This is a genomic window from Mycolicibacterium aubagnense (genome assembly GCF_010730955.1).
Classification (GTDB): domain Bacteria; phylum Actinomycetota; class Actinomycetes; order Mycobacteriales; family Mycobacteriaceae; genus Mycobacterium; species Mycobacterium aubagnense.
Window position 1 is genome coordinate 5,308,722 of sequence record NZ_AP022577.1, and the last position, 56,250, is coordinate 5,364,971.

General features: G+C 68.4%; 56 protein-coding genes and 1 pseudogene (1 of these 57 cut by a window edge). 29 read left to right on the forward strand and 28 right to left on the reverse strand.

Features of this window, described 5'->3' with window-relative positions:
• The 3 genes in view from G6N59_RS25385 to G6N59_RS25395 are tightly spaced (at most 5 nt apart) and all read left to right on the forward strand, a layout consistent with a single transcriptional unit that may run on beyond the window.
• Nucleotides 1-577, forward strand: the 3' end of a protein-coding gene (locus tag G6N59_RS25385) for a bifunctional [glutamine synthetase] adenylyltransferase/[glutamine synthetase]-adenylyl-L-tyrosine phosphorylase (RefSeq protein ID WP_138229661.1). 2,390 nt of this gene lie to the left of the window's left edge; 577 of the gene's 2,967 nt are visible here — the last part of the coding sequence; its start codon lies off the left edge, out of view; it ends in the stop codon at nt 575-577.
• Between the two features lie 5 nt (nt 578-582).
• Nucleotides 583-1,227: a PaaI family thioesterase gene (locus tag G6N59_RS25390; protein ID WP_234884149.1), complete on the forward strand. Its 645-nt coding sequence runs from the start codon at nt 583-585 to the stop codon at nt 1,225-1,227.
• On the forward strand, nt 1,224-2,084 hold the full coding sequence (locus G6N59_RS25395) for a TIGR03619 family F420-dependent LLM class oxidoreductase (protein ID WP_138229662.1): 861 nt from the start codon (nt 1,224-1,226) through the stop codon (nt 2,082-2,084). Before G6N59_RS25390 ends, G6N59_RS25395 begins: the two co-directional genes overlap by 4 nt.
• Here the strand turns inward: G6N59_RS25395 and G6N59_RS25400 are convergent, their stop codons facing one another.
• On the reverse strand, nt 2,085-2,501 hold the full coding sequence (locus tag G6N59_RS25400) for a DoxX family protein (RefSeq protein ID WP_138229663.1): 417 nt from the start codon (nt 2,499-2,501) through the stop codon (nt 2,085-2,087).
• A gap of 128 nt (nt 2,502-2,629) precedes the next feature.
• Here G6N59_RS25400 and G6N59_RS25405 point away from each other — a divergent pair, with 128 nt between their 5' ends.
• Both G6N59_RS25405 and G6N59_RS25410 read left to right on the forward strand, forming a co-directional pair.
• Nucleotides 2,630-2,971, forward strand: coding sequence for an ArsR/SmtB family transcription factor (locus G6N59_RS25405; RefSeq protein ID WP_138229664.1), 342 nt, complete (start codon nt 2,630-2,632; stop codon nt 2,969-2,971).
• Nucleotides 2,968-3,411 (forward strand): SRPBCC family protein, encoded by a 444-nt coding sequence (locus G6N59_RS25410; protein WP_138229665.1) that lies wholly within the window; start codon nt 2,968-2,970, stop codon nt 3,409-3,411. Before G6N59_RS25405 ends, G6N59_RS25410 begins: the two co-directional genes overlap by 4 nt.
• A gap of 76 nt (nt 3,412-3,487) precedes the next feature.
• Here G6N59_RS25410 and glnA read toward each other — a convergent pair whose 3' ends face one another.
• Complete coding sequence (gene glnA / locus G6N59_RS25415; protein ID WP_138229666.1) at nt 3,488-4,924, reverse strand: type I glutamate--ammonia ligase; 1,437 nt, start codon at nt 4,922-4,924, stop codon at nt 3,488-3,490.
• Nucleotides 4,925-5,092: 168 nt separating this feature from the next.
• On the opposite strand from glnA, the gene G6N59_RS25420 reads away from it, so the two are divergent.
• Nucleotides 5,093-5,584, forward strand: a complete 492-nt coding sequence (locus G6N59_RS25420) for an RDD family protein (RefSeq protein ID WP_138229667.1) — start codon at nt 5,093-5,095, stop codon at nt 5,582-5,584.
• Nucleotides 5,585-5,594: 10 nt separating this feature from the next.
• Here the strand turns inward: G6N59_RS25420 and G6N59_RS25425 are convergent, their stop codons facing one another.
• Genes G6N59_RS25425 through sucB form a run of 5 tightly spaced genes read right to left on the reverse strand, consistent with a single transcriptional unit; the run spans nt 5,595 to nt 10,704 of the window.
• Nucleotides 5,595-6,350 (reverse strand): DUF4191 domain-containing protein, encoded by a 756-nt coding sequence (locus tag G6N59_RS25425; RefSeq protein ID WP_138229668.1) that lies wholly within the window; start codon nt 6,348-6,350, stop codon nt 5,595-5,597.
• A gap of 15 nt (nt 6,351-6,365) precedes the next feature.
• Nucleotides 6,366-7,298 (reverse strand): lipoyl synthase, encoded by a 933-nt coding sequence (gene lipA, locus G6N59_RS25430; protein WP_138229669.1) that lies wholly within the window; start codon nt 7,296-7,298, stop codon nt 6,366-6,368.
• Nucleotides 7,295-7,981, reverse strand: a complete 687-nt coding sequence (gene lipB, locus G6N59_RS25435; protein ID WP_138229670.1) for a lipoyl(octanoyl) transferase LipB — start codon at nt 7,979-7,981, stop codon at nt 7,295-7,297. The genes lipA and lipB overlap by 4 nt, the downstream gene beginning before the upstream one ends.
• A gap of 25 nt (nt 7,982-8,006) precedes the next feature.
• Nucleotides 8,007-8,915, reverse strand: coding sequence for a TIGR01777 family oxidoreductase (locus tag G6N59_RS25440; RefSeq protein WP_138229671.1), 909 nt, complete (start codon nt 8,913-8,915; stop codon nt 8,007-8,009).
• A 4-nt stretch (nt 8,916-8,919) separates the two neighbouring features.
• A complete protein-coding gene (gene sucB, locus G6N59_RS25445; protein ID WP_163911743.1) occupies nt 8,920-10,704 on the reverse strand; it encodes a 2-oxoglutarate dehydrogenase, E2 component, dihydrolipoamide succinyltransferase in 1,785 nt (594 codons plus the stop codon).
• A gap of 193 nt (nt 10,705-10,897) precedes the next feature.
• On the opposite strand from sucB, the gene G6N59_RS25450 reads away from it, so the two are divergent.
• On the forward strand, nt 10,898-11,833 hold the full coding sequence (locus G6N59_RS25450; protein WP_138229700.1) for an alpha/beta fold hydrolase: 936 nt from the start codon (nt 10,898-10,900) through the stop codon (nt 11,831-11,833).
• Between the two features lie 65 nt (nt 11,834-11,898).
• Here G6N59_RS25450 and G6N59_RS25455 read toward each other — a convergent pair whose 3' ends face one another.
• Together G6N59_RS25455 and G6N59_RS25460 are read right to left on the reverse strand one after the other, a co-directional pair.
• Nucleotides 11,899-13,404, reverse strand: a complete 1,506-nt coding sequence (locus G6N59_RS25455; protein ID WP_138229701.1) for a leucyl aminopeptidase — start codon at nt 13,402-13,404, stop codon at nt 11,899-11,901.
• 14 nt (nt 13,405-13,418) lie between these two features.
• The gene (locus G6N59_RS25460; protein WP_138229702.1) at nt 13,419-14,528 is read right to left on the reverse strand and encodes an adenylate/guanylate cyclase domain-containing protein; all 1,110 of its coding nucleotides are present in this window, start codon (nt 14,526-14,528) and stop codon (nt 13,419-13,421) included.
• A gap of 3 nt (nt 14,529-14,531) precedes the next feature.
• Here G6N59_RS25460 and gcvT point away from each other — a divergent pair, with 3 nt between their 5' ends.
• Both gcvT and G6N59_RS25470 read left to right on the forward strand, forming a co-directional pair.
• Nucleotides 14,532-15,716, forward strand: a complete 1,185-nt coding sequence (gene gcvT, locus G6N59_RS25465; RefSeq protein WP_138229703.1) for a glycine cleavage system aminomethyltransferase GcvT — start codon at nt 14,532-14,534, stop codon at nt 15,714-15,716.
• Between the two features lie 118 nt (nt 15,717-15,834).
• Nucleotides 15,835-16,965: a branched-chain amino acid aminotransferase gene (locus G6N59_RS25470; RefSeq protein WP_138229704.1), complete on the forward strand. Its 1,131-nt coding sequence runs from the start codon at nt 15,835-15,837 to the stop codon at nt 16,963-16,965.
• Between the two features lie 14 nt (nt 16,966-16,979).
• Here G6N59_RS25470 and G6N59_RS25475 read toward each other — a convergent pair whose 3' ends face one another.
• From G6N59_RS25475 to G6N59_RS25490, 4 genes are read right to left on the reverse strand one after another with little or no spacing between them, the layout of a single operon-like run.
• A complete protein-coding gene (locus tag G6N59_RS25475) occupies nt 16,980-17,702 on the reverse strand; it encodes an adenosylcobinamide-GDP ribazoletransferase (RefSeq protein WP_138229705.1) in 723 nt (240 codons plus the stop codon).
• A gap of 10 nt (nt 17,703-17,712) precedes the next feature.
• Nucleotides 17,713-18,768 carry a nicotinate-nucleotide--dimethylbenzimidazole phosphoribosyltransferase gene (gene cobT / locus G6N59_RS25480; RefSeq protein WP_138229706.1) on the reverse strand — a complete coding sequence of 352 codons (1,056 nt, stop codon included), beginning with the start codon at nt 18,766-18,768 and terminating at the stop codon, nt 17,713-17,715.
• Nucleotides 18,765-19,292, reverse strand: a complete 528-nt coding sequence (locus G6N59_RS25485; RefSeq protein ID WP_138229707.1) for a bifunctional adenosylcobinamide kinase/adenosylcobinamide-phosphate guanylyltransferase — start codon at nt 19,290-19,292, stop codon at nt 18,765-18,767. Before G6N59_RS25485 ends, cobT begins: the two co-directional genes overlap by 4 nt.
• 5 nt (nt 19,293-19,297) lie before the next feature.
• Nucleotides 19,298-19,984, reverse strand: a complete 687-nt coding sequence (locus tag G6N59_RS25490) for a DUF3043 domain-containing protein (RefSeq protein ID WP_138229708.1) — start codon at nt 19,982-19,984, stop codon at nt 19,298-19,300.
• 71 nt (nt 19,985-20,055) lie between these two features.
• On the opposite strand from G6N59_RS25490, the gene G6N59_RS25495 reads away from it, so the two are divergent.
• Both G6N59_RS25495 and G6N59_RS25500 read left to right on the forward strand, forming a co-directional pair.
• A complete protein-coding gene (locus G6N59_RS25495; protein ID WP_138229709.1) occupies nt 20,056-21,120 on the forward strand; it encodes a glycerate kinase family protein in 1,065 nt (354 codons plus the stop codon).
• A gap of 48 nt (nt 21,121-21,168) precedes the next feature.
• A complete protein-coding gene (locus G6N59_RS25500; RefSeq protein WP_138229710.1) occupies nt 21,169-21,537 on the forward strand; it encodes a HesB/IscA family protein in 369 nt (122 codons plus the stop codon).
• Nucleotides 21,538-21,559: 22 nt separating this feature from the next.
• Here the strand turns inward: G6N59_RS25500 and G6N59_RS25505 are convergent, their stop codons facing one another.
• On the reverse strand, nt 21,560-22,216 hold the full coding sequence (locus G6N59_RS25505) for an Rv0361 family membrane protein (RefSeq protein WP_138229711.1): 657 nt from the start codon (nt 22,214-22,216) through the stop codon (nt 21,560-21,562).
• A gap of 74 nt (nt 22,217-22,290) precedes the next feature.
• Between G6N59_RS25505 and G6N59_RS25510 the strand changes: the two genes are divergently transcribed.
• Nucleotides 22,291-23,259: a carbohydrate kinase family protein gene (locus G6N59_RS25510; RefSeq protein WP_138229712.1), complete on the forward strand. Its 969-nt coding sequence runs from the start codon at nt 22,291-22,293 to the stop codon at nt 23,257-23,259.
• A 72-nt stretch (nt 23,260-23,331) separates the two neighbouring features.
• Here the strand turns inward: G6N59_RS25510 and asnB are convergent, their stop codons facing one another.
• Complete coding sequence (gene asnB, locus G6N59_RS25515; RefSeq protein WP_138229713.1) at nt 23,332-25,287, reverse strand: asparagine synthase (glutamine-hydrolyzing); 1,956 nt, start codon at nt 25,285-25,287, stop codon at nt 23,332-23,334.
• A gap of 138 nt (nt 25,288-25,425) precedes the next feature.
• Between asnB and ctaC the strand changes: the two genes are divergently transcribed.
• From ctaC to G6N59_RS25535, 4 genes are all read left to right on the forward strand, one after another.
• Nucleotides 25,426-26,466, forward strand: a complete 1,041-nt coding sequence (gene ctaC / locus G6N59_RS25520; protein ID WP_138229714.1) for an aa3-type cytochrome oxidase subunit II — start codon at nt 25,426-25,428, stop codon at nt 26,464-26,466.
• Nucleotides 26,467-26,476: 10 nt separating this feature from the next.
• Complete coding sequence (locus tag G6N59_RS25525) at nt 26,477-26,896, forward strand: cytochrome c oxidase subunit 4 (protein WP_138229715.1); 420 nt, start codon at nt 26,477-26,479, stop codon at nt 26,894-26,896.
• 187 nt (nt 26,897-27,083) lie between these two features.
• The gene (locus G6N59_RS25530) at nt 27,084-27,908 is read left to right on the forward strand and encodes a hypothetical protein (protein ID WP_138229716.1); all 825 of its coding nucleotides are present in this window, start codon (nt 27,084-27,086) and stop codon (nt 27,906-27,908) included.
• On the forward strand, nt 27,908-28,576 hold the full coding sequence (locus G6N59_RS25535; RefSeq protein WP_138229717.1) for a DUF2561 family protein: 669 nt from the start codon (nt 27,908-27,910) through the stop codon (nt 28,574-28,576). The genes G6N59_RS25530 and G6N59_RS25535 overlap by 1 nt, the downstream gene beginning before the upstream one ends.
• Before the next feature lie 516 nt (nt 28,577-29,092).
• On the opposite strand, the gene qcrB is transcribed toward G6N59_RS25535, so the two are convergent.
• Genes qcrB through ctaE form a run of 4 tightly spaced genes read right to left on the reverse strand, consistent with a single transcriptional unit; the run spans nt 29,093 to nt 33,346 of the window.
• Nucleotides 29,093-30,730 (reverse strand): cytochrome bc1 complex cytochrome b subunit, encoded by a 1,638-nt coding sequence (gene qcrB, locus G6N59_RS25540; protein ID WP_138229718.1) that lies wholly within the window; start codon nt 30,728-30,730, stop codon nt 29,093-29,095.
• Entirely contained in the window at nt 30,727-31,890 is a 1,164-nt protein-coding gene (gene qcrA, locus G6N59_RS25545; RefSeq protein WP_138229719.1) for a cytochrome bc1 complex Rieske iron-sulfur subunit, read from the reverse strand. The genes qcrB and qcrA overlap by 4 nt, the downstream gene beginning before the upstream one ends.
• Nucleotides 31,887-32,699, reverse strand: a complete 813-nt coding sequence (qcrC, locus tag G6N59_RS25550) for a cytochrome bc1 complex diheme cytochrome c subunit (protein WP_138229720.1) — start codon at nt 32,697-32,699, stop codon at nt 31,887-31,889. Before qcrC ends, qcrA begins: the two co-directional genes overlap by 4 nt.
• Before the next feature lie 35 nt (nt 32,700-32,734).
• The gene (gene ctaE / locus G6N59_RS25555; protein WP_138229721.1) at nt 32,735-33,346 is read right to left on the reverse strand and encodes an aa3-type cytochrome oxidase subunit III; all 612 of its coding nucleotides are present in this window, start codon (nt 33,344-33,346) and stop codon (nt 32,735-32,737) included.
• 69 nt (nt 33,347-33,415) lie between these two features.
• Between ctaE and trpD the strand changes: the two genes are divergently transcribed.
• The gene (gene trpD / locus G6N59_RS25560; RefSeq protein ID WP_234884157.1) at nt 33,416-34,507 is read left to right on the forward strand and encodes an anthranilate phosphoribosyltransferase; all 1,092 of its coding nucleotides are present in this window, start codon (nt 33,416-33,418) and stop codon (nt 34,505-34,507) included.
• Here the strand turns inward: trpD and G6N59_RS25565 are convergent.
• Nucleotides 34,445-36,334 (reverse strand): annotated as a pseudogene (locus tag G6N59_RS25565) (DEDD exonuclease domain-containing protein); the annotation flags it as partial. The gene trpD and the pseudogene G6N59_RS25565 sit on opposite strands and share 63 nt — an antisense overlap.
• Before the next feature lie 84 nt (nt 36,335-36,418).
• Here G6N59_RS25565 and G6N59_RS25570 point away from each other — a divergent pair.
• The 4 genes from G6N59_RS25570 (at nt 36,419) to G6N59_RS25585 (ending at nt 39,972) form a co-directional block, all read left to right on the forward strand.
• On the forward strand, nt 36,419-36,670 hold the full coding sequence (locus G6N59_RS25570) for a hypothetical protein (protein ID WP_138229723.1): 252 nt from the start codon (nt 36,419-36,421) through the stop codon (nt 36,668-36,670).
• 153 nt (nt 36,671-36,823) lie between these two features.
• Nucleotides 36,824-37,990, forward strand: a complete 1,167-nt coding sequence (ripC, locus tag G6N59_RS25575) for a peptidoglycan hydrolase RipC (RefSeq protein WP_163912132.1) — start codon at nt 36,824-36,826, stop codon at nt 37,988-37,990.
• Between the two features lie 62 nt (nt 37,991-38,052).
• A complete protein-coding gene (locus G6N59_RS25580) occupies nt 38,053-38,787 on the forward strand; it encodes a peptidase (RefSeq protein ID WP_234884158.1) in 735 nt (244 codons plus the stop codon).
• A gap of 18 nt (nt 38,788-38,805) precedes the next feature.
• Nucleotides 38,806-39,972 carry a glycosyltransferase family 4 protein gene (locus G6N59_RS25585; protein WP_138229724.1) on the forward strand — a complete coding sequence of 389 codons (1,167 nt, stop codon included), beginning with the start codon at nt 38,806-38,808 and terminating at the stop codon, nt 39,970-39,972.
• Here G6N59_RS25585 and G6N59_RS25590 read toward each other — a convergent pair whose 3' ends face one another.
• The gene (locus tag G6N59_RS25590) at nt 39,973-41,760 is read right to left on the reverse strand and encodes an AMP-dependent synthetase/ligase (RefSeq protein ID WP_138229725.1); all 1,788 of its coding nucleotides are present in this window, start codon (nt 41,758-41,760) and stop codon (nt 39,973-39,975) included. It abuts the gene before it with no gap.
• Nucleotides 41,761-41,879: 119 nt separating this feature from the next.
• Here G6N59_RS25590 and G6N59_RS25595 point away from each other — a divergent pair, with 119 nt between their 5' ends.
• From G6N59_RS25595 to G6N59_RS25615, 5 genes are all read left to right on the forward strand, one after another.
• Nucleotides 41,880-42,269, forward strand: coding sequence for a polyketide cyclase / dehydrase and lipid transport (locus tag G6N59_RS25595; protein WP_138229752.1), 390 nt, complete (start codon nt 41,880-41,882; stop codon nt 42,267-42,269).
• A gap of 105 nt (nt 42,270-42,374) precedes the next feature.
• Entirely contained in the window at nt 42,375-42,812 is a 438-nt protein-coding gene (locus G6N59_RS25600) for an SRPBCC family protein (protein ID WP_138229726.1), read from the forward strand.
• Nucleotides 42,805-44,058, forward strand: coding sequence for an ArsA family ATPase (locus tag G6N59_RS25605; protein ID WP_138229727.1), 1,254 nt, complete (start codon nt 42,805-42,807; stop codon nt 44,056-44,058). Before G6N59_RS25600 ends, G6N59_RS25605 begins: the two co-directional genes overlap by 8 nt.
• Nucleotides 44,055-44,465 (forward strand): hypothetical protein, encoded by a 411-nt coding sequence (locus G6N59_RS25610; protein ID WP_138229728.1) that lies wholly within the window; start codon nt 44,055-44,057, stop codon nt 44,463-44,465. The genes G6N59_RS25605 and G6N59_RS25610 overlap by 4 nt, the downstream gene beginning before the upstream one ends.
• Before the next feature lie 86 nt (nt 44,466-44,551).
• Nucleotides 44,552-45,253, forward strand: coding sequence for a lysophospholipid acyltransferase family protein (locus G6N59_RS25615; protein ID WP_138229729.1), 702 nt, complete (start codon nt 44,552-44,554; stop codon nt 45,251-45,253).
• 10 nt (nt 45,254-45,263) lie between these two features.
• Here the strand turns inward: G6N59_RS25615 and G6N59_RS25620 are convergent, their stop codons facing one another.
• Nucleotides 45,264-46,535, reverse strand: coding sequence for a glycosyltransferase 87 family protein (locus G6N59_RS25620; protein WP_138229730.1), 1,272 nt, complete (start codon nt 46,533-46,535; stop codon nt 45,264-45,266).
• 112 nt (nt 46,536-46,647) lie between these two features.
• On the opposite strand from G6N59_RS25620, the gene G6N59_RS25625 reads away from it, so the two are divergent.
• Both G6N59_RS25625 and G6N59_RS25630 read left to right on the forward strand, forming a co-directional pair.
• Nucleotides 46,648-47,487: a hypothetical protein gene (locus G6N59_RS25625; RefSeq protein ID WP_179970235.1), complete on the forward strand. Its 840-nt coding sequence runs from the start codon at nt 46,648-46,650 to the stop codon at nt 47,485-47,487.
• Nucleotides 47,488-47,982, forward strand: a complete 495-nt coding sequence (locus tag G6N59_RS25630; protein ID WP_138229732.1) for a polyadenylate-specific 3'-exoribonuclease AS — start codon at nt 47,488-47,490, stop codon at nt 47,980-47,982. It abuts the gene before it with no gap.
• Nucleotides 47,983-47,998: 16 nt separating this feature from the next.
• On the opposite strand, the gene G6N59_RS25635 is transcribed toward G6N59_RS25630, so the two are convergent.
• From G6N59_RS25635 to sigC, 5 genes are all read right to left on the reverse strand, one after another.
• A complete protein-coding gene (locus tag G6N59_RS25635; RefSeq protein WP_138229733.1) occupies nt 47,999-49,450 on the reverse strand; it encodes a copper resistance CopC/CopD family protein in 1,452 nt (483 codons plus the stop codon).
• Nucleotides 49,447-50,142, reverse strand: coding sequence for a YcnI family protein (locus G6N59_RS25640; protein ID WP_138229734.1), 696 nt, complete (start codon nt 50,140-50,142; stop codon nt 49,447-49,449). Before G6N59_RS25640 ends, G6N59_RS25635 begins: the two co-directional genes overlap by 4 nt.
• A 19-nt stretch (nt 50,143-50,161) precedes the next feature.
• Entirely contained in the window at nt 50,162-50,719 is a 558-nt protein-coding gene (locus G6N59_RS25645; protein WP_138229735.1) for a DUF5134 domain-containing protein, read from the reverse strand.
• A gap of 28 nt (nt 50,720-50,747) precedes the next feature.
• Nucleotides 50,748-51,206, reverse strand: a complete 459-nt coding sequence (locus G6N59_RS25650) for a hypothetical protein (protein ID WP_138229736.1) — start codon at nt 51,204-51,206, stop codon at nt 50,748-50,750.
• 75 nt (nt 51,207-51,281) lie between these two features.
• On the reverse strand, nt 51,282-51,836 hold the full coding sequence (gene sigC, locus G6N59_RS25655; RefSeq protein WP_138229737.1) for an RNA polymerase sigma factor SigC: 555 nt from the start codon (nt 51,834-51,836) through the stop codon (nt 51,282-51,284).
• 106 nt (nt 51,837-51,942) lie between these two features.
• On the opposite strand from sigC, the gene G6N59_RS25660 reads away from it, so the two are divergent.
• Nucleotides 51,943-54,228, forward strand: coding sequence for a heavy metal translocating P-type ATPase (locus G6N59_RS25660; protein ID WP_268815788.1), 2,286 nt, complete (start codon nt 51,943-51,945; stop codon nt 54,226-54,228).
• 49 nt (nt 54,229-54,277) lie between these two features.
• On the opposite strand, the gene G6N59_RS25665 is transcribed toward G6N59_RS25660, so the two are convergent.
• Complete coding sequence (locus G6N59_RS25665) at nt 54,278-56,182, reverse strand: cytochrome c oxidase assembly protein (RefSeq protein ID WP_407665910.1); 1,905 nt, start codon at nt 56,180-56,182, stop codon at nt 54,278-54,280.
• Between the last annotated feature and the right edge of the window lie 68 nt (nt 56,183-56,250).

Genomic DNA, 56,250 nt, shown 5'->3' on the forward strand with positions numbered 1-56,250 from the left:
GCCGTGGGAGATTCAGGCTCTGCTGAGAGCCCATCGCGTGGCCGGGGATCTGGAACTCGGCGAGCGCTTCCTGCTGATGATCGACCGCACCCGGTACCCGGCCGATGGCGTGTCGCCGGACACGGTGCGCGAAATCCGGCGGATCAAGGCTCGTGTCGACGCCGAACGGCTACCCCGCGGCGCCGACCCGAACACTCACACCAAGCTGGGGCGCGGCGGCCTGGCCGACGTGGAGTGGACCGTGCAGCTGCTCCAATTACGTTATGCGCACAAGGTTCCCACGCTGCACAACACCTCGACGCTGGAGGCACTGGATGCCATCGAAGCGGCCCAGCTGATCGAGGGCGACGAAGCGGACACACTGCGCCAGGCCTGGCTGACCGCCACCCGGGCGCGCAACGCGCTGGTGCTGGTGCGCGGCAAACCCACCGACCAACTGCCCGGGCCGGGCCGTCAGCTCAATGCCGTGGCGTCGGCCGCGGGCTGGCCGGACGGCGACGGCGGCGCCTTCCTGGACAACTATCTGCGCGTGACCCGTCGTGCCAAAACCGTGGTGCGCAAGGTGTTTGGGGAGTAGGCGGCGTGACAGAGGCAATCGGTAACTCATTCTTCGGCGTGATCACCGACGAGGAGTACCAGCGTCAACGCGCCGTGTACGAGCCGTTCACCGATGCCGTCCGCAAGCTGATCGATGCCGGGATCCGCACCGGCGTCGATGCGACGAAACTCGCCGAGGCGCAAGCCGAGATCGAAGCGATCATCGACAAACTACGTGCGGTGGAAAAGCCGGTGCCCTCGATTGTCCGGCTCGCCGACACCGGTCGCCCGCTGTCGTACGCGAATCCGACTGTGGGGCTGCGCAACGCCATCGCCCCGCCGATGGTGGTGAACCACGAGGGCGGGCCGGATTACCGGGCCTGGGCCGAATTCGATTTGGGTCTGCCCTATGAAGGCCCACCCGGACTGGTGCACGGCGGAATCTGTGCCCTGGTCCTGGACCAACTCCTCGGCGAGACCGCCAGCGCCGGACTGACCAAGCCGCATTTCACCGGCACCATCACCGTGCGCTACCTGCGCGGCACCCCGCTGGGGCGAGTCCGTGCCGAGGCCTGGGTCGACCGGACCGACGGTGTGAAGACCTATGCGCGCGGCACCCTGTCCGATGCCGAGGGCGTCACCGTCGAGGCCGACGGCATCTTCATCCGGCCGCAGTGGGCGCGCGAGTGAAGTTCTACGTCAGCCTGGCCTTTCTGGATATCAGCGAGCTGACCGAGATCGCTCGGGCCGCAGACGAACTCGGCTACGACGGCATCGCTATCCCGGACCACGTGGTGAACCTGGAGACGTTGAGCACGCCGTACCCCTACACACCCGACGGTCAGCGTCGCTGGCAGCCATTCACGCACTGGCCCGACCCGTGGGTGTTGGTCGGCGCGCTCGCGCAGGTGACCAGCCGGGTGAAATTCGTGACCACGGTGTACATCCCCGGTATGCGCGACCCGTTCTCGGTGGCGAAATCGGTCGGGACGGCGGCCTGCCTGTCCGGTGGTCGGGTGGAGTTCGGCGTCGGCGTGGGGTGGTGTGCCGACGAGTTCGCTTTGATGGGACAGGCTTTCGAGCGCCGCGGCAAGCGCACCGACGAGATGCTGGAGTTGATCCGGCAGCTGTGGCAGCCGGGGTGGACGTCGTTCGACGGGGAGTTCTACCAGGTGCCGCGGCTTGAGATGGAGCCCACGCCGCCGCCGGTACCCGTCTACGTCGGCGGTCTCAGCGAGATCGCCCTGCGCCGGGCCGCGCGCAACGACGGCTGGATCGGCGACCTGATCACCACCGACCAGGCCATCGCCGCCGCGACGCGGGTGCGCGAGTTGCGCGTCGAAAACGGTTTACCGCTGGAGGGTTTCGAGATCCTGACGCCGCTGGCCGACGCCTATCTGCCGGAGCACTTCGAGCGCGCCGCACAGGCCGGCATCACGGGCAACGTCACCATGCCGTGGCTGTTCTACAGCGGTCCGCAGGCCACGCCGGCCGAGAAGATCAACGGCCTCAAGCGCTTTCGCGCCGACCTCGGTCTGGATCGCTAGCTAGCGTTTGCGCAGCGCATCGAGGGAGAGCGCTCCACCGCCGGTGAACACCAGCAGGAACAGCGCAAAGCAGTAGAGGACCGCGGGCTCGCCGCCGTTGGCGATGGGCAACAGGCCGTGCGGCTGGTGCTCCATGAAGTAGGCGAAGGCCATTTCGCCGGAACCGATGAAGGCGGCGATGCGGGTGGCCAAGCCGGTGAAGATCAGGATGCCGACGATCAGTTCGATGGCACCGGCGTACCAACCCGGGAAACTGCCGAAGGCCGGCGCGGCCATACCGGGCGCGGTGTCGACGGGCCACTTGAACAGCGTGGTGGCGCCATGCAGCGCGAACAGGAAGCCGAGCACTATCCGGAAGACGGACAGCACGAGGGGGGCGACAGTGTCGAGTCGGGATTCGATGTCCAGCTGAGCCATGGCTCGATCCTAGGGGTCCTCGAGTCATGGCACCGATGTGCGTCAGGCGTTTCGGCCCGGCCGCCGTTCGGTGCCGTGCTATATTCAACCAATAGGTACAGAACTAAACGGTTGAATAAGGAGCCTGGATGGCGACGGACCAGCTGAGCCGCACTTTCGCCGCACTGGCGGACCCGACCCGTCGGAGCATGCTCGCGCTGCTGGCTGATGGGGAACGAACCGTCGGCGAACTGGTCGAGCCGTTCGACATGACGTTCGCCGCGGTGTCCAAGCACCTGCGGGTACTGGAAACCGCCGGACTGGTGCGGAGAAGCCGCACCGCGCAGTACCGGCCGGCCACCCTCGACCCGGAACCCCTTGCGGCAGCGGCGAAATGGATTTCGGAGTACGAGAAATTCTGGAGCGCGAACCTGGATTCGATGGGGGAGTTGCTCGCCCGTCTGCAACACAACAAAGGAGAAGACGCATGACCGATTCGGTGACCCTCGTTCGGACCTTCGATGCACCCCAGGAGCTGGTGTACTCGATGTTCGTCACACCGGAGTATTTCGCGACCTGGTTCGGCACCGACCAGGTCGATGTGCCGATGGACACCTTCGAGATGGACGCGCGGATCGGTGGTGAATGGCGTGCCGTCATGCACCTGCCCGACGGCACGCTCAAGCACTGGGTCGGCAGTTTCCTCGAACTCGATCCGCCGAATCGGGTGGTGTTCGACCTGACCGATGAACCGGACAACCCGGAGCGGATGCCGGTCACGGTGACGCTGCGTCCCGTCGGCGGCGGCACCGAACTGACCCTGGTTCAGCAGACTCCGGGCTGGCCCGCCGAGGGCCGTGCCGCGCTCGAGCACGGCTACAACGCGTTCCTGGATTCCATGGGCCGGCTGTTGCAGCGGCTGCCTGCCTGATACGCGGCGGCCAGACGCAAAAACTGCTCCTTTCCGGCAAGGGAAAGGAGCAGTTTTCGCGTCTGTGCGCTAGGGCTCAGCAGTCGTAGTAGAGCGAGAACTCGTACGGGTGAGGACGGATCTGGACCGGCAAGATCTCGTTCTCCCGCTTGTACGAGATCCAGGTCTCGATCAGGTCCTCGGTGAACACGCCACCCTCGGTGAGGTAGTCGTGATCCTGCTCGAGGCGGTCGATGACGGCCGCCAGCGAGGTCGGGGCCTGCGGGATGTTGGCGGCCTCGTCCGGCGGCAGCTCGTAGAGGTCCTTGTCGACCGGGGCCAGCGGCTCGATCTTCTTCTTGATGCCGTCGATACCGGCCATGAGCATCGCCGAGAAGGCCAGGTACGGGTTACCCGAGCTGTCCGGGCAACGGAACTCGAGGCGCTTGGCCTTCGGGTTGTTGCCGGTGATCGGGATACGCACACACGCCGAACGGTTGCGCTGGCTGTACACCAGGTTGATCGGGGCCTCATAGCCCGGCACCAGACGCTTGTAGGAGTTCACCGTCGGGTTGGTGAACGCCAGCAGCGACGGGGCGTGGTGCAGGATGCCGCCGATGTAGTGGCGCGCCATGTCGGACAGGCCCGCATAGCCGGACTCGTCGTGGAACAGCGGCTTGCCGTCCTTCCACAGCGACTGGTGGGCATGCATGCCCGAGCCGTTGTCGCCGAACAGCGGCTTCGGCATGAAGGTGACGGTCTTGCCGTTCGCCCACGCGGTGTTCTTGATGATGTACTTGAACAGCAGCACATCGTCGGCCGCGGCCAGCAGCGTGTCGAACTTGTAGTTGATCTCGGCCTGGCCGGCGGTGCCGACCTCGTGGTGGCCGCGCTCCAGGGTGAACCCGGCGTTGATCAGGTTGGTCGACATCTCGTCACGCAGGTCGACGTAGTGGTCGTACGGCGCGACGGGGAAGTAACCACCCTTGGGGCGGACCTTGTAGCCGCGGTTGGCCGAGCCGTCGGCCTCGAAGGGCTCACCGGTGTTCCACCAGCCCGACTCGGAGTCGACCTCGTAGAAGGTGCCGTTGATCTTCGAGTCGAAGGCGACGGAGTCGAAGATGTAGAACTCAGCTTCGGCACCGAAGTACGCGGTGTCGGCGATGCCGGTGCTGGCCAGGTAGTTCTCGGCCTTGCGGGCGACGTTACGTGGGTCACGGGAGTAGGCCTCACGCGTGAACGGGTCGTGCACGAAGAAGTTCAGGTTCAGCGTCTTGGCGGCGCGGAACGGGTCGATGCGCGCGGTGTTGGCATCCGGCAGCAGCATCATGTCGGACTCATGGATCGACTGGAAGCCGCGCACCGACGAACCGTCGAATGCCAGGCCATCTTCGAAAACGCTCTCGTCGAAGGCCGAAGCCGGGATCGAGAAGTGCTGGACGACACCGGGCAGATCGCAGAAGCGAATGTCGACGTACTCGACGTTCTCGTCCTTGATCAGCTTGAAGATGTCGTCAGACGTCTTTTCTGCCACGTAAGTGATCTCCTTTACTGGTGTTACCCGCGGTCGAACCTAGGGACACGATGTTGCATGCCAATCAACCGTATGTTTCGCGGACGTTACGCGATGGGTGGTTTGTGAATCGCACGGCCACTCACCGCGCGGTTCGGTTGTGCGAGCGCGCACGCCTATCCTGACAGCATGTCCGGTGCAGATGGATTTCGGCTCGGTTCGTGGCTGTCCGGGCCCGAATCGGAGCGCCCCGTTGATGACTCCAACTACCCGGGTAAAGCGTTCGGCCTGCCGGAAACCGGCCCGGGTTCGCTGGCGCGATTCGGCCGCCGGTTCGCCGCCCTGTTGGTGGACTGGCTGATCTGTTACGGCCTCGGCACCCTGAGTGTCGTGTTCGGCGGGGTCAGCGAATACGAATACCAGTACGTCTGGCACGGCACGCCTGCGGTGATCGCCTGGGTCATTGTCGGGACGGTTTCCGTGCGGTTCTTCGGCTTCACGCCGGGCCAGTTCGTGCTGGGACTGCGCGTCGTATCGGTGGGAAAGACCCAGTACGTCGGAATCGGACGCGCGTTCGTCCGCATGCTGCTGGTGCTGCTGGCCGTCCCCCCGCTGCTGACCGACTCCGACGGCCGCGGCCTGCAGGACCGGCTGACCAACACCGCCGTCCTGCGCCGCTAGGCCCGAACCGCTACTTGCGCCGAGCGGTGCGCTGCATGCCCTTCATCTTGGCGCCGGCAGGCAGCGGGCCCTTGGGCAGGCCGCCCGGGCCCAGCTTCGAACCGAGCGCCGCGAGGCGGGACTCCAGCGAGTCCATCTGCTTGGTGGTGATGTTGGCGGGCAGCTTGGTCAGGTGCCGTTCCAGCTTGGCCAGCGGCACCTGGTCTTCTTCGTTGCCGACCACGACGGTGTAGATCGGCACTTCGCCGACCAGTCGTGCGGCGCGCTTCTTCTCCTGCGCCAGGAGCGGCTTCAGGCGCTGCGGCGAGCCCTCGCCGACGAAGATCACACCCGGCCGGCCGATGACCCGGTGCACGGCATCGAAGCTGCCGGTGGCGGCGACGCCCTGCGTGACGCGCCACTGGCCGCGCATGTTGTCCAGCGCCCAGGCCGCGGCGCCGGTCTGGCCGTCGGCCTTGCTGTAGACCGACTTCTGCGCCCGTCGGCCGAAGATGATGAAGGCGACCAGCGCGCCGAGCACCACACCCAGGATGGGCAGCGTCACCCAGGTGAAGATGCTGTCTGAGTACACCGCCATGCCGACGGCGAGCGCCAGAATCAGCACGAACGCGCCGATCATGTACGGCAGCAGCCGCTTGTCCTCTTTGCGCTGAATCTGGAACGCCTGCCAGAGCTGAGTGCGGCGCTGCTTCGAGGCAGCCTTACGGGCAGCCTTCGCTTCGGCCTTCGCAGCCTTCAGAGCGGCAGGATCGGTGGTCTTCGCCATGCCACCAGGATAGATTCAGGAAACCGGTGGCCGTAATCGGGCAGCTTGGGCGTACAGCTTTCCGGCCCGGTAGGACGAGCGGACCAGCGGTCCGGCCAGCACACCGGCGAAGCCGAGCCCTTCGGCGAACTGCTGATGCTCGACGAATTCCTCGGGCCGCACCCAACGCTCGACGGGGTGGTGTCGCGGCGACGGGCGCAGGTACTGGGTGATGGTGACGATGTCGCAGCCGGCGTCGTACAGGTCCTGCAGCGCCACGCGGATTTCCTCGGGCGTCTCTCCCATGCCGAGGATCAGGTTGCTCTTGGTGACCAGGCCGTAGTCGCGGGCAGCGGTGATCACACCGAGGCTGCGCTCGTAGCGGAACGCCGGGCGGATGCGCTTGAAGATGCGCGGCACGGTTTCGACGTTGTGCGCGAACACTTCTGGACGCGAGTCGAAGACCTCGTCGAGCAGCGCGGACACACCGTTGAAGTCGGGCGCCAGCAGCTCGACGCCGGTGTTCGGGTTGAGTGCGTGAATCTGGCGGACGGTCTCGGCGTACAGCCAGGCGCCGCCGTCGGGGAGGTCGTCGCGGGCCACCCCGGTGATCGTGGAGTAGCGCAGGCCCATGGTCTGCACGCTCTCGGCGACCCGGCGGGGTTCGTCACGGTCCAGGTCTGCGGGCTTACCGGTGTCGATCTGGCAGAAGTCGCAGCGGCGGGTGCACTGCTCGCCGCCGATCAGGAAGGTGGCCTCGCGGTCCTCCCAGCACTCGTAGATGTTGGGGCAGCCGGCCTCTTCGCAGACGGTGTGCAGACCCTCGCGCTTGACCAGGCTCTTCAGGTCCTTGTACTCGGGGCCCATCTTGAGCTTGGTCTTGATCCACGGCGGCTTGCGCTCGATCGGCGTCTCCGCGTTGCGGACCTCCAGGCGGAGCAGCTTGCGGTTACCGGGATCGACACTCATGATGTCGATGTTAGTGCGGTGCGGGGTGCGTCGACGGCTGCCCCGAGTGCCGAGCACACCGATACAGCCACCCGGTCCATGACGTCCTCGGGCGTGACCTCCCGGCCCAGCTCCTTCGTCAGGGACGTGACGCCGGCATCGGCGATGCCGCACGGGACGATGCCGCCGAACGCGCCCAGGTCGCAGTTACAGTTCAACGAGAAACCGTGCAGCGTCGTGCCGCGCGCGACGCGGATGCCGATGGCGGCGATCTTGCGCTCGGGCCGCAACCCGTCGGCGGCCAGCCACACGCCGGAGCGGCCGTCCACGCGGATGGTGTCCAGGCCGAGATCGGCGCACACCGACATCAGCGCATCTTCAAGCAGCCGAACGAATTTCACCACGTCGAGCGGCTGCGCGAGGCCGATGATCGGGTAGCCGACCAGCTGCCCCGGGCCGTGCCAGGTGATCTTGCCGCCGCGGTCGGTGTCGATGACCGGGGTGCCGTCGGCCGGGCGCTCGTGCGGTTCGGTGCGGCGGCCGGCGGTGTAGACGGGCAGGTGCTCGAGCAGCAGCAGGGTGTCGTCGCCGCGCTCGTCGGCGCGGGCGGTGGCGAGATCACGCTGGAGCTGCCAGGCATCGTTGTAGTCGACGGTGCCCAGGCGGCGTATCTCGATCGGGCCGCCGGCAGATCGGATGGTCACCGAACTGACGCTACCCCTGCCGGAGTCAGGCCGCGTTGGGGGCGGTGACGTAGGACAGGGCCTCGCCGATGGTCCGCTGGTGGAACTCGAAGCCGGCGTCCTCCAGCGCGGCGGGGATCGCGCGCTGGCCGCCCAGCAGCCCCTCCTCGGCGAACTCGCCGAGCGCTGCCTTCAGTGCGAAGCCCGGCATCAGCAGCGGGGTGGGCCGGTGCAGTGCCCGTCCCAGGGCTTCGGTGAACTCACCGTTGGTGACTGGCGCCGGACCGGTCAGGTTCAGTGGCCCGGACAGATCGTGGTGGTTCAGTGCGAACAGCAGGGCCCGCACCTCGTCCTCCAGCGTGATCCACGGCATGTACTGCCGTCCGCTGCCCAGTCGGGCACCGAGGCCGAGCCCGAAGACCGGCCGTAGCCGGGCCAGCATGCCGCCCGCCGGGGCCAGCACCAGACCGGTGCGCGCGAGCACGACACGGACACCGGCGTCGGCGGCCGGCCGGGTGGCGGCTTCCCAATCCACGCAGAGCCGGGCGAGGAAGCCGGTGCCCGCGGGGGACTGCTCGTCGGCGATCCGGTCGCGGGTATCGCCGTAGAAGCCGACGGCGCTGGCATTGATGAGCACGGGGACGCCGGCGTCGACGACCGCATCGGTCAGCACCTCGGTCGGGCCGATGCGGCTGTCGCGCAGGCTCTGCTTGAACGCCCCCGACCAGCGGCGGGATCCGACGCTCACCCCGCAGAGGTTGACCACCGCATCGACGTCGTGCAGTGCGTGCCAGTCGAAGTCGCCGGTGCCCGGGTTCCAGTACACCTCGTCGGCGTTGGCCGGTTGACGGCGCACGATGCGCACCACTCGATGGTCGGTGGCACGGAGTGCCGACACCAGCGCGGATCCGATCAGCCCCGACGAGCCCGCGATGGCTATGACCGCGTGCGCCATGGGATCACAGACCGAGGTCGGCCTCGAACGCACCCTCTTCGAGACGACGTTTGATGGTGGTCACGAACCGTCCGGCGTCGGCGCCGTCGATCAGGCGGTGGTCGTAGGTCAGCGGCAGGTAGCAGACCGACCGGACGCCGATCGACTCGTTGCCGCCCTCGTCCACGACGACCCGCGGCCGCTTGACGATGGCACCGGTGCCCAGCATGGCCGCCTGCGGCGGAACCAGGATCGGGGTGTCGAACAGGGCGCCCTGGCTGCCGATGTTGGTGATGGTGAAGGTGCCCCCGGCCAGCTCGTCGGGCCGCAGGTTGCCCGAGCGGGCGCGGTCGGCGATGTCGACGATGGCGCGTGCCAGACCACCGAGGGACAGGTCACCGGCGTTGTGCACGACGGGCGACAGCAGGCCCTGCTCGGTGTCCACCGCGAAGCCGAGGTGCTCGGCGTCGTAGTAGGTGATCTCCTTGGTGTCCTCGTTGTAGCTGGCGTTGACGTTCGGGTGGACCTTCAACGCGTCGATCACCGCGCGGGCGATGAACGGCAGGTAGGTCAGGTTGACACCCTCGCGCTCGGCGAACGAGTTCTTGGCGCGGGCGCGCAGCGAGACGATGCGGGTCATGTCGACCTCGTGGGTCTGCGTCAGCTGAGCGGTGGTCTGCAGCGACTCGCGCGTCTTCTTGGCGGTGATCTGACGGATCCGGGTGGCCTTCTGCGTGGTGCCACGCAGGTGAGCCAGCGCCGGGGCAGGCGCCGCGGCCGGGGCCTTGGCAGCGGGAGCGGCGGGGGCCGCTGCTGCGGCGGCGGCAGGTGCGGCCGGGGCCTTGGCGGCTTCCGCTGCGGCGAGCACGTCCTGCTTGCGAATGCGACCGCCGACACCGGTGCCCTGCACCGAGGCGAGGTCAACGTTGTTCTCGGCGGCCAACTTTCGCACCAGCGGGGTGACGTAGGGGCTCGCATCGTCGGACGGCGCGGACGACGCCGCGGGGGCGGCCGCCGCGGGCGCCGGGGCCGCGGGAGCCGGAGTCGGCGCGGGGGCCGGCGGCGGGGTGGGCGCAGCCGGAGCCGGGGGAGGCGTCGGTGCGGCAACGGGTTCGGGGGCCGGAGCGGGCGCGGGAGCCGCGGGGGCCGGCGCCGGGGCTGCGGCCGGAGCGCTACCGGCGGCACCGATCTTGGCGAGCTCGCCGCCGATGGACACCACGTCGTCCTCGTCGGCGGTGATGGACAGCAGCACACCGGCGACCGGCGACGGGATTTCGGTGTCGACCTTGTCGGTGGACACCTCGACCAGGGGCTCATCGACCTCGACGGAGTCGCCGACCTTCTTGAGCCAGCGGGTGACGGTGCCTTCGGTGACCGACTCGCCGAGGGTCGGCATCACGATGGAGGTGGCATCGGCGGCATCGGAGGCGGCCGGGGCGGGGGCCGAAGCGGGAGCCGGTGCGGGTGCCTCAGGGGCCGGAGCGGGCGCAGCGGCGGCGGGCTCGGGCGCCGGGGCCGCAGGCGCTTCCGGTGCCGCCGCGGGCGCAGCCGGGGCGGGGGCCGGCTCCGAGCCGGCGTCACCGATGACGGCGAGCTCGCCGCCGATCTCGACGACGTCGTCTTCGCGCGCCACGATCTTGGTCAGGACACCCGCTGCCGGCGACGGGATTTCGGTGTCGACCTTGTCGGTGGACACCTCGAGCAGGGGTTCGTCGACCGCGACGGTGTCGCCTTCCTGCTTGAGCCATCGAGTGACGGTCCCCTCGGTAACGCTCTCGCCGAGTGCGGGCATCTGGACGGAGATGGCCATTACGTTGACTCCTCGAAAAGGTCGCTCGTCACTTCGAATGTCTCAGGCCCCATCCTGTCATGCCCACGCAGTCGAGGAGTGGCGGGCCGGGGACTTGGTCCCGGTGTCTTGACACCACCACTGAGCAGGCTACTGTCGCATCGAAACCGGTACCGGCGGTACGGGATATTTTGAGGTCAGGCAGGGTTTGACGATGCGGTTTGTGAACAGTGCGGACGGGACGCGGATCGCGACCTACGAAGAGGGAAACCCCGACGGCCCGGTGGTGGTGCTGGTGCACGGCTGGCCCGACTCGCACGACATGTGGGACGCGACGGTGCCCTACCTGGCCGACACCTACCGGGTGATCCGCTACGACAACCGGGGCTCACGCAATTCCGGTGTGCCCAAGAAGGTTTCGTCCTACACCATGGCGCGTTACGCCGACGACTTCGCGGCCGTGATCGAGGCATTGGCGCCCGGCCGGAAAGTCCACGTGCTGGCTCATGACTGGGGGTCGGTCGGCATCTGGGAGTACTTGTCGCGGCCGGAGTCGGTGGACCGCGTCGCGTCGTTCACCTCCACCTCGGGGCCGAGCGCCGACCACACCCGTCACTACATCATGGAGGGCCTCAAACGGCCCCACCGGCCGGTGCGCTTCCTGCACTCGGTGTCGCAGTTCCTGCGGCTGACCTATCAGGGGTTCTTCTCGATCCCGCTGCTGGCACGAGTGTTCGTCCGGGCCACCGTGCCGACCGTCATCCCGCAGCTGCTGAAGCGGCTGGATGGCATGTCCGACAACCAGATTCGGCATTCGGACACCTTTGCGACCGATGCCGCGAACAGCCTCAAGGTATACCCCGCCAACTACTGGCGGACCATCGTCACGGGCCGGCGCGACCACTACGTCAACGTGCCGGTCCAGGTGATCGTCAACCGTGGCGACCAGTTCGTCCGCCCGCACCTGTACGACGAGACGCCCCAATGGGTTCCGCAGCTGTGGCGGCGGGACGTCAGGTCGGGGCACTGGTCGCCGATGTCGCACCCGGAGCTGCTCGCCACCGCGGTCCGCGAGCTGGCCGACCACCTGGCCGGCGCCGAGCCCGCGCGGGATCTGGAACTGGCTCAGGTCGCCGGCACGGCGAGCTAGGTGAGGCCAGGGCGGGCCACCCGATCAGCCGTTGTCGCGCTCGGGTGGCCACTCGCCGACGGGGACTAACCGTTGGCTGCGATGTCCTCCAGCACCGCGAACATGGTTCGCGTCGGCACGCCGGTGCCGCCCTTGCCGGTGTAACCCCAAGGACCGCCGGTGTTGTAGGCCGGGCCGGCGACGTCGAGGTGCGCCCACTCCACACCGTCGGCGACGAACTCGCGCAGGTACACCCCGGCCACCAGCATGCCGGCGTTGCGCGCGCCGCTCACGTTCGCGAGGTCGGCGACAGATGACTTGAGGTCGTCCTTCAATTCTTCGGGCAGCGGCATGGCCCAGGCGTTCTCGCCGACCTGCTGCGACAGCGTGGCGACTCGGTCGCGGAACTCGTCACTGCCCATGACGCCGGGGGTACGCGCGCCGAGCGCCACGAGCTGCGCGCCCGTCAGCGTCGACGTCTCGATCAGGTAGTCCGGGTTGTCCTCGCACGCGCGGACGATGGCGTCGGCCAGGATCAGCCGGCCTTCGGCATCGGTGTTGAGCACCTCGATGGTCGTACCGCCGTACTGCGTCAGCACATCACCGGGCCGCTGCGCCGTCGACGACGGCATGTTCTCGGCCATGGGGACGGTCGCGACGACGTCGACCGCCAGCTTCTGGCGCGCGGCCAGCACCACGGTGGCGATGACGGCTGCGGCACCGCCCATGTCGGAGGTCATCTGGTGCATGTTGGCGGCCGGCTTGATCGAGATGCCGCCGGTGTCGAAGGTGATGCCCTTGCCCACCAGCGCCACCTTCTTGGCGATCTTCTTGCCGGAGCGATAGGTCAGCCGCACCAGGCGCGGCCCGCGAGAGGAGCCCTTGCCGACGCCCACGATGCCGCCGAAGCCGGCGTCCTCCAGCTCCTTCTTACCCAGCACCTCGACCTCGAGGCCCGCCGACTTGCCCAAAGCCTTTGCGCGCTTGGCGAATTCGCCCGGGAACAGGTGGCTCGGCGGGGTGTTGACCAGGTCGCGCGCGGTCGCCACGGCGGTGGCCACATCGACGCCGCGCGCCGCTGCGGTCTCGGCGTCGTCCGCGGTGGACAGCACAGTGAGCGACGTCAGGCTCGCTTCCTTCGGTGCGGTCTTCGCGCTGCGGAACTCGCTGAAGCGATAGGCGCCCAGGATCAGGCCCTCGACGGCGGCCGCCAGGTCCAGCTCCGAGAGCGTCGTCACCACGGTCTCGGTGCCGCCCAGCGAGCGGGCCGCCACGCCGGCAGCGCGGCGGACGACGTCGGCCGGCCACTCGTCGCGGTCTTTGCCCAGGCCCACGGCCAGCACACTGGCCACCGGCAGAGACGGCACCAGCACGCGGGTCAGCTGCTCATTGGAGCCTTTCGCACCCAGGGTCTTGAGCGACACCTCGATCTCGCCGGTGGCTTCGGCGTCCAGGAACGGGTTGGCCAGGACCTTGGCCTCGTCGTTCTCGCCCGAGATGACGGGCACGATCAGTACCGCGGAGTCCAAGCCGGACGGCAGCTCGGAGGCGACGATGACGGTGGGGGGCTGGTAACCGGGTGCGCTGCTCACCAGACCCACCCTAGTCACCGTGTCTGCCGGGCTGCCCGCTCAGCCTCCGCGCATACCTCGAATGCGGTGACGGGGTCATTGAAACCTTTGAGCACCAACGGCTCCCGGGGCGCGACCGGCCATTTGCCGGGCATGTGGTACCAAGGCGCGGCCACCAGAATCTGCCCGGGTTCGGCCGCGGTGACCAGCCGGGCCGCCAGATTCACCGGATTGCCGAAGTAATCGCCACCGGTGGCCACCACCGAGCCGAAACTCAGGCCGGCCCGCACATTGATATGGGCCGCCTTCGGCCGTGGATGGTGGACCAGGTCACACGCCACCCGAGCCAGCGATTCGGGAGTGGCGCTGACCCACATCACCGCATCTCCGATGAACTTCACCACCCGGCCGCCATCGGCGTGCACCACGTCGTTGGTGATGGCGTTGAACTCATTGAGCAGGCTGGTCAGATCCTCGGGCGTGAGCCGCTGCGTGAGCTGCGTGAAATTGGACAGGTCGGCAAACCCGATGCCGCACACCACAGTCGACGAGTCTCGATGGACGATTCCATCGAAATACGTTCTGGCGGAGGCGACATGGTGGCGGTGGACCGCGTCGATCATCGCGCCGATGCGCGGGATGAACTGGGCTGCCGCCCGATAGGCACGTGCGGTGACCAGCTCGTCGTGGCTCCGGGCCAGATCGAGGTCGGGCAGACCCGCGCGACTCATCGACGCCAGCGCCTCGGCCACTCGTGCCACGTTGGCGCCGATGACCCGCAGGAATCCTCGCGCGGCATCGTCGCCGATCGCGGCCCGCAGATCCGCCCACGTGCGTAACGCCTCGATGTCGGCATCGCTCAGCGTCGGCGCGGTCGGGTCGGCGACCGTCAGGCCCAGTGCCGCCCAGGTCTGTTCGACATCGGCCAGCGGCAGCCCGAGCGCGCGGGCCGCGGACGCCAGGCTGTGGCTGGGCTGCCCGGACCATTGCACGACGTCGCCGGCCAGGCCGAACAACCGGCCGCGTTCCTCGGCCTGGGCCATCTGCTCTGTGGTGAAGCCGAGGCCGTCGAGGTATTCGATCAGAGGCGCGCGACGCCGCGCATCGGCGATGCCGGCGGCTTCCAATGCGTCGAAATCGACCACGTAATGAGTCTGCCAGCTACGACGGGTCGGCGGAGCGGACTAGGCTCTCTGGCCGTGAGCGAACTGTTGCAGGGCCCGCTGGAAGACCGTCACCGCGAACTCGGGGCGAGTTTCGCCGAATTCGGGGGCTGGTTGATGCCGGTGTCCTACGCCGGCACCGTGGCCGAGCACAACGCCACCCGCGAGGCCGTCGGCCTGTTCGACGTCAGCCACCTCGGCAAGGCCCTGGTCCGTGGTCCCGGCGCGGCCGAGTTCGTCAACTCCGCCTTCACCAACGACCTGCGCCGTATCGGGCCGGGCAAGGCCCAATACACGTTGTGCTGCAAGGAGGTTGACGGCGTAGCCGGTGTCATTGATGACCTGATCGCCTACTACGTCTCCGACGAGGAAATCTTCCTGGTGCCCAACGCCGCCAACACCGCTGCCGTGGTCGCCGAATTGCAGCGGGTGGCGCCGCCCGAACTGACCATCACCAACGAGCACCGGTCCTACGCCGTGTTGGCGGTCCAGGGACCGAAGTCCACCGAGGTGCTCACCGCGCTCGGCCTGCCGACCGACATGGACTACATGGGGTACGCCGACGCCGAGTACGACGGCGTCCCGGTCCGGGTGTGCCGCACCGGCTACACCGGCGAGCACGGCTACGAACTGCTGCCCGAGTGGGACCGCGCCGGGGTGGTGTTCGACGCGCTGGTCGCCGCGGTGAAGACCGCCGGCGGCGAACTCGCCGGGCTGGGCGCGCGCGACACGCTGCGCACCGAGATGGGTTACCCGCTGCACGGACATGAACTGTCGCTTGATATTTCGCCGCTGCAGGCCCGTTGTGGCTGGGCCATCGGCTGGAAGAAGGACGCCTTCTGGGGGCGCGATGCCCTGCTCGCGGAGAAGGCGGCAGGTCCCAAGCGGACGCTGCGTGGTCTCAAGGCCGTCGGCCGCGGTGTGCTGCGCGCGGGTTTGACAGTGCTCGATGGTGGGGCGAGCGAAGCGACGGGGGAGGTACCGGCCAAGCCGGTGGGCATCACCACGTCGGGCACCTTCTCTCCGAGTCTGAAGGTCGGCATCGCGCTGGCGCTGCTCGACACCGCGGCCGATATCGCCGACGGCGCGCGCGTGACCGTCGACGTCCGGGGCCGGGCGCTGGAATGCGAGGTTGTCGCTCCGCCGTTTGTGGCGGCGAAAACGCGGTAGGGGGCGAGCGGAGCGACGGGAAAACGCGGTCGGGGGCGAGCGGAGCGACGGGAAAACGCGGTAGGAGGCGAGCGGAGCGACGGGAAAACGCGGTAGCCATGGGCGATACAATCGGCATATGACCGACGGCCCCCTCGAATTCACCGTTTCGCGCGCGAGCAACCCAGCGAGCGATGAGGTAAGGGCTCAGGTTCTGGCCGACCCCGGATTCGGGCGGTTCCACACCGATCACATGGTGTCGATCGACTACACCGCCGACCGCGGCTGGCATGACGCCCGGGTCACCGAGTATGGGCCCATCGAACTGGACCCGTCGGCGATCGTCCTGCACTACGCGCAAGAGGTCTTCGAGGGTCTGAAGGCATATCGCTGGAATGACGGCTCGATCGTGTCGTTCCGCCCGGAGGCCAACGCCGCCCGGCTGCAGACGTCATGCCGGCGCCTGGCCATTCCGGAACTACCCGGGGACGTCTTCGTCGACTCGCTGCGTCAGCTGATCGCCGTCGACAACGAGTGGGTCCCGGCCGCCGGTGGTGAGGCGTCGCTCTACTTGCGGCCGTTCATCATCGCCACCGAGCCTGGCCTGGGCGTGCGGCCCGCCACCGAATACCGCTACCTGGTGATCGGCTCGCCGGCCGGCGCGTACTTCAAGGGCGGCATCAAGCCGGTGTCGGTGTACCTGTCCACCGAGTACGTCCGGGCCAGCCCGGGCGGCACCGGTGCGGCCAAGTTCGGCGGCAACTACGCCGCCTCGCTGCTGGCCCAGGCGCAGGCCGCCGAGATGGGCTGCGACCAGGTGGTCTGGCTGGACGCCATCGAGCGCCGGTACGTCGAAGAAATGGGTGGCATGAACCTGTTCTTCGTGTTCGGCAGTGGCGGTTCGGCCCGGCTGGTCACCCCGGAGCTGTCCGGCTCACTCCTGCCGGGCATCACACGGGATTCGTTGCTGCAGTTGGCGGTTGACGCCGGCTTCGCGGTCGAGGAACGCAAGATCGATATCGATGAGTGGCAGAAGAAGGCCGCCGCGGGGGAGATCACCGAGGTGTTCGCCTGCGGCACGGCGGCCGTTATCACGCCGGTGGCGCACGTGAAGTACGGCAAGGGTGAATTGGCCGGCGAGTCGGCCGGTGAGTTCACCATCGGTGACGGCCAGCCCGGTGAGGTCACCATGGCGCTGCGCGACACCCTGACGGGCATTCAGCGCGGCACCTTCGCCGACACCCACAACTGGATGACCCGGCTGGGTTGACGCACGTTCGGCGACTAGTGGGCAGCGAGCCCCAGCGCGGTGAGTGTGGTCGTGACTTCGACGGCCGCGCCCAGCACGTCGCCGGTGATCCCGCCGAACCGGCGGACGCAGTGCCGCACCAGTAACGCTGTGCTGCCCAGTGCGGCGAGCACGACGACAGGCCCTTGCCACAGCCGCGGGGTTGCCCACGTCGAGGCGCCGGCGACGGCCACCGTCCACGCCGCGACCACCCACACCGGCTGACTACCGGCGACCATCGCACCCAACGTGCTGCCGGGCGCGGCCGGTACCGACGTGCGGCAGGCGGCCAGTGCGGCGACCCGGCCCGCGGCGACGGCAATCACCACGGCGACGGCGCTGATCGCGGCGAACGTCATGCTCTGCGCCCCGATGGCCACCACGATCGCCGCCACGCCGAAGGGGCCCGCGGTACCGCCGCGCATGACGGCCAGCGCCCGCTCGGGCGGTCCGTAACAACCGAGGCCGTCGACGGTGTCGGACAACCCGTCGATGTGCAGACCGCGGGTCAGCAGGAGCAGCGTCGCCACGGCCAGCAACCCGGCCAGCGGACCCGGCCCGAACGCGTGCCCGGCGCCCCATGCCACGGCCGCCGCAACGCCACCGAGGACGACGCCCACCACCGGGAGCGCCGTCAGCGTGCCCCGCCCGAACGGCCGGTTGCGGCGCACCGGAAAGACGGTGCTGAACGCGAAAGCCGAAGCGAGGGAACCGATCACGACGGTCTGGTCAGTTCTTTCCCGCGATGTTGGCCTCGCCGAACGTGGCCATGGACGCCAGCGTCGCCACTGCGGCGCGCAGCACGGGCAGCGCCACCGCCGCGCCGCTGCCTTCACCCAGGCGCATGCCGAGATCCAGGATCGGCGTCATCTGCAGGCGCTGCAGCGCCACCGCGTGAGCCGGTTCGGTCGACAGGTGGCCGGCCTGCCACCAGGCCTTCGCACCAGGGGCCAACCGGTCGGCGACCAGCGCCGCGGCCGTCACCACCACGCCGTCGAGCAGGACCGGGGTCCGACGCACCGCGGCCTGGGCCAGGAAGCCGGCCATGGCGGCCAGGTCCGCGCCACCGCACACGGCAAGCAGCGCAACCGGATCGGCCTTGACGTGCCGCGCACGGAACAGCGCGTCACGAATGGCCGCGGTCTTGCGGGCCCAGCCCTCGTCGTCGACGCCGGTGCCGCGGCCCACCACGGCGACGGGTTCGGAAGCGGTCAGGGCGGCGACCAGAGTTGTTGCCGGCGTGGTGTTCCCGATGCCCATGTCGCCCGCGATGAGCAGGTCTGCGCCGGAATCGACTTCCTGGTCGGCAATGGTGCGACCGGCCGCGATCGCCGTCACGGCCTCCGCTGTCGACAAGGCATCCTCGACGGCGATGTTGCCGCTGCCGCGTCGTACCTTGTGGGCGCCGATCGCGGGGGAGTGGGCCGCACCGTCGACCGCGATGTCGGCGACGCGGACGGTGGCGCCGGCCACCTCGGCCAGCACGTTGATGGCGGCGCCGCCGGCGTCGAAGTTCGCCACCATCTGCGCGGTGACTTCCGAGGGGAACGCGGACACTCCTGATGCCGTCACCCCGTGGTCGCCGGCGAACACCACAATCCGGGGCCGCTCGAATTGCTTTGGCGGACAGACGCCTTGGCATGCGGACGCCCAGACCGCCAGCTCTTCCAGCCGGCCGAGGGAGCCCGGCGGCTTGGTCAGGGTGTCCTGGCGCGCGAGGGCGGCCGCCCGCACGTCGGCATCCGGTTTGGTGAGGTCGGGAAACTGGGCGCGGGGATCGCTCATCGAGGCTCCTTGACGGTGAGAGGCTGGCCGGCCACCACCAGCACGACGCGGTCGCAGACCGCGGCCAGTCGCTGGTTGAGCGAGCCCAATTGATCGGCGAACCGGCGGCCCGATGCCGTGGCCGGGACGACGGTCAGGCCCACCTCGGGGCTGACCAGGGCCAGTGGTGCGGTGAATTCGCTGACTGCCGAGGTCAATTCGTCGACCTCGGACTCAATCGACCCACCGGTCCAGGCGTCGCGGCGGTCCATCGCGGCAACCAGCCAACCGCCGATGTCATCGACCATGGTGGCGGTTGCGGACAGGTGCAAAGTGCTTGCCACATCGGCGGATTCGACGGTCGACCAGTGTGCCGGCCGGCGGTTCCGATGGGCTGAAACCCGGGCTGCGAAGTCGGCGTCGCCGTCGACGGAACCGGTCGCTACGTAATGCACCGGTTCGCCCGGACCGGCCGCACGGCCGATCCAGTCCTCGGCCCACTGCGACTTTCCCGAGCGGATGCCGCCGAGCACCAGGGTGCGCACCGGGCTCAGTCGACCTTGTCCCCGCGGCTGACCTGCGGCTTCGGCACCCGCATCCGGCGCAGCTGCGAGGCCCGGCTGGCCGCGTAAAACCCCAGCTTCCAACCACTTTCGGTGTTGTCCGGGAACTTCGCGTCGACCCGCTTGTTGATGCGCCGGCTCAGCAGGACACCGTCGATCGCCATGATCACCATCAGGGCCAACATCGCGATCGACAGCAGGCCCTGCGTCTGGACCGGCGGCAGCGCCATCATGAAGAACACCAGTACCAGCGCCGACGGCATGAACAGGCCCAGCACGTTGCGCCGGGAGTCGACGAGATCGCGGACGTACCGCTTGACCGGGCCCTTGTCGCGGGGCAGCAGGTAGGCCTCGTCGCCGGCCATCATCTTGGCGCGGCGCGAATCCATGTCCGCCCGGCGGGCCACCCGCTCGGCCTTGCGCTCGTCCTTGGACTTGGAGTTGCGAAGTTCCTTGCGCCGCTTGCGTGCCTCGGCCGTCGTCATCGGCGCCGGAGCGACCGGGCCGCGCTTGCGGGCCGCGGCGCTCCGTTTGGGCGTCGGGCGGCCCTTGGGTGCGGTGGTGCCCCCGGCGACGTCGACGTCCGAGTCGGCGGCCCCGGTGACGGAGTCAACGCCCTCGTCGCCGCCACCTTCGGAGTCGGGATTGTCCTTCTTGCGGCCCAGCAGATTCACGGTGTCAGGTTACTTCGGTGGCCGCGGTCGGCCGTCATGCACCCAAGTCGGAGGCGGCTTAACCTGCTCGGATGAGAGTCCTGATCGCCCCCGACTGCTACGGCGACAGCCTCACCGCGGTGCAGGCCGCGGCGGCGATCGCCGCGGGCTGGGCCGTCGCGCGCCCGACCGACACCCTCGTGCTCGCTCCGCAGTCCGACGGTGGCCCCGGCTTCGTCGACGTCCTGGCCGAACGGCTGGGCGGTCTGCACACGACCAGGGTGCGCGGCCCGTTGGATCGCGAGGTCACCGCGCAGTGGGTGCTGCACGAGGCCACCGCCTATATCGAGTGCGCGCAGGCCTGCGGGTTGGCGCTGCTCGGTGGGCCGCCCACCGCGGCGACCGCGCTGGACGCGACGAGCTTCGGGGTGGGCCAGCTGGTGGACGCCGCGCTGGTGGCGGGCGCACACCGCGTGGTCGTGGGCCTCGGCGGCAGTGCCTGTACCGACGGCGGCCGCGGGCTCGTCGAAGCGCTGGGCGGGCTGGCGTCCGCGCACCAGAGGCTGGCGGGCGCCGAACTGATCGTCGCCTCGGACGTCGAGCACCCACTACTGGGACCGATGGGTGCCGCGGCGGTGTTCGGTCCGCAGAAAGGGGCCGATCCCGCGACGGTGGCAGTTCTGGAGCAGCGGCTGACGGAGTGGGCCCGCGAACTCGAATCCGTGGCCAGCCGAGATGTCTCCGCGGAACCCGGTGCCGGCGCCGCCGGCGGTCTCGGGGCGGCGCTGCTGGCGCTGGGCGGACGGCGCGAGTCGGGGGCGACGGTGATCGCCGGCCACACCGGGCTGGCTGCGGACCTCGCCGCTGCCGACCTGGTCATCACCGGTGAGGGCCGGTTCGACGACCAGTCGCTGCACGGCAAGGTGATCAGCGCCCTGGTCGGTCAGGCCCACGGCAGGCCGGTGCTGGTGCTGGCCGGGCAGGTGACGCTGAACCCGTCGGCACTGGCTGCCGCGGGGGTCGCGGCCGCTCATTCGATCACCGACCACGCCGGTTCGGTGGCGCTGGCCATCGCCGACGCGGCCAACCAGCTGAGCGGATTAGCTGCGGCTGTCGCCGCTGAAGTCGGGAATAGCGGCCGGACAAGGTACCGTTGATGGTGCCTGGATAGTTCCAGGCAATCGAGTGTGCACCAGGGAGAAGCAATGACTGTTGAGGACGCGACCAGCACCGGTACCTCGACCGAGACTCACGGCGTGATTCTGTCGGACGCGGCGGCCACCAAGGCCAAAGCTCTGCTGGATCAGGAAGGCCGGGACGACCTCGCGCTGCGTATCGCTGTGCAACCGGGCGGCTGCGCCGGCCTGCGTTACAACCTGTTCTTCGATGACCGCACCCTCGACGGTGACCTCACGACCAACGTCGGCGGCGTCAACCTCACCGTTGACCGCATGAGTGCCCCGTACGTCCAGGGCGCCGTCATCGACTTCGTCGACACCATCGAGAAGCAGGGCTTCACCATCGACAACCCGAACGCCACCGGCTCCTGCGCCTGCGGCGATTCGTTCAACTGACCCAGCCGGTCCGGCGGGTCTCCTACAGGGAGTCCGCCGGGCGCGGCAGGTACGAGCACACCAGGGTCTCGCGCGGCTGGACGAGCAGCTGAGCTACCGCCTGGAACTCGGTGTTGTTCGCAGCGGGCTTCGTCCCCGGGCCGCGCGACAGCCGGCCTGATGGCGCCACCTTCATGGTGAACAGCACCTGCGCCTGATTCGGTGACAGCATCACGATCTTGTCGATCGACGTCACATCTGCCTGGCCGAACTGCTTACGGAACGCATCACTGGCCAGATTCGCCACGGTGTAATCGGTGGCGTGGTCCTTGACGCCGTCATACAAGCCACACAGCGCGTGCCGCGCCACAGTCTGCTTGTCCTGCTGCAACAGCGCGTTCAGATAGCCCTGGATCGCGGACTTGGCAGAGGCATCGGTCAGGCCTCGATCGCTCGTGCTGTGGACCGCGAAGATGATGCCGCCGATGACGGCGACAACCGCAACGACAGCGCCGATGACCAGCAGGACTCGCTTGGTGTTGTTGCCGCCGCCCGATGGATACGACACCGCCGGCGGAAGCGTCGTCGGGTAGGCCGGAGCAGGGCCGGCGGAGGGTGCACCGTAGGGGGCACCGTAGGTGGAGTTCCCCGGACCCGGCTGCGGGGGGATCGATTCCGGGTACGGATATGCGCCGTCCATGTTGACCACAGGCTAGCGCACCCCGGCTGACGTCCCGGTCCGGCTACTCCGGGTGCGCTGGGTAAGCTCGCCGAATGACCATTGCCGTGACCGGATCGATCGCGACCGACCATTTGATGCGCTTCCCCGGCCGATTCGCCGAGCAGTTGCTGGCCGAACACCTGCAGAAGGTGTCTCTGAGCTTCCTGGTCGACGACCTGGTGGTGCACCGCGGCGGCGTCGCCGGCAACATCGCTTACGCCATCGGCATCCTGGGCGGCAGCCCGACGCTGGTCGGTGCGGTGGGCAAGGACTTCGACGACTACCGCGGCTGGCTGACGTCTCACGGCGTCGACTGCTCGCAGGTGCTGGTGTCCGACTCCGCCTACACCGCACGTTTCGTTTGCACCACCGATGAGGACATGGCGCAGCTGGCGTCGTTCTATCCCGGTGCGATGTCCGAGGCGCGCAACATCAAGCTGGCTGATCTTGTTGCCGCGCAGGGCGAGCCGGAACTCGTGATCATCGGCGCCAACGATCCCGAGGCCATGTTCCTGCACACCGAGGAATGCCGGAAGCTGGGTCTGGCGTTCGCCGCCGACCCCAGCCAGCAGCTGGCCCGGCTGTCCGGCGAGGAGATCCGTCGCCTCATCGACGGCGCCGCCTACCTGTTCACCAACGACTACGAGTGGGACCTGCTGCTGCAGAAGTCCGGCTGGTCCGAGGCCGAGGTGATGAGCCAGATCGAGCTGCGCGTCACGACGCTGGGGGAGAAGGGCGTCGACATCGTCGGCGACGGTTCGTTCATCCACGTCGACGTGGTGCCCGAGAACGAGAAGGTCGACCCGACCGGTATCGGTGACGCCTTCCGCGCCGGCTTCCTCACCGGCCGCGGCGCCGGCCTGAGCCTGGAGCGGGCCGCTCAGCTGGCCTCGCTCGTCGCCACGCTCGTGCTCGAGGCACCGGGTCCGCAGGAATGGACCTGGGACAAGACCACTGCGCTGCCGCGGCTTGCGGCCGCGTTCGGGGCCGAGGCCGCCGACGAGATCACCGCCGCGATCTAACCGCGAGCGGGTGGGAAACGACCGGAGTCAGCTCGATCTCGCGGTCATTTCCCGCACTGCCGGCGTCAGCGATCAGAGCTCGACGGGGTAGACGGGCTCGCTGATCTGCGGCGTGACGCTGCCCTCGATGAAGATGGCATGCCACAACATGAAGATCAGCACCGTCCACAGCCGGCGGCTGTGATCGTTGACGCCATTGCGGTGGTCTTCGAGCATCTGGCGCACCGCGTCGAGGTTGATCAGGTGCCCGGCCTGCGACGCGTTGACCGTCGCGTAGGCCCACTCCAGCAGCTCGCCGGAGCGCAGCCAGTGCCGGATCGGCACCGGGAAGCCCAGCTTCGCGCGGTGCAGCACATGGGCGGGCACGATGGGTTCCAGCGCGCGGCGCAATGCGTATTTGGTCGTGGTCCGGGTGATCTTCTGGTCGTAGGGCAGCTTGGACGCGACCGCGAACACCTCGGGATCCAGGAACGGCACGCGCAGTTCCAGGGAGTTGGCCATGGTCATCTTGTCGGCTTTGACCAGGATGTCGCCGCGCAGCCAGGTGAACAGGTCCAGGTGCTGCATGCGCGCGACCGGATCCCAGCCGGCGGACTCGGCGTAGATCGGCGCCGTCACATCGGTGTGGGTCCACTCCGGGTTGAACTGCGCCAGGGTCGCCTGCAGCTGCTCGTCGGAGAAGCTGCGGGCGTTGCCGTAGTAGCGCTCCTCGAGCGTCAGCGACCCGCGGTGCAGCAGGCTCTTGCCCCGCACGCCATCCGGCAGGGACTTGGACGCCTTGCCCAGGCCCCGTCGCAGCCCGCGGGGGACGCGATCAAACGCCTTGAGCGACAACGGTTCCCGATAGATGGTGTAGCCGCCGAACAGTTCGTCGGCGCCCTCGCCGGACAGCACGACCTTGACGTGCTTGCGGGCTTCGCGGGCGATGAAGAACAGCGGCACCAGCGCCGGGTCCGCCACCGGCTCGTCCAGGTACCAAACGATCTCCGGCAGCGCGTCGACGAACTCGGCCTGGCTGACCACCTTGGTCACGTGCCGCGCCCCGATGGCCTCGGCGGAGGCGACGGCCACGTCGACCTCCGAAAAGCCTTCGCGCTCGAAGCCGGTGGTGAACGTGATCAGCTTGGGGTTGTGGCGCATCGCCAGTGCGGCGATGGCGGTGGAGTCGATGCCGCCGGACAGGAACGCGCCCACGGTGACGTCGGCCCGCATGTGCTTGGCGACCGAGTCCTCAAGCACCGCGGTGATCTCGTCGTACCGGGCCTGCTCCTGCCCTGCGACAAACGGCACCGCGGCGAACTTCGGCTTGAAGTACCGCGTCACCTCCGGCTGCTGGCCCGGCCGGATGCGGGCGTAGCTGCCCGACTCCAGTCGGCGGATACCGACCTGCAGCGTCTCGGGCTCGGGCACGTACTGCAGCACGGTGTAGTGCTGGACGGCACGTTCGTCGATGCTCAGATCGATGCCGGCGCCGGCCGCCAGGTCGAGAATGCACTTCTTCTCGCTGCCCACGATGGTGCCGCCGGGTCCCGTCGCCAGATACAGCGGCTTGATGCCGAACGGGTCACGGGCGCAGAACAACTCGCGGGTCTCGGAATCCCACAGCGCGAAGGCGAACATCCCGCGCAGGCGGCTCAGGGCAGCGGTGCCCCAGTAGTGGTACGCGGCGACGATCGCCTCGCTGTCGCCTTCGGTGGCGAACTCGGCACCGAACTCAGTACGTAGCTCGTCCCGCAACTCCAGGTAGTTGTAGATCTCGCCGTTGAACACCAGCGCGTAGCGGTTCGGCGCCTCGGGCGGACCCCAGCGCAGCGGCTGATGGCTGTGCGCGATGTCGATGATGGAGAGCCGGTTGAAGCCGAATACGACGGTGTGATGACCGTCTGACGGATCGCTGTCGTCGGCCCAGGCACCCGACTCGTCCGGACCCCGATGACGCATCGGATGCGTGGCATCCGATACCGCGCTCACGAGGTCAGTGGAATGGTCGGCAACAGGGTCGGCCAGGTAGGCCAGCAGTCCGCACACGGCGCCAGTATGCCTGTTCAGGCAGGTGAACTCAGAACCGGCGCTGCCGATTGGCCGGTCGCTTCGCTCGGCACCCTGGGCGTGGTCTACGCTGCGTAGTATTCGACCGGCTTGACCGACCTCTAGGAGGGCCTCAACGTGACCGCTCGCGGGCTCCGTTTGGTGGCGTTGTCCGCCATTCTCGGCGCGTCGACGCTGCTGCTCAGCGGATGCAGCTGGCAGGAAGTCTTCGGCCTGGGTTGGCCGACCGGCATCACCCCAGAAGCTCACGCGAACCGTGACCTCTGGGTGTGGTCGGTCATCGCCTCGTTCGTGGTCGGCGCCATCGTGTGGGCGCTGATCTTCTGGGCGATGGCGTTCCACCGCAAGAAGAAGACCGACACCGAGTTGCCCCGCCAGTTCGGCTACAACATGCCGCTGGAACTGGTGCTGACCGTGGTGCCGTTCCTCATCATCTCGGTGCTCTTCTACTTCACCGTCGTGGTGCAGGAGAAGATGATGGACCACAGCAAGCCCGCTGAGGTCACCATTGATGTCACCGCGTTCCAGTGGAACTGGAAGTTCGGCTACCAGAAGGTCGCCTTCAAGGACAACACCTTCTCCTACGACGGCGCCGACGCCGCCCGCAAGGAAGCCATGACGTCCAAGCCCGAGGGCAAGGACGAGCACGGCGAGGAGAAGGTCGGCCCGATCCGCGGCATCAACCCCGAGGACCGCAGCTACCTGAACTTCGACAAGGTCGAGACCATCGGCTCCAGCACCGAGATTCCGGTCCTGGTCCTGCCGAAGGGCAAGCGCATCGAGTTCCAGATCGCCTCGGCCGACGTCATCCACGGTTTCTGGGTGCCGGAGTTCCTGTTCAAGCGGGACGTCATCCCGAACCCCGAGGCCAACCACTCGGACAACATCTTCCAGGTCAGTGAGATCGAGAAGACCGGTCCGTTCGTCGGCCGCTGCACCGAGATGTGCGGCACGTACCACTCGATGATGAACTTCGAGGTGCGCGTGGTGGAGCCTGACCAGTTCAAGGCTTACCTGCAGTACCGCATCGATCACCCGAAGGCGACCAACGCCGACGCGCTGGTGTCGATCGGTCTGCCCCCGGTGGCCCAGACGACCCATCCGTTCGACTCTCGCCGTGGCGAGCAGGCCGGCTCGCCGGCTCAGGCGAGCAAGTAGGGGATACGAAATGCATATCGAAGCCCGGCTTTTCGAGATTCTGACTGCCTTCTTCGCCCTGGCGACCGTCGGCTACGGCGTACTGACCGCGCTGTACGCCAACGGTGGCATCGAGTGGGCCGGCACCACCGCGCTGGTGCTGACCACGGGTCTGTCGCTGATCATCGGCACGTTCTTCCGGTTCGTGGCACGTCGCCTCGACACCCGGCCTGAGGACTACGAAGACGCCGAAATCTCCGACGGCGCCGGCGAGCTGGGCTTCTTCAGCCCGCACAGCTGGTGGCCGCTGCTGATCGCGCTGTCGGCGTCGACCACCGCGGTCGGTATCGCCCTGTGGCTGCCCTGGCTGATCGTCGCCGGCGTGTGCTTCGTACTGGCCACCGTCGCCGGCCTGGTGTTCGAGTACTACACAGGTCCCGAGAAGCACTGACACCTACGGCCCCTGTGACCTGATCGCTCTGCGGTCAGGTCACAACCGTATGTCAGATGGCCCTCTGGCGCCGTCTGATACGGCCATGCCGGGCCCATGTTGGGTAATGTCTGCCGAAGCGCTGGAATGTCGCGGCTGCGGCCTTCCTCAGCTGCAGCGACACAGTGGTCGAGAGGGATAGGCGTACGTGAGCGGGTCACATTCCCCGGGCTCTGATGATGCGGCCCAGGAGCCATCGGGCGTCGGTGAAAGCACCGGCGAAACCGACATCTATTCGCAGGCCTACTCTGCGCCCGAATCCGAGCACTTCTCCATTGCGCCGTATGTGCCGCCGGAGCCAGCGCTCTACGACTACGACAGCTATGAAGCCAAGCCAGACACCAGCGACGCCCCGCCGCCGCGGTGGCCGTGGGTCGTCGGTGTCGTGGCGATCATCGCCGCGATCTCGCTGGTGGCGTCCGTCGCCATCCTGGTGACCCGCAATACCAGCTCGGAGAACGTCGCAACGCCCTCGACGAGCACCACGTCGGCACCTCCGTTCCAGGACGAGTTCACCACCACGACGCCGCCGCCCCCGCCCCCGACGACCGAGGCGCCGCCGCCACCGCCGCCACCCCCGCCGCCTCCGTCGACGGTGACGGTGACCCAGCCGCCGCCGACGTCGGAAGAACCGCCGCCGCCCCCGCCGCCCAGCACCCCTGCGGCCGCGCCGCCGGCGACCACGTCTGCGCCGCCGACCGGACCGCGGTATGTCACGTACCGGATTTGGGGCACGAAGGCGCCGCTGGACCGCATTTCGGTGACATACACGGACGCGGCCGGACGCCAGCGCACCCAGCAGAACGTCTATATCCCGTGGATGATCACGTTGACACCCATCTCGATGTCCGATGTGGGTTCGGTCCAAGCCTCCAGCCTGCTGCGGCTGAGCCACCTGAACTGTTCGATTGTGACCAGTGACGGCCAGACCCTGGCCTCCCAGACAAACGATGATTGGCAGACGAGCTGTTAATGCCGTACAACGCTGAGACTTCAACCCGGTCGCGAGTGACCGGCGGCAGCCCCGATCTGTTGGACCGTCTTCTGCTCGGTGGCTGTGTGGCCCTGTGGCTGGCGGCCCTGGGCGCCGGGGTAGCGGCTGCTGTCACGCTCGTGGATCTGGGTACCCGGCACCCGTCGGGTACGTCGTCGTCGCACACGCCGTGGCTGCTGTACTCCATCATCGGGGTGTCCGCTGCGGTGATCATCGGTGCCATCCCGCTGTTGTTGCGGGCTCGTCGCGGTGGGGCTGCGCCGCTGCCGCTGCTCGGGGGCGGGCCCGCCCCCGACGACCGCAGCTCGGCCGGCGAAACGCCGCAGAGCGCGCTCCGCTCCTTCGACGATCCGGTGGTGCGGCGCTATTCGGCATCGCCGGCGACCAGCCTGGTGGGCTTTCCGATAGCGGCGGTGGACCAGCTGTGGCTGCGTTGCACACTCGGCATCGCCGCCGCCATGGGCGGCGCGACGCTGTTCGTCTTCCTGGGCGCGTACATGCTGGCCGACCGCCACGTCGACCTGGCCTGGATGCTGTACGGCCTGGCCGTTTTCATCACCGCGGCCATGGTCGCCATTCCCTGGTACTGCCTGCGGGGTCTGCACGCGGTGCTCGATGGCTGGGCGGAGAACGCCCGCGCCGCATAGCGGCCGGCTGCCACCTGCCGTGGCTGTCGAAATCGACGAAGCAGTCGCGGAAAACGACCCTGGGACAGCCGCTTTCGTCAATCGCGGTGCTGAGGTGCCAGCCGAACTGACTTGCCATCCTGGACGTCGCGTCGAAGTGACGCCCGAAACCGCTGCCACGCTCAGGTCGTACCGCGAGACGGTTGTGCCGCTCGCGCGACGAGGTCCTGGCATGGCAGCCACGCGCATGACGAAGGCCGCTCTCTTCTGTCCCTGCAGGTGATCACGCCCGGCAGAGGGCCGCATTCACCGAGAGCAAGCCTGCCATCGGATCGGCGCGACTGGTCGTCGCCTGGCCCGCAACATCCGCTTGGCCGACGTCGTGGCCCCGCGGTGGTCGACTCAGTTGTTGGCCGGCAGGCACCGCGCGACGCGCGGGTGCGACCTGTATGCCGCCGGGCGGGGTAGGGGAGCGGTCCTCGAAAACGACTTCGGCCCGGTCTGGTGGAAACCAGACCGGGCCGAAGTCGTTTGCAACTAGTGGTGACCGCCCGAGCCGTTGGGCGAAATCTCGTCCTGGTACTCCTTGATCGCCGTGAGCGCCTTGTGCTCGGCGGCATGTTCGGCGTCGGCGAGGGCGGCCTGCTCGGCAGCCGAGTCGGCGAACAGGAAGCTGCCGGTGCCGGGGGAGCCGGCCGATCCGAGCTTGTTCATGCGCTTGGGCAGTGCAGCACCCTGGTACTCGAGCGGCAGCGGGTGGCCGTGGTCGTCGACCGGGCCGAGCGGCTGGTGCAGCTCGACGTACGCGCCGTGCGGCAGCCGCTTGATGATGCCGGTCTCGATACCGTGCTCGAGGACGGCGCGGTCGCTGCGCTGCAGGCCCACACACCAGCGGTAGGTGAGGTAGTAGACCACTGCGGGCAGGACCACCATGCCGATACGGCCGATCCAGGTGGTCGCGTTCAGGGAGATGTCGAACTTGAGCGCGATGATGTCGTTCATCGCGGCCAGGGTCAGCACCATGTAGAACGCGATGGCCATGGCCCCGATGGCGGTGCGCACAGGCACGTCACGCGGACGCTGCAGCAGGTTGTGGTGCGCGTCGTCGCCGGTGAACTTCTTCTCCAGGAACGGCCACGCGATCAGCAGGCCGAACACCAGACCCATGATCACCGCAACACCCATGACGGCCGGGATGGTGTGGCCGAAGGGGTAGAACTCCCAGGCCGGCCAGATACGGGCGAGGCCTTCGGTCCACATCATGTAGAAGTCGGGCTGGCTACCGGCAGACACCTGCGACGGCTTGTAGGGGCCGAGCTCCCAGATCGGGTTGATCTGCAGCAGACCGCCCATGATGCCCAGGATGCCGGTGACCAAGGCGAAGAACGCGCCGCCCTTCATCGCGAACACCGGCATGACGCGCACGCCGACGACGTTCTTCTCGGTACGGCCGGGGCCGGGGAACTGGGTGTGCTTCTGGAACCACACCAGCGCCAGGTGGGCGCCGATCAGTGCCAGGATGACGCCCGGGATCAGCAGGATGTGCAGGGCGTACATGCGCGGAATGATGATGTGGCCCGGGAAGTCGCCGCCGAACAGTGCCCAGTGCATCCAGGTACCGATGACCGGGATACCGAGGGTGATCGACGACAGCGCGGCGCGCAGACCGATGCCGGACAGCAGGTCGTCGGGCAGCGAGTAGCCGAAGTAGCCCTCGAACATGGCCAGGATCAGCAGCAGCGAGCCGATCATCCAGTTGGCCTCGCGCGGCCGGCGGAACGCACCGGTGAAGAAGATGCGCGCCAGGTGCACCATGATCGACGCGGCGAACATCAGAGCGGCCCAGTGGTGAATCTGGCGGACGAACAGGCCGCCGCGGACCTCGAAGGAGATCTCCAGGGCCGATTCGTAGGCCCGCGACATCTGTACACCGCGCAGCGGCTGGTAGACGCCGTGGTAGACGACCTCGGTCATCGACGGATCGAAGAACAAGGTCAGGTACACGCCGGTGAGCAGTAGCACGATGAAGCTGTACAGCGCGATCTCACCGAGCATGAAGGACCAGTGCGTCGGGAAGACCTTGTTCAGCTGGCGGCGCACCGCGGCAGACGGGTGGTACCGCGAGTCGATCGCATCGCCTTGTGCGGCAGCGATGTCAGCGAGCTTGGAACTCATGATTTGCGCTCCCAGAATGCCGGTCCGACAGGTTCGATGAAGTCGCCGTTGGCGACCAGGTAGCCCTCTTTGTCAATCGTGATCGGCAGCTGCGCCAGGGCTCGGGCGGCCGGACCGAAGATCGGCCGCGCGAAGTGCAGCGCGTCGAACTGCGACTGATGGCAGGGGCACAGAATGCGGTAGGTCTGCTGCTCGTACAGCGACGAGGGGCAGCCCAGGTGCGAGCACACCTTGGTGTACGCGAAGAAGTCACCGAAGTTGAAGCTCTCCTGGCCCTGGCGCTTGACCACGCGAGACAGGTCCTCGGGCTTGATGCGGATGAGCATCACCGGGTTACGCACACCGAGAGCGATCTCTGACAGTTTGTCGTGCGACTCGAGGGTGGTGCCGTCGCCGTCGGACTCGCGCCACGGGAACACCGTCTCCATGCCGCCCGCGTCGAGGTCCTCGGGACGCATCTTCACGAAGGGGGACTCACCCGGCAGTCCGGTCGCCCGGGCCAGGAAGATGGTCTCGCCGTGGAAACGGGGGGTCCAGCCGGACGTCCACAGGACGGCCTTCTTGCCCTCGGCGGTCGGCACGACCGGCTTCCACGGGTTCTTGATCAGACCGCCGATGAAAGCGACCGCGGTGCCCAGGCCGAACGCACCCAGGCCGACGCCGAGCGACAGGCCGATCAGCTTGCGGCGCTTGAGGGTCGAGCCTTCGAGCGCATCGGTCAGGTTGGCCGCGACGGTGGCGCGGTGGACCTCGGGGGAGGCGCCGTCGTGGCGGTCCTGGATCGAGATCTCCTCGGGGATGAACTTCTTCTGGAAGAGCACCGCGCCGATGCCGATCGCCAGGATCGACAGACCGAAGGTCAGGCCGTACAGCGGGGTGGCTAGCGAGTAGATGAACTCGCCGTCGGACTCGAACGGCTTGTACTCCCAGGGCCAGAACAGGAACACCAGCAGCAGGGCCAGGCCCGAGAGGCCACCGAGCAGCAGCCAGGCCGCGACCTGACGCTCGGCACGCTTCTCTGCCTTGGTGCCCTCGACGGGCCAGCGCGGTTCCTTGAAGACGGTCGTGACGCCGTCGATCTTTCCGCCCAGTTCGACGAGCTCTTCGCGCGACATCTCGCGCAGTTCCGCGTCACTGGGAATGTTCACGTTCTCGCTCATGCGCGAGCTCCGATCCACATAGCCGCGCCGATCACGGCGACCATCCCGATAATCCACATCGCCATGCCCTCGGGCGCGGGGCCGAAGCCGCCGAGGCCGTAGCCACCCTGGCTGCGGGCGTTAGCCGACTCATGGACGTAGGCGACGATGTCGCGCTTCTCTTCCGGGGTCAGCTGACGATCCGAGAACTTGGGCATGTTCTGCGGGCCGGTGAGCATGGCGGTGTACACCTGCGCCGGCACTTCGGCAGCCTTGCCGAGGTCAGGCGCGTACTTGCCCGACGACAGTGCGCCACCCTTGCCGGTGAAGTTGTGGCAAGAAGCGCAGTTCAGGCGGAACAGGTCGCCACCACGGGCGACGTTCTCACCGAGGAACGAGTGCTGGTTGATCTTGCCGTTGGCGTCACGGGGGACCTCGGGGCCACCGCCGTTGGCCTGGATGTAGGCACCGAGGGCGTCGATCTGGTGCTCGTCGAACGCCGGGTCCTTACGGGGCGCCTGAGCCTCACCGCGCATGGCGGGCATGCGGCCGGTGGACACCTGGAAGTAGACGGCCGCGTCGCCCACGCCGATGAGGCTCGGGCCGCGGTCGGCCACACCCTGGAGGTTGGCGCCGTGGCAGGAGACGCACGACGTTTCGAACAACTGCTTGCCCGTGCGCAGCAGGGCCAGCTGCGACTCGTCGGCGACAGCGACCTGGGGTCGCGGCGTCAGGGTGGCCGCCAGGCCACCCGCGACTAGAAGTCCGAGCAGCAGCAGCATCGCTGCTGAGAGGCGCCGGTGTAACCGACGACGGGACTTGCTGGTCATCGAACCCCTTCTCATAGGACGCATCGGCGAGCCGATCATCGAACGAAGTAGATGGTGGCGAACAGGGCGATCCACACGATGTCGACGAAGTGCCAGTAGTACGACACAACGATGGCAGCGGTGGCCTGGGCCGGGGTGAACTTGCTCATCTTGGTGCGGGCCAGCAGGTAGATGAATGCCACCAGACCGCCGATGACGTGCAGACCGTGGAAACCGGTGGCCAGGTAGAACACCGAACCGTAGGCGCTGCTCGGAATCGTGGTGCCCTCGCTGACGAGCATGTAGTACTCGAACGCCTGGCCGCCGACGAAGAACGCGCCCATGATCAGCGTGATGACGTACCACCGGCGGAGGCCGAAGACGTCACCGCGCTCAGCGGCGAACACGCCCATCTGGCAGGTGAACGACGACGCGATCAGCACCAACGTCACCGGAACGGCCTCGGCCAGGTTCAGGTGCGTGGGGGGAGGCGGCCATACGCCGCCGGCCTGAGCACGCGCGGTGAAATACATTGCGAACAGCCCAGCAAAGAACATCAACTCACTGGAAAGCCACACAATGGTGCCGACACTGACCATATTCGGCCGGTTCAGCGAATGCACCCGCGACGTGATCGCGGTTCCAGAGGTACCTACAGCGCTCGTCACAGCGGTAAGTATGACGCTTTGTAGTTGTTGAACTCCACCCGGGTGCCGACATTGGCCATAATCGGGTTTGTGCCAACCACCCATCCTCATCAGGAACCGACCGCCGACGGGCCGCTGTGGCCCCAGATCCTGGGCCGGCTGACCACCGGACAGAACCTTGCCGTGGGTCAGGCGGGGTGGGCAATGGACCAGGTCATGACCGGTACCGCGACCCCGGCGCAGATCGCTGCCTTCGCCATCGCGATGAAGATGAAGCGACCGACCTCCGCGGAGGTGTCCGAACTCGCCGATGTGATGTTGCGACACGCCCGAAAAGTGCCCGCCGACGCGCTCGCCGCAATCGGTACCGATGTGGTCGACATCGTGGGGACGGGCGGGGACGGCTCCAACACCGTCAATCTGTCCACGATGGCGTCGATCGTCGTCGCCGCGTGCGGGGTGCCGGTGATCAAGCACGGGAACCGCGCGGCGTCGTCGTTGTCCGGCGGCGCCGACACCCTCGAGGCCCTGGGCGTCCGGATCGATCTGTCGCCCGGTGACGTCGCCCGCTCGGTTGCCGAGGTCGGCATCGGGTTCGCCTTCGCCCCGCAGTTCCATCAGTCCTACCGGCACGCCTCTGCCGTGCGGCGGGAGATCGGGGTGCCGACGGTCTTCAATCTCCTTGGGCCGCTCACCAATCCGGCGATGCCGCGGGCCGGCCTGATCGGCTGCGCCTGGGCGGAACTGGCCGAGGTGATGGCCGGTGTGTTCGCCGCGCGCGGCTCCAGCGTCCTGGTGGTGCACGGCGACGACGGGCTCGACGAGCTGACCACCACGACGACGAGCACCATCTGGCGGGTGCAGGCCGGCACCGTTGACCGGCTGACGCTGGACCCGGCGGCGTTCGGCTTCGCCCGCGCCGACCTGAGTGAGCTGACGGGCGGCGACGCCGCGGCCAACGCGGAGGCGGTGCGTGCGGTGTTGGCGGGCCAGGCCGGACCGGTCCGGGATGCCGTGGTGCTCAACGCCGCGGGGGCCATGGTGGCTCATGCCGGGCTATCCAGCGACGCCCAGTGGGTACCGGCGTGGGAGCGGGGTCTGGCCCGGGCCACCGAGGCGATCGATTCGGGTGCGGCCGAGCAGCTCCTCGCGCGGTGGGCTCGGTTCACCCAGAAGGTCTGAACGTTCGGTCTGCTGCGCCGCCGCCCGGGCCGACCTGGCGGTGGCGGCCCACTCCGCCCACCGGCCGGCCGCGGTGATCGGCAGGCAGTAGCCGGCCCCCGATCCGGTGCCGATATCGGTGCGGACGATCCGCACGCCGGGGGCGGCCAGCCAGCGCACGATCAGCGCCACCTCTTCGACGGGCGCCCCGCCCAGGGGCCGCTCGGATGTCAGGATCACCTGTGCCGCAGCGGATATCGCGTCGACGACGGGCATCGGCGGCACCCGCCGCGGTGCGTTGCCGGCGGCCGCCAACTGGCCGTACCGGACCACGACGAGGTGCCAGCCACCGGCGCCGTCGGGCCGGGCGGCGACCAGTTCCGGTAGCGCGGTCAGCGCCCGCAGGCGTTGCCCGCGCCACAGCCCGTCGATGACGGTTGCGGCGTGGTCCCGCAGCCGAGCCGCGGTCTCGAAGCGCCCCTCGGCGGCCAGGTTGTCGATGTGGCTCAGCGCCGTGGTGAGTACGGAATCGTCAACGCCGGCAATGTTTCTCGCGGCCCTCCCGGTGAACTCGGCATAGGCGGCCGCGCTGATACCGCGCGGCGCCGGGCACGGCGAGAGCTCACGCTCGGGGCATTGCGGCCCATGCTGGGCTGCGCGGGCCAGCCGCGTCGTGCACGTCCGCACGCCGGTGAAGCGGGCCAGCAGCAGGGCGGCGTCGACGGCCTCGGCATGGGCCCGGAACGGGCCGACGGCACGATCGAAATCGTGTCGTCGCACCGCCGTATCTGATTGTGGTGCCCGCACCACGGCGAACCGGGGGAACGCCTCGTCGGTGAGCACCACCCACCACCATTTGTGCGGAGCTTTGGAGCGCCGGTTGTAGGGCGGTGCGTGCGCGGCGAGCAGCCGCAGTTCGCGAACCCCGGCTTCCAGCTCGTGGGCACACTCCACGTGATCGACCCGGATGGCCAGGGACGCCATCTCTTTCATCCGGGCGCGCGGGTCGGCGCCGGTGAAGTACTGCCGGACGCGGCGGCGCAGATCGACCGCAGTGCCGACGTAGAGCACCTCCTCGGACGGCCCGCGGAACAGATACACGCCGGGGGAGTGCGGCAGCGCGTCGGCGAGCTTGCGGTTGCGGCGCTGCGCGCGGGTTACATCGGGGAGGTAGCCGCGCAGCTCGGCCAGCGTGTGCACGCCCTGATTGCCGATGCGCTCCAGCAGCCCGTGTAGTACGTCGACGGTGGCCCGGGCGTCGTCGAGCGCCCGGTGAGTGGGCGTGGTGGTGGCGCGGAACAGCCGGGCCAGCTCCGACAGCCGGACGCTGGGGGCCTCGTCGCGCGTCAGTACCCGCCGGGCCAGCTTGACCGTGCACAGCACCGGTGGGTTGGGCCATGGCAGCTGCGCCCGCTCGGCCGCGGCCCGCAGGAAGCCGATGTCGAACCCCGCGTTGTGGGCGACCAGCACGGCGCCGCGACAGAACTCCAGAAACGCGGGCAGCACCGATTCGATACGCGGGGCGTCGCACACCATGGCCGTGGTGATCCCGGTCAGCTGGACGATTTGGGGCGGGATGGCGCGACCCGGGTCGATCAGGGTGGCCAGTTCGCCGATGATCTCGCCGCCGCGCACTTTGACCGCACCGATCTCGGTGATGGCGTCCCAGCCGCCGCCGGTGTCGCCCGCCCGGGCCCGGCCGCCGGTGGTCTCCAGGTCGACCACCACGAACGTGGTGTCACGCAGCAACGCCTCATCGAGATCGAAAGCCAGCTGATCGGTGGCGCTGCCGGAGCCCATGACGTGACAGTAGGGGCCGGCACCGACAAGAAATCCCATTGATGTCATTCCGTTATCGGGTAGCTGATCACCCGCGCTTTTTTGTCGGTGGACGTCGCTAGCGTGCGCCTCAACCGACGAGAGGAACCAGAGATGAAGTTCGACAACGGGCCGGTGAAGATCGACTGCGACGACTGCGCGGTGCGTGGTCCCGGCTGCGGTGACTGCGTGGTCAGTGTTTTGCTGGGCGTGCCTGAGACGTTGATGGACGACGAGCGTCGCGCGCTGGAGGTGCTGGCCGACGCCGGCCTGGCGCCGCGGCTTCGGCTGGTGCCGATCGGGCGGCCGAAGGGCGGGTTCGGCACTCAAGACGAGCCAAAGTCAAGCGCTACGGGCGTAGCGTGACGACCCTCACATTGTGATGCTGGTTAACGGGATCGGGGGGTCGGCTGATAGATTGGCCATTCCCGTTGGACAACGCCGATGCCGTTTCGTAACCTATTCGAGACCTCACTGAGTTCGAAGCGGCTCGAACCCGCAGTTGAAGGACGCGAAATCTTGAGTCTTCACCGCACACACCGCACCATATGCGGTCTTAAACGACCAGTAGCCGGTGCGATCGCGGGGCTCACCATACTCGGCAGTGTATTCGCGAGCAACGTCCTGGCCGATCCGGCGGACGACGCCGTAGCAAAGCTCAACGAGTTGTCTCGCCAGGCGGAACAGACCACTGAGGCCATGCACTCCGCGCAGCTGGATCTGGACAAGAAGCTGGCTGCCGCGAAGGCCGCCGACACCAAGCATGAGGCCGCCGCGGCGGCTGCGGAAGCGGCCAAGAACGACCTGGCTACCTATCAGACGTCTGTCGACCAGATTGCTGCAGCGCAGTACATGGGCGGCCGGACCGACGGCATCGACGCCATCCTGACCGCGGATTCTCCGCAGGGACTGATCGACCAGCTCTCGGTCCAGCGCGTGATGGCCAGTGAGATTTCCGCGCAGATGGCCAACTTCCACAGCGCCTCCGACTCGGCCACCAAGGCCGAGGCCGATTCGGCCAAGTCGGCGTCCGATGCCAAGACCGCCGCCGAGCAGGCCGCCGCGGTGCGTGCCGATCTGCAGTCCAAGCAAAGCAAGCTGCAGGTGCAGATCGCCATCGTCAAGTCCCGCTACAGCGCGCTGACGCCGAGTCAGCGCGAGGCCTTGGCGGCGTTGCCGCCGGCTCCCGCCGCCGCCCCGCCGGCCCCGCTCCCGGACGGCGTGCCGCCGGCTCCTGACGCTGTGCCCCCGGCCCCCGGGCAGGATCCGTCCATCAACGCCGCGGGCCCCAACCCGCCGGTCGACGGGCTACCCGTGCCCTCGGACAATGTCGGCGGCACCGCTGCCGGCCAGATTGCGGTGCAGGCCGCACTGACCCGCATCGGTGATCCCTACTCGTGGGGCGCGGCCGGTCCCGGCGCGTTCGACTGCTCGGGTCTGGTGATGTGGGCGTTCCAGCAGGCCGGCATCTCGCTGCCGCACTCGAGCTACGCGCAGGCGGCCGGCGGACAGCCGGTGTCGCGTGACCAGATGCAGCCCGGTGACGTGGTGAGTTATTACTCCGATGCCTCGCACGTGGGTATCTACATCGGCGACGGCATGATGGTTCACGCCTCGACATTCGGTGTGCCCGTGCGGGTGGCGCCGGTCGACAACGCGCCGATCTACAACGTGCGTCGCTACTGAGCCTGTCCCGCCGCATAGTCCTCGGCCTGCTGGCCGCGGAGGCGGCTGCCGGTGTCTTCGTCTTGAGCCGCGGGCGTTCGGCTGAGGTCCCGAGTGCTCCGAGGCAGCCCGAGTCACCGCCGCCGTCTGCACCGACCACTATTCGGCTGGCTGACGGCCGGACGGTCGAACTGCTGGTCCTGGACCCCGGCTCGACGCTCCCGCGCCGCATCACCGGTGAACTCGACGGCGCGGCCGGCGCAATCACCGCTTTCTGGGGCGACGACTGGCGTCGCCAGATCACCATCGTGACCACCGGCACCGACGACGAATTCCGGGCACTGGCCGGTGGCCGTGAAGAGTTCGCCGCGGCCACCACCGTCGACCGCATCGTGTTCGCTCCCGGCGCCGCCGCGATGGGCCCTGGCGCACTGCGAATCGTGTTGCGGCATGAGCTTTTCCACTACGCGTCCCGTCCCGTCACGGCCGCCGACGCGCCCTGGTGCCTCACCGAGGGCGTCGCGGACTACGTGAGCCGCCCGCGCACCCCGCGACCCGCGCCCGCCGATATGGCGGTCCTGCCCAGCAACGCCGACTTCCAGGTCACCGGACCGGCGTTGTCGTTGGCCTATGACCGCGCCTGGTGGTTCGCCCGGTTCGTCGGCGCCCAGTTCGGCGATCCGGTCCTGCGTCGGTTGTATCTGACCGCGTGCGGCATCGGGCACCCCGACCTCGACACCGCGCTGGTCGACACCCTCGGCCTCGGACGCGACGCGACGACCGCTGCGTGGCAGCGGTGGCTCGCGGCCCGGGGCTGACGCGATAGCCTGACCGCGATGTCTTCCCCGTCGCTTCGCTCGCCCAGGACGTCCCGGGTTCTGCTGCTGACCAACGATTTTCCGCCACGCCGCGGCGGCATCCAGTCGTATCTGGAAAACCTCGTGGGCGAATTGCTCGGCCGCGGGTCACACGAGCTGACGGTCTACGCGCCGAAATGGAAGGGCGCCGCGGAGTACGACCGGGCCGCGGCAGCCGCCGGATACGAGGTGGTCCGTCATCCGACGACGCTGATGGTGCCCGAACCGACAGTCGCGCTGCGGATGCGCCGACTCATCGCCGAGCACGATATCGACACCGTGTGGTTCGGCGCGGCGGCGCCGCTGGCGCTGCTGGCGCCGCTGGCGCGCGATGCCGGAGCGAGCCGGGTGGTGGCCAGTACGCACGGTCACGAGGTGGGTTGGTCGATGCTGCCCGTCGCGCGAAACGCGTTGCGCCACATCGGGAACAACACCGACGTGGTGACGTTCGTCAGCTACTACACACGCAACCGGTTCGCCGCGGCATTCGGGCCGAACGCGGCACTGGAATACCTGTCGCCGGGGGTGGACGTGAACCGCTTCGTCCCCGACGAAGTGGCCCGGGCCGAGCTGCGGGCGCGCTATGGGCTGGGCCGGCGGCCGGTCATCGTGTGCTTGTCGCGCCTGGTGCCGCGCAAGGGGCAGGACATGCTGATCCGGGCACTGCCCACGATTCGGCAGCGGATCGACGGTGCCGCGCTGGTGATCGTCGGCAACGGGCCCTACCGCGACGATCTGCAGAAGCTGGCACAGCGCTACGACGTCTCCGACCATGTGGTGTTCACCGGCGGCGTGCCCGGCGACGAACTACCGGCGCACCACGCGATGGCCGACGTCTTCGCCATGCCGTGTCGCACGCGGGGGAACGGGCTCGACGTCGAGGGACTGGGCATCGTCTTCCTCGAGGCGTCGGCCTGTGGGGTGCCGGTGGTCGCCGGTAACTCCGGTGGCGCGCCGGAAACCGTCGTGGCAGGCAAGACCGGCCACGTGGTCGACGGCCGCGACGTGGCCGCGATCGCCGCGGCTGTCGTCGACATCCTGGCCGACCCCGACCGTGCCGCCGCGATGGGTGCCGCCGGCCGTCAGTTCGTCGTCGACAACTGGCAGTGGAAGCTCAAGGGCGAGCGGCTCGCGGAGCTTCTGTAGCTAGCTGTACAGCGCCGCGATCTCGGCCGCGAACTTTTCGGCGACGACCTTGCGCTTGACCTTGAGCGTCGGCGTCAGCTCACCGGTGTCCTCGGTGAAATCGACCGGCAGGATCTGGAACTTCCGGATGGCCTCGGCCTTGGAGACGGTCTGGTTGGCGTCGTCGACGGCCTTCTGGATCTCGGCGACCAGCGCCGGGTCCGCGGCCAGGTCACCGACCGACGCGCCGGTGTCCTTGCCGTTGCGCTGCTTCCAGCCCTCGAACGCTTCGGGGTCGATGGTGATCAGGGCAGCGATGAACGGCTCCTGATCGCCCACGCACATGGCCTGGCTGATCAACGGGTGCGCGCGCATGACGTCTTCCAGCGGGGCCGGGGCGACGTTCTTGCCGCCGGCGGTCACGATGATCTCCTTCTTGCGCCCGACGATCGACAGGTAACCGTCGTCATCGATGGCGCCGAGGTCACCGGTGTGGAACCACCCGTCGGTGAAGGCCTCATCGGTTGCGGTCGGGTTGTTCCAGTAGCCGCTGAACACGACGCCACCCGACAGCATCAACTCGCCGTCGGCGGCGATGCGCATGCTGTTGCCGGGCACCAGCTTGCCCACGGTGCCGACCTTCAACTCGCCGATCCGGTTGACCGTGATGGCCGCGCTGCTCTCGGTCAGGCCATAGCCCTCGTAGATGGTGACGCCGACGCCGCGGTAGAAGTGGCCGAGGCGGGCGCCGAGCGGGGCGCCGCCGGAGATGGCACCGACGCAGTTGCCGCCGAGGGCGGCTCTCAGCTTGCCGTACACCAGTTTGTCGAACACCGTGTGCTTGAGGGCCAGGAGCAGCCCGGGGCCGCCGGTATCTTGCGCCTTACTCCACTCGATGGCGGTATCGGCGGCGATCTGGAAGATCTTGCCCTTGCCGTCGTTGCGGGCGTTCTGCTCGGCGGTGTTGTAGACCTTCTCGAACACGCGGGGCACCGACACCACCAGAGTCGGTTTGAACACCCCGAGGATCGGCACCAGGTTCTTGATGTCGCTGGTGAAGCCGAGCGTCACCTGGTTGCTGAAACCGGCCACCGCGACGGCGCGGGCCAGCACGTGCGCCAGCGGCAGGAACACCAGCAGCTTCTGGCCCTTGGCCAGCAGGTCGGGGAAGCAGGCCTTGACGCCCCGCAGCTCGGAAAGCAGATTGGCGTGGGTCAGCTGGCAGCCCTTGGGACGGCCGGTGGTGCCGGAGGTGTAGATCAGGGTGGCCGGGTCGCTCGACTTGATGGCGGCCAGGCGGGCGTCCAGCTCGGCGCGGTCCACGCCGGCGCCGGCAGCGGCCAGCTGATCGAGCGCGCCGCCGTCGATCACCAGGACCTCGTTCAGCGCGGGCACCTCGGCGCGGATGGACTCGATCTTGGCGGCGTGGGAGTCGGCCTCGGCGAACGCCAGCACGGCGCCGGAGTCGGCCAGCACGTGCCGGATCTGATCGGCGGCGGAGGTCTCATAGATGGGTACCGTCACCGCGCCGATCGACAGGATGGCGAAGTCGATGATCGGCCACTCGTAGCGGGTCGCCGACAACAGCACCACCCGGTCGCCGGGCTTGACGCCCTTGGCGATCAGGCCGAGGGCGGTGGCCCGCACCTGGGCCGCGACGTCGGCGCTGGTCACGTCGGTCCAGGTGTCTCCGACCAGGCGCTGGATGGCTACGTGGTTGGGGTCGCCGCGCTCGAGGGAGTACACCGGGGCGACGACGTTGTCGTATTCGCCGACGGTGAACGATGCGGGAACGCTGAACTCACGCACGGTGTGGCCTTTCGGGTCAGAGCAAAGCAGTACTGGCAGCAGTGCCGCGACAGCAATGCCGTGCACAGCGTAGTCGGGTGCTTCGTCACACTGCGGAGGCGTATGTGAAGCTGGTGGGGATGAACAGCATCCAGATCGCCGACGAGACCTTCGTGTGCGCCGACCCCGCCGCTGTCGGTGCCGCCGTGGCGAACCCGAGCAGCTGGCGGCGATGGTGGCCGGACCTCACGCTGACGGTCATCGAAGACCGCGGTCCGGCGGGCCAGCGGTGGACGGTCACCGGCGCGCTGACCGGGACCATGGAGGTCTGGCTGGAGGCCGTCATGGACGGTGTGGTGCTGCATTACTTCCTGCACGCCGAGCCGACGGGTGTGACGGGCGCGGCGCTGGCGGAGCTGAACCTGGCGGAGCTCAACCATCGGCGCCGGGTGGCCGGTAAGGACATGGCTTTCGAGATCAAGAACGATCTCGAGCGGACCCGCCCGGTGGGCGTGTCCCGGTTGGCCTGAGGCCCGCATCGCCCCGCCAGGGCTGGGCGCTGGCGGTACATTGGGAGCTCGGCAGACGGGCGTCCGACGCCTGTGCCGGCATCGTTAACTCGGGGAAGTGGACACGTGGCGGACAAGACTGCGCAGACCATCTACATCGACGCCGACCCGGCGACTGTGATGGACGTTATCGCCGACATCGGCTCATATCCCGACTGGGTTGCCGAGTACCCGGAGACCGAGGTCCTCGACATCTACCCCGACGGGAACCCCAAGACGGCCCGCATGGTCCTCGACGCCACGGTGCTCAAGGACACCATGGTGTTCACCTACCAGTGGCCCGCCGACCGCGAGTCGGTGAGCTGGTCCCTGGTATCCAGCACTCTGCTGAGGGCCCTCGAAGGCACATACCGATTGTCGCCCAAGGGTTCTGGCACCGAGGTGACATATGAACTGTCGGTCGATCTGGTGATTCCGATGATCGGATTGCTCAAGCGCAAGGCCGAGCGGCGGCTGACCGACACGGCGCTCAAGGATCTGAAGAAGCGAGTCGAGTCTGAGTGAGGCGGACCCTGCTGGGCGTGCCAGGATCAGTCTGTTCGTCGGTAAGGGTGGAGTAGGGAAATCGACGGTGGCCACGGCCACCGCGGTACGTGATGCCCGGGCCGGGCAGCGCGTGCTGATCGTCTCGACGGACCAGGCGCATTCCACCGGTGACGTGCTCGGTGCGGACGTCCCGCCGACCGGCTTGCGAGTGCCTACGCAGGTGCCCGTCGACGACGGCGCCGGCGTCGTCGTCGACGCCCTGGCGCTCGACACCCTCGCGCTGCTGGAGGCGCGGTGGCGTGAGGTGGCTGCGGTGCTGGTCGCGCGTTTCCCGGAATCCGACGTGGGAGATGTTGCACCGGAAGAACTTTCGGCACTGCCGGGAATCCAGGAGGTGCTGGGGCTGCACGAGGTTGCAGAGTTGGCGGCATCGGGTGACTGGGACCACGTGATCGTCGACTGTGCTTCGACCGCCGACGCGATGCGGATGTTGACGCTGCCCGGGGCATTCGCGCTGTACCTGGAGAAGGCCTGGCCACGGCACCGGCGGCTGTCGGTAGGTCTGGCCGACGCGAAGGCGATCGCCATGGGCGCGTTGGTCGAGCGGCTGGCCGCTGCCACCGAGGCGCTGGGCGAGCTGCTGGACCAGCCGGACGTCACCGCGCATCTGGTGCTCACCCCGGAACGGGTGGTGGTGGCCGAGGCGGTGCGGACGCTGGCGTCGCTCACCTTGATGGGCGTGCATGTGTCCGAGCTGATCGTGAATCAGGTTCTGATCCAAGACGATTCGTACGAGTATGTGAACCTGCCGGCACACCCGGCCTTCGACTGGTACGCCGAGCGCATCGCCGAGCAGCGCAGCATGCTCAGCGATCTGGACGCCGCCGTCGGCGATGTGCGGCTGGTGCTGGTGCCGCACCTGGCCGGTGAGCCCATCGGGCCGAAGGCGCTGGCGGAGCTGCTGGAGGCGTCACGGCTGCGCCACGGTGCCCCGCCACCCGCCCCGCCGCGCCCCATCGTCGACCGCGAATCGGGCTCAGGATTGGCCGCCGTCTACCGGCTGCGGATAGAATTGCCGCAAATCGACCCGGAGTCCCTGACTCTGGGCCGCGTCGACGATGACCTGATCATCGGCTCGGGCGGCACCCGGCGCCGGGTCCCGTTGGCATCTGTCCTACGCCGTTGCATTGTGACCGGCGCGTCATTGCGTGGCTGCGAACTGACTGTCCGTTTTCGCCCTGACCCGGAGGTGTGGCCCACGTGACGCACACCAATTTCGGGGCTGAATCCCTCGGCGACTTACCGGCGGATCTGCGGCTGCTGGCCCAGGCCCTGATCGACAAGATCGACCCCGTGGTGCGACTGTCCGTGGCCATGCTGGCCGACGGCGAGAATCCGCGTGACTGCAACCAGGTGTGGTGTCCGGTGTGCGCGCTGGTCGCGTTCGCCAACGATGAGCAGCATCCGATGCTGACGGCCATCGCCGAACACAGCACCAGTTTTCTGGACGCGGTGCGCGCCGCGCTCGCCGACCAGGGGCCTGCCGGCCCGCACCCGGAGCCGCCGACGGACCCATCCGGTCCCAGTGGCCGACACCGCCAGCCTGACGATCCGGACACTCCACCAGGTCCGGGCCGGTATCAGTCCATTCCGGTATCTGTGGAGGAATGACCAGTCCGCTGCGGGCTGTGGTCGGGCCGACAGTCGGTGGGTAAAGTTGTCGAGGGCACCGTCCGGCGCCCTCAGCGGGAGGTTCGATGTTCTTCTGGTTCTACAAGTACATCTTGATGGGCCCGTTGCTGCGCCTGCTGGGCCGTCCGAAAGTCACGGGGCTGGAATACGTTCCCGATCATGGCCCGGTCCTGCTGGCCAGTAATCACCTGGCCGTCGTCGACAGCTTCTACCTGCCGCTGGTGCTCCGCCGGCGGATCTTCTTCCTGGCCAAGGCCGAGTACTTCACCGGTACCGGCATCAAGGGCAAGCTGATCAAGTTCTTCTATTCGTCCACCGGCCAGGTCCCGATCGACCGCACCAATGCCGATTCCGCGGCCGACGCGCTGACCGCCGCGGCCAAGATCCTGGATCAGGGCAAGCTGCTCGGCATGTATCCCGAGGGCACCCGGTCTCCGGACGGAAAGCTCTACAAGGGCAAGACCGGCCTGGCCCGCATCGCGCTGGAGACCGGCATCCCCGTCATTCCCGTCGCCATGATCAACACCGATGTCGTGAACCCGCCCGGAAGCAAGATGTGGCACTTCGCCCGCGTCGAGGTCAAGTTCGGCAAGCCGATGGACTTCCGTCGCTTCGAGGGCCTGGCCGGTAACCGGTTCATCGAGCGCGCCGTGATCGACGAGGTCATGTACGAGCTGATGCGGCTGTCCGGCCAGGAGTACGTCGACCTCTACGCGGCCGACGTCAAAGAGGGCAAGACGCCGCCGCCCGCGATCAAAGCGGGTTAGTTCGTCACGTTCAGTTCGTCGCCGAGACCGGCGCGACGTGCTCGGTCGCGTCGATGGCGGGCGTCCCGCGGCCGGTGATGGTGCCCGCTGCGGCGATGACGGCCAGTCCCCACCACACGTACGAGCTGCCGATCACCTGGCGCCACAGCGTCGCGTCGACCTCGTGGTGCTCGGGCAGCAGCCGGATCGGGGTGAAGACCAGCAGGACGGCGCCGATCGCGCTCACTGCTGCGAGGGTGGCGCTGCGTTCCCGGTAGGCGACCACGGTGACGGTCACCATGGTCGGCAGTGCCCACACCCAGTGGTGCGACCACGACACCGGTGACACAACCAGTCCGAACATCGCCACGCACATGAGCGCCAGTACCGGTTGCCCCGCGCGGAGCACCCGATGCGCCGCCCACACCGTCAGCGCCAGCACCGCGAAGCACAGCAGCACCCAGAGCACGAATCGCGGTGTCGCCGACATCCCGAACCGGGCCAGTGTGCCGGAGATGTTCTGGTTGGTGTTCAGCGTCGCGGTACCGATGCGATCGGTGTTGCGGACCGTCCTGGTCCAGTACTCCCACGAGTCGCCCCAGGCCAGGGCGAACGCGAACAGCGTGACCACGACCGACGACGCCACCGTCGTCAGCAGCGCGCGGAAATCGCGACGCAGCAGGAAGTACAGCAGGAACACCGCCGGGGTCAGCTTGAGGGCGATGGCCACCCCGAGCAGGACGCCGCGGGGCCACGGCGTGCGGCGCGGGATGCAGTCGGCGATCACCAGCGTCATCAGGACGACGTTGATCTGACCGAAGTTGAAGTTGGACCGCACCGGTTCGAGGAACAGCACGGCCGGTCCGACGATGGCGGCGGCCAGCCAGCAGCGGCGGGCCAGGGCCGAGCCGCCGAGTCGCGACTGCGGCCACACGTCCAGCCGGGTCAGCACGATCACGATGGACACCAGCAACAACGCGAACGTCGTCACCGTGATGGCCACGCTGGCCCCTGGCAGCGGGAGCCAGGCGAACGGCGCGAACATGATCGCGGCCAGCGGCGGGTAGGTGAATGGCAGGTCGATGCCCGCCTCGGTACGGAAGATCGTGCTCTCGCTGTACAGCGGGGTGTTGTTCAGCCAGGCGCGGCCGCCCATCCGGTACACGTCGATGTCGATCCGGTACGGCGTATGACCCAGCAGCCGCCACGCGCCCCAGACCAACGTCAACGTGGCCAGCAACTGCAACAGCCGCCAGGCCAGCCGTCCGGCGGGGGTAGGCCACAACCCGGGTCTGATACGCATCTCGCCGGACAGCCTATCGGGGGGACCGGCGCGTCGGCGCCCTGCGGGGCGGTGACACGCATGCACGGGCGTAAGTTTCTTCCCCGTGCGGTTGCCCTTACCTACGGAGTTCGTGTCCAGCGGGCGGCTGCCGTTGTTGTGGTGCCTGATTGCGTTCATTCTGACGTTTTTCGTGACCCGCACCGTCGTGCGCTACATCAGGGCGCACGCCGACAATCCGGCGCCGCGCAAATGGTGGCAGCCGCGCAACATAGGCCACGGCGGGCTGCACATCCACCACGTCGTGATCGGTGTGGTGCTCGTGCTGGTGTCCGGGGTGACGATGGTGACGCTCGCGGTCGACGGGGGAGTTCCCGAATTCACCGTGGCAGCAATCTTTTTCGGCATCGGTGCGGCGCTGGTCCTCGACGAGTTCGCGCTGATCCTGCATCTGTCGGACGTCTACTGGGCCGAGGACGGCCGCACCTCGGTGGACGCGGTGTTCGTCGCGATCGCCGTGGCGGGGCTGTTGGTCCTGGGGTTCAACCCGCTGTCGTTCTTCGACATCACGGTCTGGCGTGCCGACCAAGATGTGGCGGCCCGCGTCATGGTCGTGGCACTGGCCCTCGTCACCCTGGCGCTGGCGGTCGTCGTGCTGCTCAAGGGCAAGGTATGGACCGGTCTGATTGGGATGTTCATCACACCGCTGCTGGTCGTCGGTGCCATTCGGTTGTCGCGGCCGCATGCGCCCTGGGCCCGTTGGCGATATACGAGCCGGCCCCGCAAAATGCATAAAGCGCTGGAACGTGAGCGCTGGCTGCGCCGGCCGGTGGTGCGGGCGAAGCTGTGGTTACAGGATGCGGTCGCCGGTATGCCAAAGTTTCCCGACGACGCGGCCGTGGACCAACAGCTCGACCGCGAGATCCATGCGGCACCCGCGCCGCCGGACCGAATCCCTACCGAGGTTTCCTGAATGAAGTACTTCTACGACACGGAATTCATCGACGACGGTCGCACCATCGAGTTGATCTCGATCGGCGTGGTCGCCGAGGACGGCCGCGAGTACTACGCCGTCTCCTCCGAGTTCGATCCGGACCGGGCTGGCTCGTGGGTGCGCAAGAACGTGCTGCCGAAGCTGCCGTCGCCGTCGTCGAAGGTGTGGCGGTCGCGCCGGCAGATCCGCTCGGAGCTCGAGGACTTCTTCAACATCGACGGCGACGAGCCGATCGAGCTGTGGGCCTGGATCGGCGCCTACGACCATGTGGTGTTGTGCCAGCTGTGGGGTCCGATGGCCGACCTGCCGCCGACCATGCCGCGCTTCACCCGGGAGCTGCGGCAGTTCTGGGAGGACTGTGGCAGCCCGCGGATGCCACCGCGGCCGCGCGACTCCCACGATGCGCTGGTCGACGCGCAGCACAACCTGGACCGCTATCGGTTGATCGCCGAGATGATGACGGCGCCCAGGTAACTCAGCTGCGGGTGGGTCACCAGGCGCGGAACGGCACGCCGGCGACGGCGGCGTCGTTCGGGCCGAACTGGACCGTCAGCTGCAGTGTCCACAGCCCGGGCCGTGGTGCGGTCGCGTACGTGCTGTGCCAGCGGCCATCGGGGCCTGCGGTGAAACGCACGGGCAGGGAGGCGATCTCGGCGCTCGACAGCGTGCCGCGCAATCCGGTGGCGCCGGGCACGGTCACGTCGATGGGGATGGCACCGTGGCGCGTGGTGTCGAAATGCACCCGTGCCTGCCGGTCCTGATCCAGCGGGGCGGTGGCGGTGAATTCGGGGCCGTAGGTGTTGCGGGCCGGCGGCTCGCCGGTCAGCACCGTGGTGATCAGCAGCACCAACACAGCGAGCGCGGCTTCCAGCGGCACGGTGCGACGCAGCCGCTCCGGGGTGAGCCTGCGCCGGCCCAGATACGCCAGGGCGGCCATCAGCGTCACCAGGAAAACCTTGACGCACAAGGCCATTCCATAGCCCGTCGACCACAGCGACTCGATGGGCGACACCTGCCGCCACGCCTGATACTCGCCGCTGAGCAGGACCGCCGCCACGCAGCCGAACGCCACGCGCGACCAGCGCTGCAGCTCGTCGGTCCGGCGCGCCGGCAGGACGACCAGCGTCAGAACACCCAACCCGCCCACCCACAGCGCCATGGCCAGCAGGTGCACGGCGGTGATGGCCGTGGCCAACCACGGGTCGGCCCCGGCTGCGGCGTGTCCGGAAGCGGCGACGCTGACCGCGAGCGCCGTCGCAATCACGAGAAACAGAGCGGTACCGGCGCGGGTCGTCACCGCGAGTGCGACGAGCATGGCTGCCTGTACGTAGAGCTGCGTATCAGCTCCGGTGGTGGCGACGTCGATGGTGGTCGCCGCGGCCAGCAGCACCCACCCGATGCCGGCTAGGATGCGGGTTCTGCGCAGCGCGAGCGCCCAACCCCACACCAGCCGGGCCGCCGCGAGCACGCCGACGCTCAACGCCAGACCGGCGTACCGGAGGCCGCGGGCGACGTCCGAGGCCGCCGACGATGCGGGGACCTGATGGGCCTCCGGCGGCGCATCCGGGGCCTGCTGCACCCCGAAGGTCACCGACCCGGACACCTCGTGGCCGTCGGCCGACATGAGCCGCCATGTGGCGGTGTAGCTGCCGCGAGGCAGGTTCGGCGGCAGGGCGAGTTCGACGGTGGTGTTGCCCGACTGCTGCCGGACGCCCTGGTCAATCCGGACCCCGGTCGCCGAAATCACCTGTACCGCACCAGAGATCAGGCGAACCGGTTCATCGAACGTCAGGATGACCCGGCTTGGCGCAGCCGGCAGGGAGGCACCGTCGACCGGATCGCTGGAGACCAGGACGGCGTGCGCGTGCGCGAGGGGAGCAGGCAGCAGGAGCGCGAGCAGAACCGCCAACAGGACGCCCGGCAGCGCTGCGACCGATCTCAATTCTCTGGTCGTGACGTCGTCTTTCGCCGGGACGATGCCAGGTTGGCGATGCCCAGCAGCAGCGCGACCACCGACACGGCCAGCGCTGTCAGGCCCGGCCAGGCGGGTGTCGCGGGCGCCGGGGCAGCGGCTGCGGCGCGGTCGTCGCCGCCACCGGCGGGCTTCAGGTGCAGGGCCGGGGCCGGGTGCTCGGGCTCGGGCTGGCCCGGGGTGGCCTTCTCGTTCCAATTCACCGTCTTGCCGTCGCTGTAGGTCTGCACGGCCGGGAGCGCCAGCGTGTTCACCTTGGGCAGTGGGCCGGCCGAGATGGCGAAGACGTTGAACTGATGCGGCGGAATGGGCGCGTCCGGGGCGGTGGCCTTCCACTCGACGGACGAGACGTACTCGGTGACCTCGACGCCGTCGTCGTCCTTCTGCGGTGCCGGCAGCTTCTTCTTGGTGATGGTGGCCGTCCAGCCCGCCTTCTGCTGGGTGCTGACCGAGATGATCGGCTGGTCGTCGGGCAGGACGACCAGCAAGGCGGTGGTCGACGCGGTATCCGACTCGGTGGGAACGCGGAAGTTCAGCACGCCCCAACCACCCTGGGTGGCGTCGCCGGTCACCTTGACGTGGGCGGCGGCCGGCGCGGCCAGGGCGACGGCGCAGGCCGTCGTCGCGGTGACGGCGGCGAAAGTCTGAAACAGCTTGGGCATGTTGTCCTTTCGGGAGGGGTTAGACGGCCATGACAGCGAAGGCGGCGCTCATTCCGAGCGCCATCAGCAGGTCGGCGTACGGGCGCTTCGGCCCGCGCACCAGCAGGTAGAACCACCACAGCACGGCGGCGCAGAATCCGATTGCGAGCACGACGCACACCGCGGTGAACCAGCTCGGGGGCGTCACCGCGACGGCACCGTGACCGAGGTGTGCACTGTGGTGGCCGGAGGCTTGAGCTGTCGCTACCGGAACGCCGGCATTCGGCGCCATCAGCAGGCTCATCAGTGCCATCGCGGCCATCATGGTGCAGTGGTAGACGGGGTGCGGCAGCCCGAAGCCGAACAGTGCGAGGTAGGCGAAGTACAGCGCACCGGCGGTGAACACCAGGACGTACAGCAGCGGTGACACCCGCATGCCGGCCGGCCAGAGCATCGCGATCATGCCCACCGACGCCAGTGCATGCAGTACCCCGACGCCGCGCTGCCCGGGTACCCGCCGTCCGGCGCCCACGAACAGCAGCGCCGCTACCGCGAACACGGCAGTCAGCGCCCAGCGCAGGGCGGAGTCGGCGATCACGCTGTCATTAGTCGTACGGAACGGGTCTTCAGTTCCCGGAAGTCTTGGCCCGCATGTCGGGTTGCGATCGGTCCAGCGGTGTCAGCGCCACACCCAGCCAGCAGACGGCCAGGACGGCTGCGGACACCAAGCCGGCCAGCGGCCACCACACCGAAACCCGCGCCGGCGACGTCTGGCACCACCACACCGCACCGAATCCCGCCGCGGTGGCCACGCCCGACAAGTACAGCGCCGCGCAACACACGCGAAACCGCTTGCGCCACAGCGCTGTTGCCGATGCCGCCGCAGCCAGGGTGAACAGTATGGCGACGACCTTCAGCACCCACCGATGAGTCTCCGACCAGCAGATGCCGGCGGACGCCGCGAGCACGACGACAGCGGCGGCGGTGGGGTAGCGGCGCGCGGGGCCGATCCAGACCTCGTCGAACACCCGTCGCCCGATGGCGCTCAGGGTGTGCTCGAGGTCGATCGCGTGGCGGGTGGACAAGCCGAACTCCGTTCAGTCTGTAGAACAGTTTCGCAGAGTTGGTCGGATGCGCGGCGGCGCGGGTTCCGCGGCGGCTCAGCCTGCGCTCTGGTCCTGGTTCGCGGCGCGCAGGAGGTCGTCGCGGGCCCGGGCGACCCGGGAGCGGATGGTGCCGACGGGGCAGCCGCAGATTTCGGCGGCTTCGGCGTACGACAGGCCCAGAACCTGGGTCAACAGCAGCGCTTCCCGGCGGTCGGAGTCCACCCCGTCGAGCAGCATCCGGATCTCGACGATGTCCTCGAACCGCGCCGTCGGCTGGTGCATGTCGATGACGGTCTCTGGCTCGATGGCGGCGCTGCTGCGCGGGCGGCACTGCTTGCGCCGGATGTGGTCGACGACGACCCGGCGCGCGATCGACAACAGCCAGGTGCGGGCCGTCGAGCGGCCGCGGAACCGGGACAGCGAACCGAGCGCCCGCAGATAGGTCTCCTGCGTCAGATCGTCGGCGCTGCCGGGCTCGTCGAGATACGCGACGGTGCGCCAGACATCGCGCTGGGTAGCCTTGATGAACTGCTCCAACGCGGCGCGATCACCCCGACCGGCGGCCAGCGCCAGGCGCGTCACTTCGTCGTCGTCGCCGCGGCTGTTCACGGCCCGACCATATGTGAAGAGCGCCGGGAACTCACAGCCGGGCACGTCCGACCATTGATTTGGTAGCCCGCACAGCGCGGGAAACAACCGGGGGGACAATAGGAGGATGATGACGGCCAGCTCGGTCAGCACAGTGGTTGGCAGCGCCGACGACACGGCGGCCGCTGCCACGGCTGCCGACGATGTGCGTCGGGTGCAACTCGACGTGACCGGCATGTCATGTGGCGCCTGCGCCGCGCGGGTCGAGCGGACGCTCAACAAGATGCCGGGCGTCCGTGCCTCCGTGAACTTCGGCACCCGCGTGGCGACGGTCGACGTGCTCCCCGACATCGCCGACACCGAGCTGTGCGACGTGGTCCGCAAGGCCGGCTATGACGCCGAGCCCCGCTCCGGCGTGACTGCCGGGGACCGCGATGACGAAGACCTGTCGCACGCCCGGTACCTGCTGCGCCGCCTCCTCGTGGCCGCCGTGCTGTTCGTCCCGCTGGCCGACCTGTCGGTGATGTTCGCCGTCGTACCGAGCACCCGTATCACCGGGTGGCAGTGGATCCTCACCGCCCTCGCCCTGCCGGTCGTGACGTGGGCGGCCTGGCCGTTCCACCGCGTGGCGTTGCGCAACGCCCGCAACCGGGCCGCCTCCATGGAGACGCTGATCTCGGTCGGCGTGACCGCTGCCACGGTCTGGTCGCTCTACACGATGTTCGTGGGACACCACGCCACCAGCAGCACCGGCATCTGGCAGGCGCTGGCCGGCAGCGACGCGATCTACTTCGAGGTCGCCGCGGGCGTCACGGTGTTCGTGCTGGCCGGCCGCTACTTCGAGGCTCGCGCCAAGTCCAAGGCCGGCAGTGCGTTGCGGGCGCTCGCGGCGCTGAGCGCGAAGAACGTGTCGATCCTGCTGGCCGACGGCACCGAGATGGTCATCCCGGCAGAGGAGCTCGCCGAACAGCAGAAATTCGTCGTGCGCCCCGGCCAGACCATCGCGGCCGACGGGCTTGTGGTCGAGGGCTCGGCCGCCGTCGACACCAGCGTCATGACCGGTGAGGCCAAGCCGGTGCGGGCGACGCCGGGTAGCAGCGTCATCGGCGGCACGATCGTGCTCGACGGCCGGCTCATCGTGGAAGCCGCCGCGGTCGGCGCAGACACCCAGTTCGCCGGCATGGTGCGGCTGGTCGAGGAAGCGCAGGCCCAGAAGGCCGAAACGCAGCGCCTCGCCGACCGCATCTCCTCGGTGTTCGTGCCATGCGTCTTCGGCATCGCCGCACTGACCGCGCTGGGCTGGGCACTGGCCGGTGCGGGACCGGACAAGGTGTTCGCCGCGGCGCTCGCGGTCCTGGTCATCGCCTGCCCGTGTGCGCTGGGCCTGGCCACGCCGACGGCGATGATGGTGGCGTCCGGACGTGGCGCCCAACTCGGCATCTTCCTGAAGGGGCACCGGTCGCTCGAAGCGATCCGGGCCGTCGACACCGTCGTCTTCGACAAGACCGGCACCCTGACCACCGGGCATCTGGCCGTCACCGCGGTCACCGCGGTCGACGGTTGGGAAAACGAGGACGTGCTGGCCCTGGCCGCGGCGGTGGAGTCGGCGTCCGAGCATGCGGTCGCAGTGGCCATCACCACGGCGGCACCGGAGCACAGCCTGGACCACAAGGCGGTCACCGATTTCCAGGCCGTGCCCGGCCGCGGCGCCGTAGGCATCGTGGGGGAGCGCGAGGTGCGCATCGGCAAGCCGTCCTGGGTGGCCGGCCGAACCGCGGTGCCCGCGGCCCTCGCCGAGGCGCGACGCGGCGCGGAATCCCGCGGGGAGACGGTGGTTTTCGTGGCCGTCGACGGCGAGCTGTGCGGTGCCGTCGCGGTGGCCGACGCGGTTCGTGAATCCGCGGTGGGTGCCATCGCCGCGCTGCACGAACGTGGGCTGAAGACCATCCTGCTGACCGGCGACAACCCCGCGGCGGCTGCCGCGGTCGGTGCCGCGGTGGGCATCGACGACGTCATCGCCGACGTGCTCCCGGACGGCAAGGTCGACGTCATCCAGCAGCTGCGCGACCGCGGTCGCATGGTCGCGATGGTGGGGGACGGCATCAACGACGGACCGGCGCTCGCGTGCTCCGACCTGGGGCTGGCCATCGGCCGCGGCACGGACGTGGCGATCGGCGCGGCGGACATCATCCTGGTCCGCGACAGCCTGGACTCGGTGCCGCAGGCCCTGGACCTGGCCAAGGCGACCATGCGCACCATCCAGATGAACCTGGTGTGGGCGTTCGGCTACAACATCGCCGCGATCCCGGTGGCGGCGGCCGGCCTGCTCAACCCACTGATCGCGGGTGGGGCCATGGCCTTCTCATCGTTCTTCGTGGTGTCGAACAGCCTGCGGCTGCGCAACTTCCGGTGATTTGTGCACGATTTTCCGCGGTCGGCGCGGATTTTCGTGCACAAATCCCTTATTGCTGGCCGCGCTGGCGGGCCAGTTCGCGCAGCATCGCGTTGTACGCGTCCAGGTCGTCGTCGCCGTAGTCGCCGTCGGCGTGCCGGTCCGCGCGGGACGCAGCGCGGCGATCCTGCCGCGCCCACTGCGCCACCAGGGCGATGACCACCAGAATGACCGGCAGTTCGCTGGAGCCCCAGGCGATGGCACCGCCGAGGTGCTGGTCGGCACCGATGCTGGATAGCCATGGCAGGCCGACGAACTTGTAGAACGGGCCGCCCATGGTGTCGGTCATGGTCATGGTCGCGATGCCGAAGAACGCGTGAAACGGCATGACCGCGAACAACAATCCGAGCCGGCCCAGGAACGGCAGGCGCTTCGGGCCCGGGTCGATGCCGATGATGCCCCAGTAGAAGAGGTAGCCGACCAGAAGGAAGTGCACGCTCATCAACTCGTGGCCCCAGTGGTAGCGGACCAGGGTGTTGAAGATCGGGGTGAAATACACCGCGTACAGCGACGCGACGAACAGCACGAACGCGACGATCGGATTCGACAGTGCGGCTGTCACTTTCGAGTGCACCAGCCACAGGATCCATTCGCGCGGCCCCGGTGGGGCGTCGGGACCCGCCGGTGGCAGGGCGCGTAGCGCCAGGGTTACCGGGCCGCCCAGCACCAGAAGTACCGGCACGAACATGTTGAGTGTCATGTGCTCGCCCATGTGCACGCTGAACATCGCCGACCCGTAGGCGCGCACACCCGAGCTGCTGGTGAACAGCAACACCGCGCAACCGACCAGCCACGCGATCAAGCGGCCCACCGGCCACTCGTCGCCGCGGCGCCGTAGCTTCAGGTACCCGTACAGGTAGGCACCGGCGAGCACGATCGCCCCGATGCCGATGAAGGTGTCGAACCGCCAGACCGTCAGCAACCGAACCACGTTCGGCGGGTCGGGCAGTTCGTAGCCGAGGAAGATGTCCCAGGTCGTGAATTGGTGATGCAGCAGGCGCGGCGCCGTCTGCACTGCCATCGCCGACACCGCCGCGAGCGCGATGATCGCGGGCAGGCAGGTGGCCAGCCGTGACGGCTCGGCTCGCCGCAACGCCGCGGCATCGGTGATCCAGGACGCAGCCAGCGCGATCGCCGCGACGCTGGCCCAGCGCCCATAGTCGCTGCCCGTCAGCCCGGGGGGACCGAGCTGCTCGGCCAGCAGCAGTACACCGTAGATCAGGGCTCCGGTCCCGCAGGCGACCTGGATGATCAGCACGCGGCGGTAGAGGTCGGCGGCCGGCGGACTGACGGCCGCGGCGATCTTCGTGCCGGCCAGCACAGACAGTGCCACCGCGAACACGATGACTGCGCTGGTCGTGTAGTCGTGGTCAGGACCTTCGCTTGCGTTGCCGGTGACCGGCAGGGCCAGGACGCCGATCACGCTGGGCAGCAGCAACACACACATGGCGATCCAGCGCACGCTGAACCGCAGCGTCAGCGCCACCACCGCCGCGCAGAGGGCGGCGGCGATCCAGCCGCGGGACATCTCCGATGCGGCGATGGCTCCGCCCAGCCGGCCGCTCTCCAGCAGTCGCAGCGCCGGGGCGCCGGCGTCGGTCGCCGCCTGCACCACCACCATGAGAGCGGAGGCGACGAGCCACACCAGTGAAACCCGTTCCAGCACAAGGTGGATCCGGTAGGCCGGCGGGTCGATGATGCCGTTGGAATCGGGTCGCGCGGTGGTGACGATGTAGAAGAGCCCGCCGAGGCAGATCGCGCCGGCGAGGACGGCCGTGAAGTACCCCACCGGTTCGGCGCACGAGGTGAGCGTTCCGGGGTAGCTGTCGCCCGTGGCGACGAAGCGCTGGTCGCCCGAGATGAGTGCGTAGGCGACCAGTCCCACCAGCGCGGCCAGATAACCCAACAACGGCAGTATCTGCCCCAGTCGCGTCGCTCGCCCCGGTGCCTGCCCCCGTCGCTTCGCTCGCCCCGGTGCCTGCC

What these genes read in the sequence shown, in the direction of transcription:
- G6N59_RS25400 (WP_138229663.1), bottom strand. Translation starts at nt 2,501, where the DNA reads ATGGCTCAGCTGGACATCGAATCCCGACTCGACACTGTCGCCCCCCTC.
- G6N59_RS25405 (WP_138229664.1), top strand. Translation starts at nt 2,630, where the DNA reads ATGGCGACGGACCAGCTGAGCCGCACTTTCGCCGCACTGGCGGACCCG.
- G6N59_RS25410 (WP_138229665.1), top strand. Translation starts at nt 2,968, where the DNA reads ATGACCGATTCGGTGACCCTCGTTCGGACCTTCGATGCACCCCAGGAG.
- G6N59_RS25420 (WP_138229667.1), top strand. Translation starts at nt 5,093, where the DNA reads ATGTCCGGTGCAGATGGATTTCGGCTCGGTTCGTGGCTGTCCGGGCCC.
- G6N59_RS25425 (WP_138229668.1), bottom strand. Translation starts at nt 6,350, where the DNA reads ATGGCGAAGACCACCGATCCTGCCGCTCTGAAGGCTGCGAAGGCCGAA.
- lipA (WP_138229669.1), bottom strand. Translation starts at nt 7,298, where the DNA reads ATGAGTGTCGATCCCGGTAACCGCAAGCTGCTCCGCCTGGAGGTCCGC.
- G6N59_RS25440 (WP_138229671.1), bottom strand. Translation starts at nt 8,915, where the DNA reads ATGGCGCACGCGGTCATAGCCATCGCGGGCTCGTCGGGGCTGATCGGA.
- sucB (WP_163911743.1), bottom strand. Translation starts at nt 10,704, where the DNA reads ATGGCCATCTCCGTCCAGATGCCCGCACTCGGCGAGAGCGTTACCGAG.
- G6N59_RS25450 (WP_138229700.1), top strand. Translation starts at nt 10,898, where the DNA reads ATGCGGTTTGTGAACAGTGCGGACGGGACGCGGATCGCGACCTACGAA.
- gcvT (WP_138229703.1), top strand. Translation starts at nt 14,532, where the DNA reads ATGAGTCTGCCAGCTACGACGGGTCGGCGGAGCGGACTAGGCTCTCTG.
- G6N59_RS25470 (WP_138229704.1), top strand. Translation starts at nt 15,835, where the DNA reads ATGACCGACGGCCCCCTCGAATTCACCGTTTCGCGCGCGAGCAACCCA.
- cobT (WP_138229706.1), bottom strand. Translation starts at nt 18,768, where the DNA reads ATGAGCGATCCCCGCGCCCAGTTTCCCGACCTCACCAAACCGGATGCC.
- G6N59_RS25495 (WP_138229709.1), top strand. Translation starts at nt 20,056, where the DNA reads ATGAGAGTCCTGATCGCCCCCGACTGCTACGGCGACAGCCTCACCGCG.
- G6N59_RS25500 (WP_138229710.1), top strand. Translation starts at nt 21,169, where the DNA reads ATGACTGTTGAGGACGCGACCAGCACCGGTACCTCGACCGAGACTCAC.
- G6N59_RS25505 (WP_138229711.1), bottom strand. Translation starts at nt 22,216, where the DNA reads ATGGACGGCGCATATCCGTACCCGGAATCGATCCCCCCGCAGCCGGGT.
- G6N59_RS25510 (WP_138229712.1), top strand. Translation starts at nt 22,291, where the DNA reads ATGACCATTGCCGTGACCGGATCGATCGCGACCGACCATTTGATGCGC.
- G6N59_RS25525 (WP_138229715.1), top strand. Translation starts at nt 26,477, where the DNA reads ATGCATATCGAAGCCCGGCTTTTCGAGATTCTGACTGCCTTCTTCGCC.
- G6N59_RS25535 (WP_138229717.1), top strand. Translation starts at nt 27,908, where the DNA reads ATGCCGTACAACGCTGAGACTTCAACCCGGTCGCGAGTGACCGGCGGC.
- qcrB (WP_138229718.1), bottom strand. Translation starts at nt 30,730, where the DNA reads ATGAGTTCCAAGCTCGCTGACATCGCTGCCGCACAAGGCGATGCGATC.
- qcrA (WP_138229719.1), bottom strand. Translation starts at nt 31,890, where the DNA reads ATGAGCGAGAACGTGAACATTCCCAGTGACGCGGAACTGCGCGAGATG.
- qcrC (WP_138229720.1), bottom strand. Translation starts at nt 32,699, where the DNA reads ATGACCAGCAAGTCCCGTCGTCGGTTACACCGGCGCCTCTCAGCAGCG.
- G6N59_RS25570 (WP_138229723.1), top strand. Translation starts at nt 36,419, where the DNA reads ATGAAGTTCGACAACGGGCCGGTGAAGATCGACTGCGACGACTGCGCG.
- G6N59_RS25585 (WP_138229724.1), top strand. Translation starts at nt 38,806, where the DNA reads ATGTCTTCCCCGTCGCTTCGCTCGCCCAGGACGTCCCGGGTTCTGCTG.
- G6N59_RS25595 (WP_138229752.1), top strand. Translation starts at nt 41,880, where the DNA reads ATGAACAGCATCCAGATCGCCGACGAGACCTTCGTGTGCGCCGACCCC.
- G6N59_RS25615 (WP_138229729.1), top strand. Translation starts at nt 44,552, where the DNA reads ATGTTCTTCTGGTTCTACAAGTACATCTTGATGGGCCCGTTGCTGCGC.
- G6N59_RS25620 (WP_138229730.1), bottom strand. Translation starts at nt 46,535, where the DNA reads ATGCGTATCAGACCCGGGTTGTGGCCTACCCCCGCCGGACGGCTGGCC.
- G6N59_RS25630 (WP_138229732.1), top strand. Translation starts at nt 47,488, where the DNA reads ATGAAGTACTTCTACGACACGGAATTCATCGACGACGGTCGCACCATC.
- G6N59_RS25640 (WP_138229734.1), bottom strand. Translation starts at nt 50,142, where the DNA reads ATGCCCAAGCTGTTTCAGACTTTCGCCGCCGTCACCGCGACGACGGCC.
- G6N59_RS25660 (WP_268815788.1), top strand. Translation starts at nt 51,943, where the DNA reads ATGATGACGGCCAGCTCGGTCAGCACAGTGGTTGGCAGCGCCGACGAC.